The sequence below is a fragment of the Burkholderia sp. MSMB1078WGS genome (assembly GCF_001528895.1).
Taxonomy (GTDB): Bacteria; Pseudomonadota; Gammaproteobacteria; order Burkholderiales; family Burkholderiaceae; genus Burkholderia.
The window spans coordinates 227,733-283,233 of record NZ_LPDI01000098.1; the positions used below are offsets into that span (position 1 = coordinate 227,733).

45 protein-coding genes and 1 pseudogene (1 of these 46 running past the window's edge) are annotated in these 55,501 nt (G+C 68.7%); 24 read left to right on the forward strand and 22 right to left on the reverse strand.

Annotated elements, in window-relative coordinates; genetic code table 11:
- A protein-coding gene (locus tag WT24_RS25390; protein ID WP_059500872.1) for a glycoside hydrolase family 3 C-terminal domain-containing protein crosses the window boundary here: on the forward strand, positions 1-1,961 show its 3' portion. Its footprint begins 241 nt before the window's first position; the window shows 1,961 of its 2,202 coding nt (coding positions 242-2,202); its start codon lies off the left edge, out of view; it ends in the stop codon at positions 1,959-1,961.
- Positions 1,962-2,043: 82 nt separating this feature from the next.
- On the opposite strand, the gene WT24_RS35480 is transcribed toward WT24_RS25390, so the two are convergent.
- Positions 2,044-2,169 (reverse strand): hypothetical protein, encoded by a 126-nt coding sequence (locus WT24_RS35480; protein WP_257127250.1) that lies wholly within the window; start codon positions 2,167-2,169, stop codon positions 2,044-2,046.
- The gene (locus tag WT24_RS25395; protein WP_179949394.1) at positions 2,166-2,744 is read right to left on the reverse strand and encodes a DUF4865 family protein; all 579 of its coding nucleotides are present in this window, start codon (positions 2,742-2,744) and stop codon (positions 2,166-2,168) included. Before WT24_RS25395 ends, WT24_RS35480 begins: the two co-directional genes overlap by 4 nt.
- A gap of 130 nt (positions 2,745-2,874) precedes the next feature.
- On the opposite strand from WT24_RS25395, the gene WT24_RS25400 reads away from it, so the two are divergent.
- Complete coding sequence (locus WT24_RS25400) at positions 2,875-3,732, forward strand: LysR family transcriptional regulator (RefSeq protein WP_059500701.1); 858 nt, start codon at positions 2,875-2,877, stop codon at positions 3,730-3,732.
- Positions 3,733-4,276: 544 nt separating this feature from the next.
- Entirely contained in the window at positions 4,277-4,864 is a 588-nt protein-coding gene (locus WT24_RS25405) for a YigZ family protein (RefSeq protein ID WP_060036197.1), read from the forward strand.
- 270 nt (positions 4,865-5,134) lie between these two features.
- Here the strand turns inward: WT24_RS25405 and ppk2 are convergent, their stop codons facing one another.
- On the reverse strand, positions 5,135-6,085 hold the full coding sequence (ppk2, locus tag WT24_RS25410; RefSeq protein ID WP_059789391.1) for a polyphosphate kinase 2: 951 nt from the start codon (positions 6,083-6,085) through the stop codon (positions 5,135-5,137).
- Between the two features lie 322 nt (positions 6,086-6,407).
- Here ppk2 and WT24_RS33635 point away from each other — a divergent pair.
- A pseudogene (locus tag WT24_RS33635) lies at positions 6,408-6,600 on the forward strand (alpha/beta hydrolase); the annotation flags it as partial.
- Between the two features lie 88 nt (positions 6,601-6,688).
- On the opposite strand, the gene ggt reads toward WT24_RS33635, so the two are convergent.
- Positions 6,689-8,410, reverse strand: a complete 1,722-nt coding sequence (gene ggt, locus WT24_RS25415; protein ID WP_011547886.1) for a gamma-glutamyltransferase — start codon at positions 8,408-8,410, stop codon at positions 6,689-6,691.
- Between the two features lie 398 nt (positions 8,411-8,808).
- Between ggt and WT24_RS25420 the strand changes: the two genes are divergently transcribed.
- The 3 genes from WT24_RS25420 to WT24_RS25430 all read left to right on the forward strand — a co-directional run bounded on the left by WT24_RS25420 (position 8,809) and on the right by WT24_RS25430 (position 15,450).
- A complete protein-coding gene (locus WT24_RS25420) occupies positions 8,809-9,333 on the forward strand; it encodes a metal-dependent hydrolase (protein WP_059789390.1) in 525 nt (174 codons plus the stop codon).
- A 201-nt stretch (positions 9,334-9,534) separates the two neighbouring features.
- Positions 9,535-14,037 (forward strand): DEAD/DEAH box helicase, encoded by a 4,503-nt coding sequence (locus tag WT24_RS25425; RefSeq protein ID WP_060036198.1) that lies wholly within the window; start codon positions 9,535-9,537, stop codon positions 14,035-14,037.
- A gap of 138 nt (positions 14,038-14,175) precedes the next feature.
- Entirely contained in the window at positions 14,176-15,450 is a 1,275-nt protein-coding gene (locus WT24_RS25430; protein WP_059500706.1) for an APC family permease, read from the forward strand.
- A gap of 95 nt (positions 15,451-15,545) precedes the next feature.
- On the opposite strand, the gene WT24_RS25435 is transcribed toward WT24_RS25430, so the two are convergent.
- The 4 genes from WT24_RS25435 to WT24_RS25450 all read right to left on the reverse strand — a co-directional run bounded on the left by WT24_RS25435 (position 15,546) and on the right by WT24_RS25450 (position 18,209).
- Complete coding sequence (locus tag WT24_RS25435; protein ID WP_060036222.1) at positions 15,546-15,842, reverse strand: XRE family transcriptional regulator; 297 nt, start codon at positions 15,840-15,842, stop codon at positions 15,546-15,548.
- 74 nt (positions 15,843-15,916) lie between these two features.
- Positions 15,917-16,276: a type II toxin-antitoxin system RelE/ParE family toxin gene (locus WT24_RS25440; protein ID WP_060036223.1), complete on the reverse strand. Its 360-nt coding sequence runs from the start codon at positions 16,274-16,276 to the stop codon at positions 15,917-15,919.
- 131 nt (positions 16,277-16,407) lie between these two features.
- The gene (pcaQ, locus tag WT24_RS25445) at positions 16,408-17,394 is read right to left on the reverse strand and encodes a pca operon transcription factor PcaQ (RefSeq protein WP_059500707.1); all 987 of its coding nucleotides are present in this window, start codon (positions 17,392-17,394) and stop codon (positions 16,408-16,410) included.
- Between the two features lie 77 nt (positions 17,395-17,471).
- Positions 17,472-18,209: a helix-turn-helix domain-containing protein gene (locus WT24_RS25450; protein WP_059500708.1), complete on the reverse strand. Its 738-nt coding sequence runs from the start codon at positions 18,207-18,209 to the stop codon at positions 17,472-17,474.
- 120 nt (positions 18,210-18,329) lie between these two features.
- On the opposite strand from WT24_RS25450, the gene WT24_RS25455 reads away from it, so the two are divergent.
- From WT24_RS25455 to pcaG, 3 genes are all read left to right on the forward strand, one after another.
- Positions 18,330-18,896: a YiiX/YebB-like N1pC/P60 family cysteine hydrolase gene (locus tag WT24_RS25455; RefSeq protein ID WP_060036199.1), complete on the forward strand. Its 567-nt coding sequence runs from the start codon at positions 18,330-18,332 to the stop codon at positions 18,894-18,896.
- 277 nt (positions 18,897-19,173) lie between these two features.
- Positions 19,174-19,881: a protocatechuate 3,4-dioxygenase subunit beta gene (pcaH, locus tag WT24_RS25460; protein WP_059500710.1), complete on the forward strand. Its 708-nt coding sequence runs from the start codon at positions 19,174-19,176 to the stop codon at positions 19,879-19,881.
- Between the two features lie 3 nt (positions 19,882-19,884).
- Positions 19,885-20,478: a protocatechuate 3,4-dioxygenase subunit alpha gene (gene pcaG / locus WT24_RS25465; RefSeq protein ID WP_059500711.1), complete on the forward strand. Its 594-nt coding sequence runs from the start codon at positions 19,885-19,887 to the stop codon at positions 20,476-20,478.
- Positions 20,479-20,939: 461 nt separating this feature from the next.
- On the opposite strand, the gene WT24_RS25470 is transcribed toward pcaG, so the two are convergent.
- The 9 genes from WT24_RS25470 to WT24_RS25510 form a co-directional block, all read right to left on the reverse strand.
- Positions 20,940-21,719, reverse strand: a complete 780-nt coding sequence (locus WT24_RS25470) for a helix-turn-helix domain-containing protein (protein ID WP_059500712.1) — start codon at positions 21,717-21,719, stop codon at positions 20,940-20,942.
- 97 nt (positions 21,720-21,816) lie between these two features.
- A complete protein-coding gene (locus WT24_RS25475; protein ID WP_060036200.1) occupies positions 21,817-22,644 on the reverse strand; it encodes a M55 family metallopeptidase in 828 nt (275 codons plus the stop codon).
- Complete coding sequence (locus WT24_RS25480) at positions 22,641-23,723, reverse strand: P1 family peptidase (protein ID WP_060036201.1); 1,083 nt, start codon at positions 23,721-23,723, stop codon at positions 22,641-22,643. The genes WT24_RS25475 and WT24_RS25480 overlap by 4 nt, the downstream gene beginning before the upstream one ends.
- A complete protein-coding gene (gsiD, locus tag WT24_RS25485) occupies positions 23,723-24,616 on the reverse strand; it encodes a glutathione ABC transporter permease GsiD (RefSeq protein WP_059783765.1) in 894 nt (297 codons plus the stop codon). The genes WT24_RS25480 and gsiD overlap by 1 nt, the downstream gene beginning before the upstream one ends.
- 7 nt (positions 24,617-24,623) lie before the next feature.
- On the reverse strand, positions 24,624-25,544 hold the full coding sequence (gene gsiC / locus WT24_RS25490; RefSeq protein WP_060036202.1) for a glutathione ABC transporter permease GsiC: 921 nt from the start codon (positions 25,542-25,544) through the stop codon (positions 24,624-24,626).
- Between the two features lie 67 nt (positions 25,545-25,611).
- On the reverse strand, positions 25,612-27,174 hold the full coding sequence (gsiB, locus tag WT24_RS25495; protein WP_060036203.1) for a glutathione ABC transporter substrate-binding protein GsiB: 1,563 nt from the start codon (positions 27,172-27,174) through the stop codon (positions 25,612-25,614).
- A gap of 102 nt (positions 27,175-27,276) precedes the next feature.
- Positions 27,277-29,175 carry a dipeptide ABC transporter ATP-binding protein gene (locus tag WT24_RS25500; protein ID WP_060036204.1) on the reverse strand — a complete coding sequence of 633 codons (1,899 nt, stop codon included), beginning with the start codon at positions 29,173-29,175 and terminating at the stop codon, positions 27,277-27,279.
- Positions 29,176-29,200: 25 nt separating this feature from the next.
- Positions 29,201-30,199, reverse strand: a complete 999-nt coding sequence (locus WT24_RS25505) for an isoaspartyl peptidase/L-asparaginase family protein (protein WP_060036205.1) — start codon at positions 30,197-30,199, stop codon at positions 29,201-29,203.
- Positions 30,196-31,140, reverse strand: a complete 945-nt coding sequence (locus tag WT24_RS25510) for a MurR/RpiR family transcriptional regulator (RefSeq protein ID WP_059500720.1) — start codon at positions 31,138-31,140, stop codon at positions 30,196-30,198. Before WT24_RS25510 ends, WT24_RS25505 begins: the two co-directional genes overlap by 4 nt.
- A gap of 469 nt (positions 31,141-31,609) precedes the next feature.
- Here WT24_RS25510 and WT24_RS25515 point away from each other — a divergent pair, with 469 nt between their 5' ends.
- The 5 genes from WT24_RS25515 (at position 31,610) to WT24_RS25535 (ending at position 39,281) form a co-directional block, all read left to right on the forward strand.
- A complete protein-coding gene (locus tag WT24_RS25515; RefSeq protein ID WP_059500721.1) occupies positions 31,610-32,881 on the forward strand; it encodes an MFS transporter in 1,272 nt (423 codons plus the stop codon).
- A gap of 27 nt (positions 32,882-32,908) precedes the next feature.
- Entirely contained in the window at positions 32,909-35,329 is a 2,421-nt protein-coding gene (locus WT24_RS25520; protein WP_060036206.1) for a glycoside hydrolase family 31 protein, read from the forward strand.
- A gap of 126 nt (positions 35,330-35,455) precedes the next feature.
- The gene (locus WT24_RS25525; RefSeq protein WP_060036207.1) at positions 35,456-36,643 is read left to right on the forward strand and encodes a porin; all 1,188 of its coding nucleotides are present in this window, start codon (positions 35,456-35,458) and stop codon (positions 36,641-36,643) included.
- 308 nt (positions 36,644-36,951) lie between these two features.
- Positions 36,952-38,973: a BCCT family transporter gene (locus WT24_RS25530; RefSeq protein ID WP_059500724.1), complete on the forward strand. Its 2,022-nt coding sequence runs from the start codon at positions 36,952-36,954 to the stop codon at positions 38,971-38,973.
- Entirely contained in the window at positions 38,970-39,281 is a 312-nt protein-coding gene (locus WT24_RS25535) for a hypothetical protein (RefSeq protein ID WP_059500725.1), read from the forward strand. The genes WT24_RS25530 and WT24_RS25535 overlap by 4 nt, the downstream gene beginning before the upstream one ends.
- Positions 39,282-39,382: 101 nt before the next feature.
- On the opposite strand, the gene WT24_RS25540 is transcribed toward WT24_RS25535, so the two are convergent.
- Entirely contained in the window at positions 39,383-40,231 is an 849-nt protein-coding gene (locus tag WT24_RS25540; protein WP_060036208.1) for a class I SAM-dependent methyltransferase, read from the reverse strand.
- A gap of 163 nt (positions 40,232-40,394) precedes the next feature.
- On the opposite strand from WT24_RS25540, the gene WT24_RS25545 reads away from it, so the two are divergent.
- The 3 genes from WT24_RS25545 to WT24_RS25555 all read left to right on the forward strand — a co-directional run bounded on the left by WT24_RS25545 (position 40,395) and on the right by WT24_RS25555 (position 43,615).
- Positions 40,395-41,858, forward strand: a complete 1,464-nt coding sequence (locus WT24_RS25545) for a metallophosphoesterase (RefSeq protein WP_059500727.1) — start codon at positions 40,395-40,397, stop codon at positions 41,856-41,858.
- Positions 41,855-43,240 carry a cytochrome-c peroxidase gene (locus tag WT24_RS25550; protein ID WP_179949393.1) on the forward strand — a complete coding sequence of 462 codons (1,386 nt, stop codon included), beginning with the start codon at positions 41,855-41,857 and terminating at the stop codon, positions 43,238-43,240. Before WT24_RS25545 ends, WT24_RS25550 begins: the two co-directional genes overlap by 4 nt.
- A gap of 96 nt (positions 43,241-43,336) precedes the next feature.
- Entirely contained in the window at positions 43,337-43,615 is a 279-nt protein-coding gene (locus tag WT24_RS25555) for a hypothetical protein (protein ID WP_060036209.1), read from the forward strand.
- 70 nt (positions 43,616-43,685) lie between these two features.
- Here the strand turns inward: WT24_RS25555 and WT24_RS25560 are convergent, their stop codons facing one another.
- The 4 genes from WT24_RS25560 to WT24_RS25575 all read right to left on the reverse strand — a co-directional run bounded on the left by WT24_RS25560 (position 43,686) and on the right by WT24_RS25575 (position 47,446).
- A complete protein-coding gene (locus WT24_RS25560) occupies positions 43,686-44,954 on the reverse strand; it encodes an FAD/NAD(P)-binding oxidoreductase (RefSeq protein WP_060036210.1) in 1,269 nt (422 codons plus the stop codon).
- Entirely contained in the window at positions 44,951-45,184 is a 234-nt protein-coding gene (locus WT24_RS25565) for a 2Fe-2S iron-sulfur cluster-binding protein (RefSeq protein ID WP_060036225.1), read from the reverse strand. The genes WT24_RS25560 and WT24_RS25565 overlap by 4 nt, the downstream gene beginning before the upstream one ends.
- A gap of 205 nt (positions 45,185-45,389) precedes the next feature.
- Positions 45,390-46,517: an FAD-binding oxidoreductase gene (locus tag WT24_RS25570; RefSeq protein ID WP_060036211.1), complete on the reverse strand. Its 1,128-nt coding sequence runs from the start codon at positions 46,515-46,517 to the stop codon at positions 45,390-45,392.
- Positions 46,514-47,446 (reverse strand): 4-hydroxyproline epimerase, encoded by a 933-nt coding sequence (locus WT24_RS25575; protein ID WP_059500731.1) that lies wholly within the window; start codon positions 47,444-47,446, stop codon positions 46,514-46,516. The genes WT24_RS25570 and WT24_RS25575 overlap by 4 nt, the downstream gene beginning before the upstream one ends.
- Position 47,447: 1 nt before the next feature.
- On the opposite strand from WT24_RS25575, the gene WT24_RS34670 reads away from it, so the two are divergent.
- The 6 genes from WT24_RS34670 to ilvD all read left to right on the forward strand — a co-directional run bounded on the left by WT24_RS34670 (position 47,448) and on the right by ilvD (position 55,339).
- A complete protein-coding gene (locus tag WT24_RS34670; protein ID WP_156440235.1) occupies positions 47,448-47,621 on the forward strand; it encodes a hypothetical protein in 174 nt (57 codons plus the stop codon).
- A gap of 76 nt (positions 47,622-47,697) precedes the next feature.
- Positions 47,698-48,618 (forward strand): dihydrodipicolinate synthase family protein, encoded by a 921-nt coding sequence (locus WT24_RS25580; RefSeq protein WP_059591384.1) that lies wholly within the window; start codon positions 47,698-47,700, stop codon positions 48,616-48,618.
- A gap of 226 nt (positions 48,619-48,844) precedes the next feature.
- Positions 48,845-50,470, forward strand: coding sequence for an APC family permease (locus WT24_RS25585; RefSeq protein ID WP_060036212.1), 1,626 nt, complete (start codon positions 48,845-48,847; stop codon positions 50,468-50,470).
- 71 nt (positions 50,471-50,541) lie between these two features.
- Entirely contained in the window at positions 50,542-52,134 is a 1,593-nt protein-coding gene (locus tag WT24_RS25590) for an aldehyde dehydrogenase (NADP(+)) (protein WP_060036213.1), read from the forward strand.
- Entirely contained in the window at positions 52,127-53,161 is a 1,035-nt protein-coding gene (locus WT24_RS25595; protein ID WP_060036214.1) for an Ldh family oxidoreductase, read from the forward strand. Before WT24_RS25590 ends, WT24_RS25595 begins: the two co-directional genes overlap by 8 nt.
- Before the next feature lie 318 nt (positions 53,162-53,479).
- Complete coding sequence (ilvD, locus tag WT24_RS25600; RefSeq protein WP_059500736.1) at positions 53,480-55,339, forward strand: dihydroxy-acid dehydratase; 1,860 nt, start codon at positions 53,480-53,482, stop codon at positions 55,337-55,339.
- Positions 55,340-55,501: the final 162 nt, after the last annotated feature.

A 55,501-nucleotide genomic window follows, 5' to 3' on the forward strand; every position in this document is an offset into this window, starting at 1 on the left:
TGCCGCGACTCGGCATTCCCGATCTGAACATGGTCGATTCGGCGACCGGCTCCGGCAGCACGTCGCAGGCCAGCACGACGTTCCCGGCGACGATCGCGATCGCGGCGAGCTGGGATCGCCGGCTGTCGTACGACTTCGGCAAGCAGGTCGCGATCCAGTTGCGCGCGCAGGGATTCGGCATGGGCCTCGGCGGCGGCACCAACCTCGCGCGCGAGCCGCGCGGCGGCCGTCTGTTCGAGTATCTCGGCGAGGATCCGTTACTGGCCGGCGACCTGCTCGCCGAACGCACGCTCGCCACGCAGCGACAGAAGGTCATCGCCACGATCAAGCACTACGCGGGCAACGAGCAGGAGCACGGCCGGATGGGCGGCAATACGCAGATCGACGAACGCACGCTGCGCGAGCTGTATCTGTTGCCGTTCGAGATCGCCGCGAAGCGCGGCCGGCCCGGCAGCGTGATGTGCAGCTACAACCGCCTGAACGGCACCTATGCGTGCGAGAACTCTCATCTACTGAACGACGTGCTGAAGAACGAATGGGGCTTCCAGGGCCAGGTGCAGTCCGACTGGGGCGCGACGCACAGCACCGCCGCCGCGATCAACGCCGGGCTCGACGAGGAAGAGGACGTCGGGCCGAGCGTCTACCTGACGCCCGCGGCCGTCAAGCAGGCGATCGCGAACGGCTCGGTGTCGACCGCACGCCTCGACGACATGGTGCGCCGCAAGCTCGCCGTGATGATCCGCGTCGGCGTGATGGACGATCCGGCCAAAGGCGGCGGCACGATCGATTTCGCGGCCGGCAACCGGTTCGCGCAGGCAGCCGCCGAGCAGTCGATCGTTCTGCTGAAGAACGACGGCAACCAGTTGCCGCTCGTCGCGTCGGCGCTGTCGCGCATCGCCGTGATCGGCGGCCATGCGGATGCGGCCGTGCTGTCCGGCGGCGGTTCGGGCAACACGCGCGATCCCGTATCGGGTTCGTTCGCAGGCTGCGGCGGCCTGACGTTCGGGTCGTCGACCGGCTGCAGCTGGTGGCGCAATCCGTGGCTCAAGGTCGACGTGCCGATCGTCGCCGCAATCCGCGCGTTGGCGCCGGCCGCGCAGGTCACGTATGCGGGCAACAGCGACCAGCAGTCGCCGTTCCGCGCGTACACGCAGCAGGAGATCGATCAGGCCGCGGCGCTCGCGGGCCGCTCGGACGTCGCGATCGTCGTGGTCGCGCAGCCGGCCGGCGAGGATTTCGGCGATCTGCAGAGCCTGAGCCTCGCGAATCCGTCGAACCAGGATGCGCTCGTCGAAGCCGTCGCGCGCGCGAATCCGCATACGATCGTCGTCGTCCAGAGCGGCAACCCGGTGCTGATGCCGTGGAAGGACAACGTGTCGGCCATCGTCGAGGCGTGGTATCCGGGCGAAGCCGGCGGCAAGGCGATCGCGAACGTGCTGTTCGGTGCGGTCAACCCGTCCGGCAAGCTGCCCGTGACTTTCCCGGCGCGCGATCAGGATTCGCCGACGTGGGGGCAAAACGGCACGTTCGAGACCGACCCGGTGTACGCGGAAAAGCTGAACATGGGCTACCGCTGGTATGACGCGCGCAACATCAAGCCGATGTTCGAGTTCGGCTACGGCCTGTCGTATACGCACTTCGCGTATTCGGGCCTGTCGGTGTCGAAGCAATGGGACGGCTCGCTGAGCGTTGCGTTTACCGTGCGCAACGACGGGCGCGTTGCCGGCGCGGAAACGCCGCAGGTCTATCTCGGCGTGCCGTACAAGGACGAGCCGCCGAAGCGGCTGGTCGGCTGGGAAAAGATCCGGCTGAATCCGGGCGAAGCGCGGCGTGTGCATGTGACCGTGTCGCCGCGGATGCAGAGCGTCTGGGATACGTCGCGCAACGGCTGGCGGGTCGTCCCGGGCGGGACCGTGTACGTCGGCGCGTCGTCGCGCGACATCCGCTTGCAGGGCCACTGACCGAGCGACGATGAAGCGACCGGGGGCGCCATGCATCGCAGGCGCGGCGCTCCCGCGTCGACCACCGGCTGCGCCGAAGCGCTTACCTGAGCAACAGCGCCAGCAGCGTCGAAAGCGCCGCAATCGCGGCGATCCCCGCCACCACCCCCGCCAGATGCGCGGCGATCACCACGCCGGCCGGCAATCGCGACGCGATGCCGGCCATCACGCGCCGCCCGCTTCCAGCGTGTCGAGCAGCGGCTTCGCCAGATGCAGGACCTGGTACACCGTGCCCGCGCCGCCGTCGTCCGGTTCGTGTTCCGTCACGAGCGCACGCGTCAACCGCCAGCGCAGCGGATCGACACTGACGGCCGCCGCAACCACGCCCTGCCGAGCCGCCGCGTCGCGATTGCGTGCGATCTCCCGCGCCAGCGTCGCGTCGAGATCGGCGTCCGCCGGGATCTCGATCGTTTCCAGACGAGCGAAACGTCCCGTCGACGCACTGCCCTTGCGTGCGTCGAGCACAACCTGCGTGTCGATCGGCGCGCGGCCGAAGCTGTCCGTCACGACCCGAAAGCGGCCGTCCGTCACGAACCGCGCGAACGCCTGTTCGTTGCGCCACAGGTAAAACGACGCATAGCCGTTTTCCGTCGCGCCGTGACGGCCGGCCTCGCGCAGCAGGAAGCCCTTGAACAGCAGGTCCGGCGTGTCGTCCCACAGCCGGCCGCGCTCGTGCACGCGATTGCGGATGATGTCGAGGTCGTAGTCCGCCGGCAGGCGGTGCACGTAGTACGCGGTCAGCATGATCGACTCCTGGCGAAAGAAATCCACGGAATTCCGGACGACATGAAGGCAGCGTAGAAGACCTTGAATCATTTGAAAAGACGATGGCAGAATATTTCAATGATTCGATTCTGAAATGAACGAGGGTGCGATGAAAACGCTCGACGTCGAAGCCGTGCAGGCATTCGTGCTGACCGCCGATCTCAAGAGCTTCACGCGGGCCGCGGAAGCGCTGGACACGACGCAGTCCGCGGTGAGCCTGAAGATCAAGCGGCTGGAAGACGGGCTCGGCCGCCGCCTGCTGGAACGCACGCCGCGCCAGGTTCGCCTGTCGGCCGACGGCACAGCGTTCCTGGAACCGGCGCGCGAACTGGTGGCCGCTCACCACGGCGCAATCAGCGCATTCGGCACGAGCCAGCGACGGTTGGTCATCGGCGTCAGCCACCATGTCGTCGGCGCCGATCTCCCGATGCTGCTGCGGCGAATGAGCGAAGCGGAGCCGGCGCTCGTGCTGGAGATCCGCGTCGCCACGTCGCGCGACGTGCTCGAGGCGTTCGATCGCGGCCAGCTCGATGCGGCCGTCGCGCTGCAGCACGACAGCCGGCGGCTCGACGGCGAAACCATCCTGTCGGAGTCGTTCGGCTGGATGGCGGCGGCCGATTTCGAGCACCATCCGCCGCAACCGCTGCGGCTCGCCACGCAGGCCGAACCATGCAGCGTGCGCCGCATGGCGGTCGACGCGCTGGACCAAGCCGGTGTCGCATGGACGGAAGTCTTTGTCGGCGGCGGCGTGGCGACGATCGGCGCGGCGGTGTCCGCGGGGCTTGCCGTCGCGGCGCTCGGGCATCGCGTCGCGCCTGCCGGCACCGTCGACGTAGGTGCGCGGTACGGGCTGCCGCCGCTTCCCACGCGCGATGTGGTGCTCCACTCGAATCTGACCGATGCACGAGCCAGGCAGGCACTGCGTACGCTGGGCGCGGCGCTACGGTCGTCGGTTGGCGTGCGTTGATGCCGCGCGCGGGTTCGACGAACCGACTTGAACGCCTCGCAGGAAAGCGACATGCATGCGTCGGACGAACCGATGAACGAAGTGGCTCCGCGCTTGCGCCCCTGATCGAGCGGGCGACGGCAGCGAGTCGCCGTTGCGAGATATTGCAGGTCGGTTGGTCCTCTTCGCGCACCCCGGAATACGCATCCGACGCCATCCCGGTCGGCCGTGTATCCGACTGACGAATAACCGCCCATTGCCCTGCATCCCGGTTGACGAGCCAGATCCGCTCGCTGCCGTGAAATTCGGTTGCAACGCGCTTGACCGTACTCCGCGACAGGTCGAGCCGCCCCCATCGATCCCCGGCGCGCTTCGTCGATTCGTATCCGGCACGTCGCCTGAACCGTGTTGTGCCGGCGTCGAAATGCCTCGACGCGCGCCACGGTAAAATCGCGTCTTCGCCCCGCGCATGGGCCGACGATATCCATCCGCCCCCGGGCCAACGTCAAAAGCATCCACCAGCCATCATCGCCTTGATTTCCCAACGCTTTCCGCGCCGCGACGCATGAGTTACTCGCTCGCCACCGCCTACACCCGCGAACTCGAAATCCGCAAGAGCCGTTTCATCGCGTATGCCGTTCCCGTCGAGGATCGCGATGCCGCGATGCAGGTACTGCAACGCCTGCGCGACGAGCATCCGGCGGCCACCCACGTGTGCTGGGCGCTACTGGCGGGCGGCCAGTCGGGCATGTCGGACGACGGCGAGCCGTCGGGCACCGCGGGCCGGCCGATCCTCGAAGTGCTGCGCCATCACGACCTCGACGGCGTGCTCGGTGCGGTCGTGCGTTACTACGGCGGCGTGAAGCTCGGCGCGGGCGGGCTGGTGCGGGCGTACACGGACGCGATCGCATCGGCGCTGCTCGATGCCGAGCGCGTCGAGCGCATCCGGCACACGCGGCTCACGATCGAGATCGGCTACCCGGAGGAGGCGCGCGTGCGTCGCTGGATCGAACAGGCCGGCTACGCGCTGGTGGACAGCGCGTACGGGATGACGGTGAAGCTCGTGATCAAGCTGCCCGAAACCGCCGAAGCCGCGGCAAGAGGCGAACTGTTCGATCTGACGCAGGGGCGCTCGGGGTTTCCGGAGATTTGAGCCGTTGCGGCGACAGGCCCGAGCAGCGCAAGCCTGGAGCGCTCGGCGCGCGTCGTTTTCCCCAATGCGTCGGAATCGCGCCGTTTCGACGGCGTCGACGCATATCGACGCGCACCTAGAAGCACGCTGTCGAGGCTGTTCGTCCGACACTCCGAAAGACGGTAAGACCCGGTCGGGCCGAATCGCCCGCCGTCAAGCGGCCACCCCGAAAAAAAAGCGCCGCATCGAGCGGCGCGCTTCATCGCCTCGCGATCGACCGGCGCGAACCGATCAATAAATCTCCGGCACGATCATGCTGTCGGGCACCGGCCGACGAATGTAATCCTCGTGATGCTCGCGCTGCGGCAGATCGATGGTCGGGCGCGGCACCTCGTGATACGGCACCTGGCCGAGCAGATGGTGAATGCAGTTCAGCCGCGCGCGCTTCTTGTCGACGGCCTGCACGACCCACCACGGCGCCTCGGGAATATGCGTGCGCTGCAGCATCTCTTCCTTCGCGGCCGTATAAGCCTCCCAGCGGCGGCGGCTTTCGAGGTCCATCGGGCTCAGCTTCCACTGCTTCAGCGGATCCGCGATCCGGCTCTGAAAGCGCATCTCCTGCTCGTGATCGGTGATCGAGAACCAGTACTTGACGATCTGGATCCCGCTGCGCACGAGCATCTTCTCGAACTCGGGCACCGACCGGAAAAATTCCTCGTACTCGTCGTCGGTACAGAAATTCATCACGCGCTCGACGCCCGCGCGGTTGTACCAGCTTCGGTCGAACAGCACGATCTCGCCGCCTGCCGGCAGATGCGCGACATAGCGCTGGAAGTACCATTGCGTGCGCTCGCGGTTGTTCGGCGCGGGCAGCGCGGCGACCCGGCACACGCGCGGGTTGAGGCGCTGCGTGATGCGCTTGATCGCCCCGCCCTTGCCGGCCGCGTCACGCCCCTCGAAAATGACGACGAGCCGGTGCCCGGTGTTCACCACCCAGTCCTGCAGCTTCACGAGTTCGCCCTGCAAGCGGAACAACTCGCGGAAATATTCCTTGCGCGCCTGGCGACGCTCCGGCGAGAGCAGCAGGTTCCCGCTGTCGTCGAAGCGGCGGTCGTCGAGCTCCATTTCGAGCTCTTCGTCGTATGCGTCGACGAGATCCTCCTCGAAACGGCGCTGGCGCGCTTCCATCGAGTTCGTATCGGTACGGTCGTCGGTCTCGGTGCGGGTATCGTTGTCGCCCATGGGGCCTCCTTCCATCATTGACGCAGCCAAACTCGGCCATTATCCCAGCGTCGCGCGTCAAATTCATGAAAACAGGCGGCCACGCCCATCGAAAGCGGCATGCGGGCAACCCGCCGCCCGCGCGCGCGACTCCCGCCGGCTCGCCGCGCGTGGGTCGGGCGGCGGCGGCACGACCGTGTCATCCGGCCCCGGCACGCGCCCGCCCTGCGAACGCAACGCCGGTTTCCTGACCGACAGCCCGGTTTTCCGGCCGACGCGCAACACGTGTGCCTCATCCGGTTCGAAGAAGAAATCGTCGCCCCACTGTCGCAGCGACGAGCAACGGAAACAGCCTGCGCGCGCGATCTGGGGAGACGCCGACCGAACATTTGGCGCCGAACACTTCCTGCCGCTCTTTACTGCACTGTTTCCATCCGCGCCGATCGAGCGGCTGGCTGTCGGGCACAACTGCTTCGAGGATGCGCGCGATGCCATTGCCGCGCGGATCGCGGGGCATCATCCGAACGACCGGCTGAAAAAATTCGGCAGCCGGATCGAAACACCGGCTGCCGAACGGCGCGCGCGGCCGCTGTCGCCGACGCGCACGCACGATTCACGTCAACGTCAACGAATGATCCGCGTCACGCCCCGCCCGCGCGGATCGGCCATCGCCTCCGGCGTCTTGCCGTCGATCTTGATGACCTGGATGTCGCCGCTGAAATCCTGTCCCTTCAGCGTATAGCCGCGCGCCTCGATCTGCTTCGCGAGTTCGCCTTCGATCGGGTGGTACGGCTCCCAGAAGATCGTGTTCGGCGGCAGCAGCTGGTGATGGAAACGCATCGCGCCGACGGCTTCCTTCAACGGCATCTTGAAGTCGTAGATGTTGTTGATCACCTGGAAGATCGACGTGAAGATGCGCGAGCCGCCCGGCGTGCCGATCACGAGCGACACCTTGCCGTCCTTCGTCATGATCGTCGGCGACATCGACGACAGCGGGCGCTTCTTCGGTTCGATCGCATTCGCGTCGCTGCCGACCACGCCGAACATGTTCGCGACGCCCGGCTTCGCGGAGAAGTCGTCCATCTCGTCGTTCAGCACGATCCCGGTGCCGTCGGCGATCACGCCCGAGCCGAAGTAGCCGTTGATCGTGTACGTGTTCGACACTGCGTTGCCCCACTTGTCGACCACCGAGAAGTGCGTCGTTTCGGCCTTCTCCGGCATCGTCGTGCCGAGGCCGGGCTGCACGCTCTTCGTGTCCGACGGCTCCTTCGGGTTGACCTCGGCCGCGCGCTTCGCGATGTACGCATCGTCGGTCAGCTGCGCGATCGGCACCTTGTAGAAGTCGGGATCGCCGAGATACTGCGCCCGATCGGCGAACACGCGTTTCTCGATTTCCGCGACGAGGTGGATGTACTGCGGCGAGTTGAGCTTCACGCCCTCGAAGTCCTGCTTCAGGTCGGCCTTCATCTTCAGCAGCTGCACGAGGCCGATGCCGCCGGAGCTCGGCGGCGGCGCGGTGATCACGTCGTAGCCGTTCCACTTCGCCTGCACCGGCTGGCGCCACACCGCGCGGTACTGCGCGAGATCCTCGGTCGTGATCAGCCCGTTGCCGTCGCCGGTCTTCATCGACGCGGCGATCAGCTCGGCCGTCTTGCCCTTGTAGAAACCTTCCGCGCCGCCGTCCGCGATGCGCGTCAGCACGTCGGCGAGATCGGGCTGCTTGAAGTTCGCGCCGGCCTTCAGCCCGGAGAAGTACTTGTCGAAGTTGGTCTTGCCGCCGAACTCCTTCGATGCGTCGACGCCGCGCTGCGCGAGCTGCTCGTCGACGACGAAGCCGTCGCGCGCATAGTGGATCGCCGGCGCGAGCACCTGCTTCCATTTCAGCTTGCCGAAGCGCTTCTGTGCTTCCCACATGCCCGCCACGGTGCCCGGCACGCCGACCGCGCGCGGGCCGTACAGGCTCATGCCCTTGACGACGTTGCCGTCCTTGTCGAGGTACATGTCCTTCGTCGCGGCGAGCGGCGCACGCTCGCGGTAGTCGATGAAGTACGGCTTGCCGTCCTTGTAGATCGTCATGAAGCCGCCGCCGCCGATGTTGCCGGCTTCCGGGTACGTGACGGCGAGCGTGAACGCGATCGCAACGGCCGCGTCGATCGCGTTGCCGCCTTCCTTGAAGATCCGCTCCGCCGCATCCGCGCTGTACTTGTCGGCCACCGCCACCGCGGAGCTCGTCAGGACCGCGGGCTGCGGCCCTTTCGCATAGGCGGGCGCGTTCGGCAGGAAGCCGATGCCGGCCACCGTCGCCAGCACGGCGGCGGATGATTTGAAGCGATTCAGCGTAGTCATTGCATGTCCCCCATGTGGATCTCCTTCAGGCGCGACGAGCACCTGATCCGCGGATGGCCGCTGGCGCGCCGACGGCCATATGCCGGCTTCGTAGTATAGGGGGACAAAAAGGGTCGAACACACGGCGGCGACGAAAGCGTGCCGGTTGTGTACGCGTGCTCACGTTGCGGCGCCGCGACGCGCATGGGGATCGGTCGACCTTCCCCTACGGTGCACGCCATCGCGCAATGCACAAAACCGAAAGTTGCGAACCGTGCGGCGGCCCTCGCCACCGATGCAAAAAAATCTGCGAACGACCCGCCCGCGGCACAGGCCGATCTGCGAAGATAGCGCCCCGCTTGCGCGCCGCATCATCGTTTCGTGCACGCGCCGCTTCACGTTTCCCCGTCTCGCTTCCTATGGCATCACACAATGCGCATCATGCGTCCGGCGTCGCGGCCGGCGTCGCCGCCGCCGTCCTCGTCGCGCAAACCGGCGCAACCGGCCCGTGGCACTCGGGCATGCTCGCCGCGTTCGCGGCGGGCGTCGCGGGCGGCACCGCGCCCGACTGGCTCGAAGTCGCATGGTGGAGCCGCAAGCGCCGCCTGTGGATCACGCATCGCACCCTCACGCACTGGGGCATCGGCTGGGTCGCGCTGCTTGCGCTCGGTTGGCACGGGCTCATCCATCATCCGCATCCGCCATGGGCCGCGCCGCTGTTCGGCTTCGCCTGCGGCGGCGTGATGCATCTGCTCGCCGACTGGCCCAATCCGCTCGGCGTACCGTGGATCTGGCGGCGCCACTCGCTCAACCTGTGGAACAGCGGGCATTGCGACCTGATCGTCGTGGCCGCCGCCTGGGCCGGCACGCTGTGGCTCGCGCAATCGCTGTGGTCGCGTGCGCCGCTGATCGAACACTGGCTCGGCTGGCTGCATCGCGTCTAGTTGCAATTCGACACAAATCGGCACGCGATCGGCATGTCGACGTGCACGCAACTTTCCGTCCATTGAAAGCGCGCTGCAGGCCCCCATCTGACGGTGAATCGTCGGCACGCATGGCCGGCACGCACCGGTGGCGTCTGGCACACTGACGATTCGACTCGCGTGCGATCAATCCGCACGCTCGCACCCCATTTCAACGCTCCGATGGACGTCACAGCTACCCGCCCTGCCGCCCGCGCGCTCGACGTGTTCCACCCGGCCGTCGCCGCGTGGTTCCGGCGCACGTTCGCCGCGCCGACCGGCGCGCAGGCGCTCGCGTGGCCGCACATCAAGGCCGGCCGCTCCACGCTCGTCGCCGCGCCGACCGGTTCCGGCAAGACGCTCACCGCCTTCCTGTGCGCGCTCGACGATCTGGTGCGCGATGCGCTCGCGCACGACGGCACGCTGCCCGACGCGACGCTGGTCGTCTACGTATCGCCGCTGAAGGCGCTGTCGAACGACATCCACGTGAACCTCGACGCGCCGCTCGCCGGCATCGCCGAATCGCTCGCGCAACTCGGCCTGCCGGTACCGGCGATCCGCACCGCGGTGCGCACCGGCGACACGACGCAGGCCGAGCGCGCGGCGCTGCGCAAGCGCGCGCCGCACATCCTCGTCACGACGCCCGAATCGCTGTACGTCCTGCTGTCGTCCACGTCGGGGCGGCAGATGCTGTCGAGCGTGCGCTCGGTCATCGTCGACGAAATCCATGCGCTGGCGTCGTCCAAGCGCGGCAGCCATCTCGCGCTGTCGCTCGAACGCCTCGACGCGCTGGCCGGGCACGCGCTGCCGCGCATCGGGCTGTCGGCCACGCAAAAGCCGATCGACGCGGTCGCGCGCTTCCTCGTCGGCGGGCCGGCCGACGCGCCGCGCGACTGCGCGATCGTCGACACCGGCCACACCCGCGAGCGCGACCTCGCGCTCGAACTGCCGAACGTGCCGCTCGAACCGGTGATGGCGACCGACGTGTGGGAACAGGTGTACGACCGCATCGCCGGGCTCGCGGCCGCGCATCGCACGACGCTGGTGTTCGTCAACACGCGGCGCACCGCCGAGCGCATGGCGCGCCATCTCGCCGACCGGCTCGGCAAGGACGCGATCGCCGCGCATCACGGCAGTCTGGCTAAGGAGCACCGCTTCGACGCGGAGCAGCGGCTGAAACGCGGCGAATTGAAGCTGCTCGTCGCGACCGCGTCGCTCGAACTCGGCATCGACATCGGCGACGTCGATCTCGTCTGCCAGGTCGGCTCGCCGCGCGGCATCGCGCCGTTCCTGCAGCGCGTCGGCCGCTCGGGGCACCATGTCGGCGGCGTGCCGAAGGGGCGGCTGTTTCCGCTGTCGCGCGACGAGCTGGTCGAATGCGCGGCGCTGCTCGACTGCGTGCAACGCGGCGAACTCGATGCGCTGCGGATTCCCGAAGCGCCGCTCGACGTGCTCGCGCAGCAGATCGTCGCCGAAGTCGCGTGCACGGAATGGCACGAAGACGCGCTGTATGCGAGCTTCACGCGCGCCGCGCCGTACGCGCGGCTGACGCGCGAACGCTTTGACGAAGTGATGAAGATGCTCGCCGAGGGATTCACGAGCCGCCGCGGCGTGCGCGGCGCGTACCTGCACCGCGACGTGGTCGGCGGCACCGTGCGCGGCCGCCGCAACGCGATGATGACCGCGACCACCTCCGGCGGCACGATTCCCGACATGGCCGACTACGCGGTGCTGCTCGAACCGCAGGGCATCCAGGTCGGCACCGTCAACGAGGATTTCGCGATCGAAAGTCTGGCCGGCGACGTGTTCCAGCTCGGCAACCAGTCGTACCGGATCATTCGCGTGGAAACGGGCCGCGTGCGCGTCGAGGACGCGCAAGGTCAATCGCCGAGCATTCCGTTCTGGCTCGGCGAGGGGCTCGGACGCAGCGACGAGCTGTCGGCGGCGGTCGGGCGGCTGCGCGCACGGATCGACGGCCTGCTCGCGGAAGGCGACCGGCAAGCGAACGCCGGCGGACGCAAGCGCGCGGTCGGCAACGCGGCGGGCAAGACGGAGACGCACGGTAACGCCCAACCAGCGGGCTCGGCCGGCATCGTCACCGACTCGCGAACCGATGCCGCCGCCACCGCGCTCGCGCCCGCCGAAAGCCGCCTCGCGCCCGCGTTGCGCTGGCTCGTCGACGATCTCCGCCTGTCGCCCGACGCCGCACGCCAGATCGCCGACTACCTCGCGCGCACCCGCTCGGCGCTCGGCGCATTGCCGACGCAGGACACGCTCGTGATGGAGCGTTTCTTCGACGAATCGGGCGGGACGCAGCTCGTGATCCATTCGCCGTTCGGCAGCCGGATCAATCGTGCATGGGGGCTCGCGCTGCGCAAGCGCTTCTGTCGCAACTTCAACTTCGAACTGCAGGCCGCCGCGACCGACGACGCGATCATCCTGTCGCTGTCGCTCGCGCACAGCTTCGCACTCGACGAAGTGTGGCGCTACCTGCGTTCGGCCAGCGCCGAGCACGTGCTGATCCAGGCGCTGCTCGACGCGCCGATGTTCGGCGTGCGCTGGCGCTGGAACGCGACCACCGCGCTCGCGCTGCCGCGTTTCACCGGCGGCCGGCGCACGGCGCCGCAACTGCAGCGGATGAAGAGCGACGATCTGCTCGCGACGGTGTTCCCCGATCAGGCCGCATGTCTCGAGAACATCGTCGGCGAACGCGAGATTCCGCATCATCCGCTCGTCGACCAGACGCTCGACGATTGCCTGCACGACGCGATGGACACCGACGGCTGGCTTGCGCTGCTGCGCCGGATCGAGAGCGGCGCGATCGAACTCGTCGAGCGCGACTTGCCCGCGCCGTCGCCGCTCGCGGCCGAGATCCTGAACGCGAAGCCCTACGCATTCCTCGACGATGCGCCGCTCGAGGAACGCCGCACGCAGGCCGTGCAGTCGCGCCGCTGGAGCGACCCCGAATCGGCCGACGATCTGGGCGCGCTCGACGCCGACGCGATCGCCGCCGTGCGCGACGAAGCGTGGCCGCTCGCGCGCGACGCCGACGAAATGCACGATGCGCTGCTTACGCTCGCATGCGTCGCCGACAGCGAGGCGCACGCGCACGCAGGCTGGCCCGAGCGACTCGCGGAACTCGCGGAACGCCGCCGCGCGACGAAACTCGCGACGCCGGGCGGCGCCGTGCTGTGGGTGCCGGTCGAGCGGCTCGTGTGCGTGCGCGCGCTGCATCCCGACGCCCGCACGACACCGGCGCTCAAGGTGCCGGCCGCGTGCGCGCAGCCGTGGGAAGCCGATGCGGCGCTCGTCGACGTGATCCGCGCGCGACTCACCGGCTTCGGGCCGCTCACGCTCGATGCGATCGCCGCGCCGCTCGGCCTGCCGCCCGCGTCGATCTCGACGGCGCTCGTAGCGCTGGAGCGCGAAGGCTACGTGATGCGCGGCCGCTTCACGCCGGGCGCGACGACCGACGAATGGTGCGAACGTCACCTGCTCGCGCGCATTCATCGCTATACGGTAAAGCGGCTGCGTCGCGAGATCGAGCCGGTCGAACGCGCCGATTTCATGCGCTTCCTGTTCCACTGGCAGCACCTGACGCCCGACACGCGCGGCACCGGTCGCGACGCGCTGGCAGCCGTGGTCGAACAGCTCGAAGGCTACGAGGCCGCGGCGAGCGCCTGGGAAGACGCGCTGCTGCCCGCGCGGCTCACCGACTACACGGCGGGCGGCCTCGACGAGCTGTGCCGCTCCGGCAAGCTGGTGTGGACCCGCATCGGCGCGCCGGCGCGCGCGGCCGGCACGCCCGTGAAGACGACGCCGATCGTGCTGTTGCCGCGCCGCCATCTTTCCGCATGGCAGGCGCTGCGCGATCCCGATGCGCAGCCGGCGCTATCCGCACGCGCCACACAGGTGCGCGACGCGCTTGCCGCGCACGGCGCGATGTTCTTCGACGCATTGCTCGACGACCTGCACATGCTGCCCGTCGAACTCGAACAGGCGCTCGGCGAACTCGTGTCGGCCGGCCTCGTGAACGCGGACAGTTACGCGGGCCTGCGCGCGCTGCTGAAGCCGGCCGTCAAGCGCAGCGCGACCTATGCACCGCGTACACGACGCGGCGGCGCGCTGATCGGCGGGATGGACGACGCCGGCCGCTGGGCGCTCGTGCAGCGTCGGGCACCACCGGACGACGGCGCGCCCGCACCGAAACGCGGCCCCGCCATGACCGATCCCGACGCACTCGAACACATCGTGTGGACGCTGCTGCGCCGCTACGGCGTCGTGTTCTGGCGGCTGCTCGAACGCGAAGCCGACTGGCTGCCGAGCTGGCGCGAACTCGTGCGCGTGCTGCAGCGCCTCGAAGCACGCGGCGAGATTCGCGGCGGTCGGTTCGTCGCCGGGCTCGCGGGCGAGCAGTTCGCGCTGCCCGAGGCCATCCCGATCCTGCGCGAACTGCGCCGGCAACCGGGCGATGGGCAGTATGTATGCGTGACGGGCGCCGACCCGCTGAATCTCGCCGGCACGCTGCTGCCCGGCGACAAGGTGCCGGCGCTGGCCGGCAATCGCGTGCTGTTCCGCGATGGCGTGCCCGTCGCATCGCTGGTATCGGGTACGTTCCACTACGCGCCCGAGCTGTCGCCCGCCGCGCGCGAGGACGCGCGCCTGCGGCTCGCGCGTTCCTGCTGACATCGGCTGACACGCACGCGGCACAAGACTACTGATCGCCGGGCCGCGCGGTCACCATCGTTCCGGTAGCATCGAACGATCGACCGCGCGCTTGCACGCCTCGCCCACACAAGACAAGACTTCCGGAGACTGCCGCTCATGCCTTCGCATGCCGATTCGCCCGCTGCCCATCACGCGGGTTCGCTGACCATTTTCCAGGGCGCCGCGCTCTATATCGGCGCGGTGCTCGGCACCGGCGTGATCGCGCTGCCCGCGCTCGCCGCCGAAGTCGCCGGGCCGGCCTCGCTACTCGCATGGGCCGCGCTCGTCGTACTGTCCGGGCCGCTCGCGGCCACCTTCGCCGCACTCGGCGCCCGCTATCCCGATGCCGGCGGCGTGTCGACCTACGCGCGGCGCGCATTCGGCCCGAAGGCCGCGGCGATCGTCGGCTGGTGCTTCTACTTCGCGGTGCCGGCCGGCGCGCCGGCCGCCGCGATGTTCGGCGGCGCATACGTCGCGGCCGTCACGGGCGGCGGACACACGACGGTCGTCGTCACGGCCGCCGCCCTGATCGCGACCGTGTCGGCCGCGAACGCATTCGGCGTCACCGTGTCGGGCCGCATGCAACTGGTGTTGTCGGCGCTGCTCGTCGCGCTGCTGCTTGCCGCGGTGCTTGCGTCCGCGCCGCATGCCCGCGCCGCGAACCTGCATCCGTTCGCCCCGCACGGCTGGCTCGCGGTCGGCCAGGCTGCCGCGCTGCTCGTGTGGAGCTTCGCCGGCTGGGAAGCGATCACGCATCTCGCGGCCGAATTCCGCCGGCCCGCGCACGACATGCCACGCTCGGCCGGCATCGCGGTCGTGGTCGTCGGGTTCCTGTATCTGTCGGTGGCCGCCGCGAGCGTGACGGTGCTCGGGCCTTCCGCGGGTGCATCGGGCGCGCCGCTCGCCGAACTGATCGCGGGCGGCATCGGCGGCCATGCGCAGGTGCTGGCGGCCGCCGCTGCACTGCTGCTCACGCTCGGCACGATGAACGCATATTTCGCCGGCGCGGCAAAACTCGGCGCGGCGCTCGGGCGCGACGGCGCACTGCCCGCATGGCTCGCGCAAGGCAGCCAGGTCGGCGGCGTGCCGCGCCGCAGCCTCGGCGTGATCGCGGTGCTCGCGGCCATCGCGTTGGCCGCCACGGCGCTGTCGGACGTCGGACCGAAGCCGCTCGTGCTCGTGACGTCGGGGTGTTTCGTGATGGTGTACGGGCTCGGCGCGGCGGCTGCGCTGAAGCTGCTGCCGCGTGGCGGCATCGCATATCGTTGCGCGTGGATTTCGCTGATTGCGGTCGCCGGGCTGTTCGTGACGACCGGATGGTATTTCCTGTGCCCGCTGCTGCTCGCGGGCGGCGCACTGCTTTATCTGCAGGTTACCGGCCCGCGTCAATGATCCGATATGCGCCGCGGGCCGACGCCCACCGGCTCGCCGCACCGATCGCACGAACGATCACGCCGATCCGGCCGTGCGCCGTTCGTTCGCGCCCGTCAGGCCGGCACCAGCTCGAAGCTGAGCCGTTTGCCGAGCGCGGCGGCCGCGCTCGCGAGCGTCGCCAGCGTGAGGCTCGTGTCGGTTTCGTCGAGCAGACGGTTGAGCGCGGCGCGGCTGGTCTTCATCCGCGCGGCCATCGCGGTTTTCGTGATGTGCTGCGCCTTCATTTCCTGCCCGATCTGCCACGCGATCACGCGCTTGATCGCGGTGGCGGTGGCCGCTTCGAGAGCGCCGTCCGCTTCGAGGAAGGCATCGAAATCGCTGCCGATATGCGGATTGTTCGTGGTCGTCATGTCGTACTCCAGGTGCATGGCGTTGCCGGCTGCCCGACCGTCGGAGACGGTGCGTTCCGGCGCAACCGGGGAATTCAGATGGCGTGCGTCAGCGCTTTCAAGCGCGCGACGGTGACGTCGAGATCGTCCGACGGCGTAGCTCGCGACTGCTTGAAGAAGCCGCGCAGCAGCACCATCGTGTCGCCGACGACCGTGAACAGCACGCGCGCGCTTCGCCCCGGCACCGTCACGCGGATATCCCACAGATCCTTCGCCATCTTCCGGACCAGCGGCATGCCGAGCGGCCAGCCGAGTTGAACGGTCTTGATCTCTTCGCCGATCGCCCTTCGCTCCGCCTGCACGAGCGCATCGAGCCATTCGGGCACCGGCTCGTGGCCGCGGGCCGTCCGGAAGAACCGCACGCCGAGCGTGACCTGAATCTGCTGTCTCGCCATCGTCTTGTCACCCATCGTATCAAAAACGGTACGATATGCCAAGCACCCCGATGATGGCTACTGACCGGATGGCCACTCAATCCTTCGGCAAGAAGCAGATCGGACCCGGCGCATCCGCCAGGCCCGGTGGATCACCGCTTGCCGCGAGCGCGCTTGCGCGCCGCGCGTGGCGCCTGGTGCGGGCGCGCATTGCCGAACCGCGATCGCGCGATGTCGCGCACCGCGTCGATCAGCGTCCGCGCGACCGGCGACGGCTGCGCATCGGTACGCAGCACGAGCCCGACCGGCTCGTCGGTGCCCGCCGACGGCAGCGGCAGGCGCGCCAGCGCGCCGGCCGACAGATCGTATTCGGCTGCATAGAGCGGCACGAACCAGACCGCATCGTTCTCGAGCGCCAGTGCGCGCGCGACCGATACCGACAGCACCTCGATGAACGAATCCAGCGGCGGCGCGCCGCATGCGCCGAGCAGTTGCTCGGCGGACTGGCGGATCAACGTGCCGAACGGCGGCAGCACGACCGGGTAGCGCGCCAGCTCGGCGGCCGGCGCCGCGCTCGCGAGCAGCGGATGCCCGGCACGCACGACCGCGACGAGCGGCTCGTTGTACAACTGCTCGAACGCGAGCCCGATCATCCGCTCCGGCTCCGACAGCCGCCCGATCGCACATTCGATCGCCCCGGATTTCAGACGCTCGAGCAACTCGGCGTTCGCGGCCGTCGCGATCCGCACGACGATGCGCGGCCAGCGCGCGGTCAGCGCCTTCATCAAGGCCGGTGCGAGCGAAGCCGCGACGGTCGGCAGCATGCCGATTTCCAGCGTCGCGGCAGCGGCCCCGCCCTCGCGCGCCAGCAGCCCGACGCCCTGCCGCAGCGCCAATACGCACGCATTCGCGTGCGGCATGAACAGTTGCGCTTCGCGGGTGGGCTGTGCGCCGTGCCGGCCGCGCTCGAACAGCTTCACGCCGAGGATCGCCTCCAGCTCGGCGATCGTCTTCGACACGGCCGGTTGCGTGATCGACAGGCTTTCGGCCGCCTTCTGCACGCCGCCCAGTTGCGCGACCGCGAGAAAACACTGCAGGTGCCGGAATTTGACGCGACCGTCGGCGATACGGTTATTCATAACGGGTGGTTATGCGAATGACGATGAATCGCCATTTTGCATAACTTTCCGGAAAGGCCCAAGCGTTCGGCACGGCGTCATGCATGGCGCCGCAGCGCGTGGAATCCCGTAGGCTCCCAGATCCGTTTCGCGATCAGCAGGGCCGTGCCGTGCTTCTGTCCGAGCGGCGCGGACGACGACTCCGCATGCAGCGCCGCCGCCTTGCTGCTCAGCCGCCGCAGCTCTTGTTCGAGCTCCGCGGCGGCCGCGTCCGTCAGCATTCCTTGCAGGAACGTCATCGTCTCGCCCGGGCCGTCGAAGCGGCTGCCGAGAAAGTCGTCGAGCACGTGCGCATGGAAGTAGCGGCGGATCGGCCCGCCCGGCAGCCAGTCGAAATCGCGCGCGACGCGTACGCGAATCCGGTCGCCGGGCAGCAGCGCGATCACGTTCATCCGGTCGAGCATCAGTAGATACTTCACGCACTCGGCCTGCGTGACGCGATAGGCCGACACGATGTCCTGCACGGTCCAGTAATTGATCGCGCACACGGCGACCAGCAGCAGCTTCTCGTCCGACACGAGCAACGCCTCCTGCTGCTCGGTCAGCACACGCAAGCGCGGCGCGGACGCGGATGCTTCCTGCACGAGCTCGGCGAGCGTATAGCCGAGCAGTTGCGCGATCTCCGCGATGCGCTCAAGCGTGAAGCGGCCGCTCGCGAACAGCCGCTTCACGCTCGTCTCGGAGATGTCGAGCGCACGCGCGACGTCCCGATAAGTCATTCCCTGCGCCTTCAACTGGCGCTTCAGCGTTTCGATGAGTTGGGCGGTCTCGGTCATGTTGGTATCGAAAAATGATGCTCGTGGTCGGATATTAGGCTACTCACACATCCACATCAGTAATTCAGGTTACTTGTCTGCATAATCCGCTCCGTCCTGTCACGCAACGACGGAGCCGAAATGACCGCCCGAATCGACACAGCCGCCTGCAAATCGCACCACGCCGCCCCGCGCGATGCACGCGACACCGATCGCACGATGCCGCTCGCCACCCTGCGCACGCTGGCCGCCGGCGCGCACGTCGGCGATCTCGTGTTCATCCGCGAGCCGGCCGGTGCGCCGGATGCCGCGACCGGCTCGGCGGGCGTCTGGGCCAACCGCTTCGGCATCGTCGTCGATACGTCGGGCGACGAACCGATGATCGCCGAAGCCACGGCGTTCGCGTGGACGAAGCTCGCGCCGCTGTCGCGCTTCGTCGCCCGTGCCGACGGCGGACGCATCGCGCTGGCGCGCCGCGTCGCGGCGGCCTCGGTCGACGCGCAGCGCCACATCCATGCGCTGGCCGAACGGCGAATCGATGCGCTGCTCGGCAATCGCTTCAATCTGCGCGCGCGGCGCGGCTTCTGCGCGCAGTACGTGAACGACGTGCTCGGCGCCGGCCACGCGTCGACACCGTCGGCCCTGCTGCGCAGCGGCACGCTGGCGCTCGAATTCGACGGGATCGTGTTCGATCCCCGCCATCCGTGACGACGGGCACGCCTGGGGAGACCGGATAACAACGAGAACGAAAGACAAAAAGCAGCGACGGGCTGGCTGGAGGGCCGTGCACGGGGTCGTCACCGACGACGCGAAGCCCGATCGCTTTTTCCGCCGGACAGGGTTCCTGTCCGGCGGAATTTTCATGGGCGGGACAAACATAACAAACGGTTATGTAATTCACGAAAAAAGGTCATTTTTCATAACTTTCCGGATTGGCTAAAGTCGTGGCGTCCACTTCGCGAAATACCTATCAGGAGACGCCCCGATGGATTCCCCCACGATCCTCACGCCGCGCGACTGGCCGTCGCATCCGGCCTATGTTCACCCCGAGTACCGTTCGTCCGTGAAGCGCGGCCCGACCCGTCCGCTGATCCCGCTGAAGGAGAAGCTGCGCGACCAGTACGCGCCCGTCTACGGCGCGGAAGATCTCGGCGCGCTGGACCACGACCTGACGAAGAACGCCGTGAAGAACGGCGAGCCGCTCGGTGAGCGGATGGTCGTCACCGGCCGCGTGCTCGACGAAGGCGGCAAGCCCGTGCGCAACACGCTCGTCGAAGTGTGGCAGGCCAACGCGGCCGGCCGCTACGTGCACAAGGTCGACCAGCACGACGCGCCGCTCGATCCGAACTTCCTCGGCGCGGGCCGCTGCCTGACCGACGACGAAGGCCGCTACCGCTTCCTGACGATCAAGCCCGGCGCGTATCCGTGGGGCAACCACCCGAACGCGTGGCGCCCGAATCACATCCACTTCTCGCTGTTCGGCGAATACTTCGGCTCTCGCCTGGTCACGCAGATGTACTTCCCCGGCGATCCGCTGCTCGCGTACGACCCGATCTTCCAGGGCACGCCCGAAGCCGCGCGCGAGCGCCTGATCTCGCGCTTCTCGATGGACATCACCGAAGAAGGCTATGCGCTCGGCTACGAATTCGACATCGTGCTGCGCGGCCGCGACGCCACCCCGATGGAGCGCTGAACCATGACGACGCTGAAGCAAACCCCTTCGCAGACGGTCGGCCCGTACTTCGCGTACGGCCTGTGCCCGCAGCAATACGACTACGACCTGAAAAGCCTGTTCACGCCGACGATCGCCGCCGCGCACACCGAAGGCGAGCATGTGCTGCTGGTCGGGCAGGTGTTCGATGGCGACGGCAACGTCGTTGGCGACGCGGTGCTTGAATTCACGCAGGTGGACGGCGCGGGCCGCTATCCCGCGTCGCGCGACGACATCGCGAAATCCGGCTTCACGGGCTTCGCGCGGGTCGGCACGGGCACCGACCCGCAGCAGCGCTTCGTCGTCGAGACGGTGAAGCCGGGCCGCGTCGCAGCCGACGAGGCGCCGCACATCAACGTGACCGTGATGATGCGCGGCATCCTCACCCACGCGTTCACGCGCGTGTACTTCGACGACGAAGCCGCGGCGAACGCGGTCGACCCCGTGCTGAACGCGGTGCCGGCCGAGCGACGCGCGACGCTCGTCGCGAAACGCGACGCGCAACCGGGCCGCCCGGTCGTCTACCGCTTCGACATCCGTATGCAGGGGCCGGAAGAAACCGTGTTCTTCGACGTTTGACGCATGCGCTGGCGCTCGCCGGCTTCGTATGCAACCGCACCGCCGTGTGGCGCGATACCGGCAGGCATCGCGCCACACGGCGTTTTGAGGCCCGCGTCGCCATCATTCGATGGTGCGCCGCATCGTGCCCGGTAACGGCTGCGGATCCCTGCCATCATCGACTTCCCATCCCGATATCGAACGCGCCATTGAAATGCATGCTGCGAGAGCACATCAATCGTCGGGTCGCCCCGATATCGTTTGCGCGTTATGCGGCGTATTCTTGGTTATCTGCAATGAGTCGGCAGAATTGAATCGTATGAAGCAACAATGACAGGCGTCATGCGCGACGCTGCCCGACAGGCGGTCCGCGCATTTGTCAGACAGAGTGCCTTTAAGCGCGTCTGGCCGAAGTTGGCGGGCGCGTATTTTTTTGGTGTCGCGGCCCGCGCACCGGCGTGACCCGCGCGGCGTCCCGGCGCCTAGCGACGAATCTCCAGATACCGGCTCGGCGTGTCGCCCAGAATGCGGCGAAATGCCGACGTGAATGCGCTCGCACTCGCGTAACCGAGATCGAGCGCGACGCGCGTCACCGGTTGCCCGTCGGTCAGGCGCGAAATCGCCGCGAGCATGCATACCTGCTGGCGCCAGGCGGCAAAACTCACGCCCGTCTGCGCACGGAACTGTCGCGTGAAGGTGCGCCGGCTCACGCCCGCGTCGGCCGCGACCCGATCGAGATCGGCCGCGATCGACGGCGCCGCGAACAGGTGCCGGCATACTTTCGCCAGTCGTGCATCGGCCGGCAACGGCGCATGCAGCGACAGGCGCGGCATCGTCGCGATTTCGGCGATCAGCAGATCCATCAGCTTGCCCGCGCGGCCGTCGACGTCGTACATCGCCGGCAAGTCGATCGCATCGTCGATCAGTTGCCGCAGCAGCGGCGACACGCCATACACGCCGCACTGGGTGGGCAGTCCGGCCGCCTGCGCGGCGTCGGCGGACACGAACGCGGTGAGCATCGTGACCGGCCCGGTCATCGTCAATTCGTGCCGCACGCCGGCCGGCACCCAGCATGCGCGCTGCGGCGGCACCAGCCAGCGGCCGTGCGGCGTGGACACACTGATCGTGCCGCGCGACGCGAATGCGAATTGCCCGCGCACGTGCGCATGATCCGGAAACGTCGTGCCCGCCGCAAATTCGTTGGCGAGCACGACCACGCTCCGGGGAATGTGTTCGTAGGGATCTAGCAGCGTATTTCTCACGGCCCGAATTCCATCATCAATGACCCGCTATCGAAGGCGGTCCGCCCCGCCGCGATCGGCCGGCCGGCCATGCGCCGGCGGCGTCGCGCGGCACGCGTCACCGCAACATGAACGACATCGCCGACAGGCTGTTCAGCGTGCGCACCGCGTGCTCGACCGACGGCCCGTCGAAACGCAGCGTCACCGCATCGACACGCTCGAGCGACGGCAGCACGCAGAACAGGTCGGCCAGCGCGGCCGTCTGCACGCGCAGCGTGCAAGCGGCCGGCGCGGGCCGATGAGCGCCCGCGCGCCGGCCGGACGACAGCGCTTGCGCGACCGTCTCCCGTGCGGCGGCCGCGATGCGCGCGCACGACGCGGACGGCGTGAGCGTCTCGCCGCTCGATGCGCCGCCGGCCGTCTTGAGCGTCTCGAAACGCGCGTCCGGAAACAGCGGTTGCGTTTCCTCGGCGAATACGTCGTCGCCCGTCGCGAGCGCGACGTGCGCGCCGTATTCGCGCGCCAGCGCGCCGTACAGCCCGGCTTCGCCGAGCTCGACGCCATTCAGCCACACCTGCGTGAACGCGAAGCTGTTGATCGTGTGCGCGAGCACGCCACGCGTCTGCGATTTCGCGTGATAGCCGATCATGAATACGAGATCGGGCTGCTGTTCGAGGCCGGCCATCATCCCGAGCGTACGCGGCTTGCCGAGCACGACGCGCGCCCGCGCATCGAGCCCGTCGGGCAGCAGGTTGCGATAGCCGCCATGCGAATCGTTGACCCAGACGGCCTGCGCGCCGCCGGCGAATGCGCCTTCGATCGCCGCGTTCGCCTCGGCGGTCATCCAGCGGCGCGCCCGCTCGTATTCCGGATTGCCGGCGCGCGTCTGCTCGACGGCGAATACGCCCGCGACACCCTCGATATCGGTCGAGATCAGGATCTTCATGACAGGATCGAACGTCCTTCGTCGTTTTCGTTGAACAACCGGTCGAGATCGGGCACCGCGTCGCGCAGCGATTGCCGCACGTGACCGTCGCGCCCGGCGACCGTCACCGCCTGCAGCAACGCGTCGGCGATCGCATGCTCGACGCTTTCGGCCGCGGCCATGAACAGCGGATCGAGCGCCGCATCGGCCACGAGGGCCGGCAGCGCGATCGTCGATGCGTCGTGCGCGATCGTGTAGGCAGTCGAGAAGGCGAGCGCGATATCGCCGCTGCCATGCCCGTAGACGGAGCCCGTGCGTGCCAGCCCCGCCGCCGCGCGGCGCGCGAGCCGCGACAACTGCCGCGCGTCGAGCGGCGCATCGGTGGCCAGCAACAGGATGATCGAGCCCTGCTCGGGCGGCGCCGTGTGGGCAGCTTCGGCCGCGCGCCGTTGCGCGACGATGCGCCCGAGCGGCACGCCGCCGAGCGTCAGCATCGGCAGCCGGCCGAAATTCGCGAGCACGAGCGCGCCGACCGTATAGGGCCGGCCGGCCGCGACGGCCACGCGCGACGCGGAGCCGATCCCGCCTTTCAGGTCGAAGCACGACATCCCGCGTCCGGCGCCCACCGCGCCGCGTGCGACGTCGCGCGATGCCGCGCGGCATGCGTCGTCGTAATGCGCGGCCGTGACCGCGCATGCCTGGATATCGTTCAGGTAACCGTCGTTGCACTCGAACACGAGCGGATTGACGGTCGGCCAGTCGCGGCCGACCTGTGGATTCGCCGCGATCGCCGCACGGAGCTGCGCGTGGGCAACCGCCGCGACGCCGAACGTATTGGTCAGCGCGATCGGCGTATCGAGCGTGCCGAGCTCGTCGACCTGCACGAGCCCGACGCTCTTGCCGAAACCGTTGATCACGGCCGCCCCGGCCGGCACCTTGCTGCGGTACACGTCGCCCGGATGCGGCTTCACGACGGTCACGCCCGTCTGCACGTTGCCGGCATCGAGCGTGCAATGGCCGACCGTCACGCCCGGCACATCGGCGATCGTGCCGCGCGGCCCGGGCGGCAGCATCGCCGTCCACATCGGTGCGGCGCGCATCAACGGCGCTCCAGCTTCGGGTCGAGCGCGTCGCGCAGCCCGTCGCCGAGCAGGTTGAACGCGAGCACGGTCAGGAAGATCGCGAGGCTCGGGAACACCGCGATGTGCGGCGCCGTCACCATGTCCGCGCGCGCCTCGTTGAGCATCGCGCCCCACTCCGGCGTCGGCGGCTGCGCGCCGAGCCCGAGGAACGACAGGCTCGCGGCGGTGATGATCGACGTGCCGATGCGCATCGTGAAGTAGACGACGACGGACGACACGGTGCCCGGCAGGATGTGCCGCATGATGATCGTCCAGTCGGACGCGCCGATGCTGCGCGCGGCCTCGACGTAGGTCATGTGCTTGAGCATCAGCGTGTTGCCGCGCACGAGCCGCGCGAACGCCGGGATGCTGAAGATCGCAACCGCGCAGATCACGTTGACCATCCCGTTGCCGAGGATCGCGACCACGCCGATCGCGAGCAGGATGCCCGGGAACGCGAACAGCACGTCGGCGATGCGCATCGTGATGCGGTCCCACCAGCCTTCGTAATAGCCGGCGAGCAGCCCGAACAACGTGCCGATCGCCGCGCCGAGCGCGACCGAGAAGAAGCCGGCCGCGAGCGAAATGCGCGTGCCCGCGACGATCCGGCTGAAGATGTCGCGGCCGAGCGAATCGACGCCGAACCAGTGCACGGCCGACGGCCCCGCGTTCAGCGCGTCGTAGTCGAAATAGTTCTCCGGATCGAACGGCACGATGTGCGGGCCGACGAAGGCGAGCACCACGAGCGCCAGCACGAAGCCGCCGGCGACGAGCGCGACGGTCTGCTTGCGGAACTTGCGCCAGAATTCGCGCCACGGCGTGCGGATCGCGGTCGGTGCGGCCGGCGCCGCGGGCTGGGCAGTCGCGTTCATTCGCGCCTCACTTGAACCGGATGGTCGGGTTGATGACCGCGTACAGCACGTCGACGGTCAGGTTGATCAGGATGAATTCCAGCGAGAACAGCAGCACGATCGCCTGGATCACCGGGTAGTCGCGCATCGTCACCGCGTCGACGAGCAGGCGCCCGAGCCCCGGCCAGTTGAACACGACCTCGACGACGATCGAGCCGCCGAGCAGGAAGCCGAACTGCAGCCCCATCATCGTGACGACCGGGATCATCGCGTTGCGCAGGCAGTGCTTGAGCACGACCATCGGCTCGTGCACGCCCTTCGCGCGCGCGGTGCGCACGAAGTCCTCGTTCAGCACCTCGACGAACGACGCGCGCGTGAAGCGCGCCATCACGGCCGCGACCGCGGCGCCGAGCGTCAGCGACGGCAGCACGTAGCTCTTCCACGAGCCGTCCGGCACGACCGGCAGCCAGCCGAGCTTCACCGAGAAGACTTCCATCAGCAGCATGCCGAGCGCGAACGCGGGAAACGAGATGCCCGACACCGCGAGCGTCATCCCGATACGGTCGGGCCAGCGATTGCGCCAGACCGCCGACGCAATTCCGATCGCCATCCCGAACAGCGTCGACCACACCATGCTGACGAGCGTCAGCATCAGCGTCGGCATGAAGCGTTCGCCGATCTCGGTCGAGACCGGCCGCTTGCTGCGCGTCGAGACGCCGAAATCGCCGTGCGCGATCTTCACGAAGAAGTTCGCGAACTGCGTGGGCATCGGCTTGTCGAGCCCGAGGTCGGCGCGCACGAGCGCGATCGTCGCGTCGTCGGCTTCGGGGCCGGCCGCGAGTCGTGCGGGGTCGCCCGGCAGCAGGTGCACGAACAGGAACACCAGCACCGCGACGATCGCGAGCGTGGGCAGCAGGCCGAACAGGCGTTTGACGAGGAAATTCAGCATGGGACACCGATCGAATCAGCGCACCGGCGGCTCGCGCCGCCGGCACTGCGTGGCGGACGAACCGCCGTCATTTCAGCGAGATCTCGTCGAAGTTGAACGAGCCGTCCGGCATCACGTACGCGCCCTGCAGCCGCTTGCTGCGTGCATACACGATCTTCTCCTGCACGAGGAAGATCCACGGCGCATCGGCCCAGATCTGCTTCTGCGCATCGGCGTAGAACTCGGCCTTCTTCGCGCGATCGGTCGTCTCGAGCGCCTTCGTCAGATCGCCGTCGACCGCGTCGTTCTTGTAGTACGCGGTATTGACGAGCTTCGGCGGCGCGGACGCGCCGGCCAGCAGCGGCGTGATCGCCCAGTTCGCTTCGCCCGTCGACGACGACCAGCCGATGTAGTACATCCGCACCGGCGCCTTCGCCGGATCCGGCGCGCTCTCGACCTTCGCGACGCGCTCGCCGGCTTCCAGCGCCTGCACCTGCACCTTCACGCCGACCTGCGCGAGCTGCTGCTGCACGAACTGGATCGCCTTCTGCGACGTCGAGTTGTTATACGCGGACCACAGCGTCGTCTCGAAGCCGTTCGGATAGCCGGCTTCCTTCAGCAGCGCACGCGCCTTCGCCGGGTCGTACGGCCACGGGCCCAGCTTCGTCGCGTAATCGACGCCCTGCGGCACCACGCCGGTCGACGGCGTCGCGAAACCGGAGAACGCAACCTTCGCGAGCGCTTCCTTGTTCACCGCGTAGTTCAGCGCCTGGCGCACCTTCGGGTTGTCGAACGGCTTCTGCAGCATGTTCAGCGACACGTAGCGCTGCACGATCGACGGCCGCTCGACGACGTCGACCTTCGGGTTGCCTTTCAGCTCGGTCGCCTGCTCGAACGGAATGCGGAACGCGAAATCGGCTTCACCCGTCTTCATCAGCGCCGCGCGCGTGTTGTTGTCGACCACCGGCTTCCAGTCGATCGCGTCAATCTTCGGATAGCCCTTCTTCCAGTAGCCCGCGAACTTCGTCACCTTCAGGTCGTCGGTCTGCTTCCACTCGACGAACTCGAACGGCCCGGTGCCGACCGGATGCAGCGCGATGTCGCGGCCCCACTTCTTCAGCGCGGCCGGCGAGATCATCACGGCCGACGGGTGCGCGAGCGTGTTGATGAACGCCGAGAACGGCTCGCGCAGCGTGACCTTCACCGTGGTCGGATCGACGACCTCGGTCTTCTCGATCACGCGGAACATGTTGTAGCGCTTCAGGTGGTTCGCGGGATCGGTCACGCGGTCGAAGTTCGCCTTCACGGCCGCCGCGTTGAAATCGGTGCCGTCGTGGAACTTCACGCCCGAGCGCAGCTTGATCGTGTACGTCTTCGCATCGGGGCTGGCTTCATAGCCCGTCGCGAGCACGTCGACGAGCTTCATGTCCTTGTCGAAGCCGAACAGGCCCTGGTAGAACGACTTGACGACGGCCTGCGACACCGTGTCGTTCGCGTCGTACGGGTCCATCGTCGTGAAGGTCGAATCCACCGCCATCACCGCGGTCTGCTGCGCGTACGCGGGCAGCGCGGCCGACAGCGCAAACGCGCCGGCAAGCGCGACGAAGCATGCGCGCGGACGAAACATCGGAAACGGATGCTGCTGGGTCATTTTGCTGGGCTCCTATCGGTGAATCGGTGACGCCTCACGGGCGTTTCGGTTTCGACTGCCTGCGGGTGCGTGCGCCGTCGTCGCCGCGCACGACTCCACCACTCAATACGCGCCGCCGACGCGATGCGTCGCGACGTAATGATCGGGGCCGACCGCGACGAGCGGCGCGACGAGCGGCTCGTCGCCGACCGCGCGGATCGGGCTCGGAATCTCGTCCGCCGCGAGCTGGCGCGGCGCATGCCGGCGCGCGGGATCGGCCACCGGCACCGCGCTCATCAGCTTCTTCGTGTACGGATGCTGCGGCGCCTCGAACACCGCGCGGCGCGGGCCGATCTCGACGATCTGGCCGAGATACATCACCGCGACGCGATGGCTGACGCGCTCGACCACCGCCATGTCGTGCGAGATGAACAGGTACGCGACGCCAAGCTCGCGCTGCAGGTCGAGCATCAGGTTGACGATCTGCGCCTGCACCGACACGTCGAGCGCCGACACCGACTCGTCGGCGATCACGACCTTCGGGTTCAGCGCGAGCGCACGTGCGATCGCGATCCGCTGACGCTGGCCGCCCGAGAATTCGTGCGGATAGCGGCGAGCGGCTTCCGGCGGCAGGCCGACCTTGTCGAGCAGCCAGTCGACCCGCGCCTGCGCTTCGCTGCCGCTCGCGACGCCGTGCACCAGCAGCGGCTCCATGATCGAAAAGCCGACGGTCAGGCGCGGGTTCAGCGACGCGAACGGGTCCTGGAAGATGAACTGGATGTTGCGGCGCAACGCCTGCAGGTCCGGGCCCTTCAGCGCGCTGATGTCGCGGCCGTCGAATTCGATCGAGCCGCTTTGCGATTCGACGAGGCGCAACAATGACCGGCCGGTGGTCGACTTGCCGCAGCCCGATTCGCCGACGAGCGCGAGCGTCTCGCCCGCGCGCAGCTCGAAGCTCACGCGCTCGACCGCATGCACGTATTGCGACACGCGGCCGAACACGCCGCTCTTCACCGGAAAGCGCGTGACGAGATCGCGCACGCGCAGGATCGGCGGCGCGGCGCGATCGACGGGCGGCTGCGCGTCGTTCGCGGCGCACGCCGTGGCCGGCGCCGGCGCGCTCGCGCCGTCCACCTTGAGCAGCGGGAATTTCTCGGGTGCGTCGGTACCCTGCATCGAGCCGAGCCGCGGCACGGCCGCGAGCAGCGCCCGCGTGTAGCGATGCGCGGGCGTCGCGAAGATGCGGTCCGACTCGCCCTCCTCGACCTTCTCGCCGCGGTACATCACGAGCACGCGGTCGGCGACCTCGGCCACCACGCCCATGTCGTGCGTGATGAAGATCACGCCCATGTTCATTTCGTCCTGCAGCCCGCGGATCAGTTGCAGGATCTGCGCCTGGATCGTCACGTCGAGCGCGGTCGTCGGCTCGTCGGCGATCAGCAGCGCGGGCCGGCACGACAGCGCCATCGCGATCATCACACGCTGCCGCATCCCGCCCGACAACTGGTGCGGATGGCGGGCGAACACGCGGCGCGCTTCGGGAATGCGCACCAGATCGAGCAACCGCAGCGCTTCCGCGCGTGCTTCGGCGGCGCTCTTCGACTGGTGCAGCGCGATCGCCTCGCTGATCTGGTCACCGACCGTAAACACCGGGTTCAGCGACGTCATCGGCTCCTGGAAGATCATCGCGATGTCCGCGCCGCGGATGCCGCGCATCGTCGCGGCACTCGCCTGCGCGAGATCGACCAGCGCGCCGCCACGGCGCCGGAACGCGATGCGGCCGCTCGTGATTTCGCCGCCGCCGTGCTCGACGAGTCGCATCAGCGCGAGCGAGGTGACCGACTTGCCCGAGCCCGATTCGCCGACGATCGCGAGCGTCTCGCCGCGATCGACGTGAAACGACACGTTGCGAACCGCGTCGAACGTCGCGCCTTCGCGACGGAAGGTGACCGACAGGTCGTCGACGGCCACCACGCGCTGCTCGGGCAGCGCCGGGACCGACGGGTTACGGCTCGATGTCATGCGTCTCTCCTCGTGCGATCCGGGATCAGGCCGCGTCGTCGCGGTAGATGCCGACGACCGGCGCTTCACCGACGCGTGCGTAGCCGCGGTACATCCCTTCGGTGTTGAACGGCATCGCGACGTTGCCCCGTGCGTCGACCGCGATGATCCCGCCGCGGCCCGCGAGGCGCGGCAGCTTGTTCATCACGACGTCGTGCGCGGCATCGGCGAGCGACGCGCCGCGATACGCGATCTGCGCGGCGACGTCGTAGGCCGTCGCGAGCCGCATGAACATCTCGCCGGTGCCCGTCGACGATACCGCGCAGGTCGCGTCGTCCGCGTAGCAGCCGGCGCCGATGATCGGCGAATCGCCGACGCGCCCCGGCTGCTTGTTCGTGATGCCGCCCGTCGACGTCGCCGCCGCGATGTGGCCGTTCAGGTCGCACGCGACCGCGCCGACCGTGCCGTGCTTGCGGTCCGGATCGAGCTGCTCGGCCGGCTGCGGCTGTTGCTGCGACTGGCCGAACACGAACGTCGCCGCATCGTGGTCGAGCATCGCGCCGGCCGCCGCGCGCGCCTTCACCCACTGCGCATGCCGCGACTCGGTGTCGAAGTAGCCGGGCTCGGCGAGTTCGAGCCCCTGCGCGGCCGCGAACGCATCGGCGCCCGCGCCGGCGAACAGCACGTGCTCGCTCGCCTCCATCACGCGCCGCGCGGCGAGCACCGGATTGCGCACGCGGGTCGCGCAGCAGATCGCGCCGGCGCCGAGCGTCGCGCCGTCCATGACCGCCGCGTCGAGTTCGTGCTTGCCTTCCGCCGTATAGACGGCGCCGCGCCCGGCGTTGAACAGCGGACAATCCTCGAGCATCCGCACCGCGACGGTGACGGCGTCGAGCGCGCTGCCGCCCTCGGCCAGCACCTGTTGCGCGGCCTGCAGGATCGCGGTGAGTTCGTCGCGGTATCGACGTTCGGTGTCGGTATCCATCGCTTCGCGCAGGATCGTGCCTGCGCCGCCGTGAATCGCGACGATCGCGGGTGAAGTCATGATTTTTTCGGACGGGGGAAAGAAGGGTTGGCGGCCGGCAACGCCGCTTGCGGCTGCACGAGCCACGGCAGCAGGAATTCGGTCATCTCGGCGGCGGATTTCGCGGACCGGTGCGTGCGCAGCGCGACCGCGTCGATCAGCGCCTCGATCATCGTCAGCACGGCGGCTTCCGACGTGGCCGCGAAACGCCGCTCGGCCTTGACGTACAGGTTCAGCGACGCGAACGACGCGAGCGGCGATTGCGGGCCGTCGGAGATGCCGAGCACGCGCGCGCCGCGCGCCGCCGCACGACGGGCCAGCTCGATCGTGTCCTTCACGTAGCGCGGAAACGCGAGCGCGATCACGAGATCGCGCGAATCGGCCGTGTACAGGCGTCGCGCCGCATGCGACGGCCCGCCGAGCAGCGCGAGCGATTGCACGCTGTCATGGCAGACGGACAGTCCGTGCTCCATCAATCCGGCCAGAAACGCGCTCGACCCGGCGCCGAGAATCAGCACGCGCCGCGCGCCGACGATCGCCTCGACCGCCGCCTCGACATCGGCTGCGTCCAGTTGCGCGCGCGTGTTCTCGATGTTGGCGGCAGCCTGGTCGAACACTGCGTCGATCCAGACCGCGCCGCGCACGCCGGACTCCTGCTCCTGCGCGGAACGCAGCCGTTCGACCGGCCCGAGCGTGGCCTCGAAGCCGCGCACGAGCGCCGCGCGCATCGCCGGATAGCCATCGAATCCGAGCGCCTTCGCGAAACGGTTCGCGGTAGCGATCGACGCATTCACCGCCTGCGCGAGCTCGTCGATCCGCATCGTCGCGGCGCGAAACGGGTTCGCGAGCACGAATTCGCCCATGCGCCGGTGAATCGGCGTCATCGACGGCATCGCCGACGCGATCCGCTCGGCGATCGCGGGTTCGTCGTGACTGACATCGGGCGGAACGAGAGGCGTCATGCGAAGGGTTGTTGCAAGGTTTGATGAAAATCAATTTACACAATCCGTCTCCCGAAAAGAAATAAATTTTCATCAGGGTTGTCACGCCCCCTGCGGCGTACGTCGACCGTCCGGACGATCGTCCGGGCCGCCGCACGGGCCTTCGACGGGCAACCGCCTGCGCTGCCGCTCGCCCGGTCGCCACCGTTCATCGGGAAAACCCCGAGTACGTTCGTTCGAATGCAGATTCACGTTGACCTGATTCGCAATCGAACATAGGATGTTCGAAAATGATCAGTCGTCAGATAACATTGCGGCTTAAAGACGACGGAATGTTCGCTCGAACACCGTGATTTCGATATAAACCGGTAAAACCGGCGCCCATCAAGATCGGACATCGTACGAACAAAACGAAACAAGCCATCCGGACGGATGGCCCTCATGGACCAGGTGGGCGCCGCGCGCCCGCCTTCCCTGACAGGAGACAGCGGTGAAGACAGTCAAGGCGTTGCGCTGGTGGATCATCGTGCTCGTGTGTCTCGGCACGATCCTCAACTACCTCGCACGAAATTCCCTCGCGGTGCTCGCGCCCGAGCTCAAGCAGGTGTTCGCGATCTCGACGCAGCAGTACTCGTACATCGTCGGCGCCTTCCAGATCGGTTACACGATCATGCAACCGGTATGCGGGTTCATCGTCGATCTGATCGGGCTGCGGCTCGGTTTCGCGCTGTTCGCGATGCTGTGGTCGGTGGTCGGCGTCGCGCACGGCTTCGCGTCCGGCTGGCTCTCGCTCGGCATCCTGCGCGGCTTTCTGGGCCTGTTCGAGGCCGCCGCGATTCCGTCCGGGATGAAGGCCGTGGCCGAATGGTTTCCCGATCGCGAGAAATCCGTCGCGGTCGGCTACTTCAACGCGGGCACGTCGCTCGGCGCCGCGATCGCGCCGCCGCTCGTCGTGTTCCTGTCGATGCGGTTCGGCTGGCAGGCCGCGTTCATGGTCACCGGCGCGCTCGGGTTCGTGTGGGCCGCGCTCTGGTACACGCAGTACCGGTCGCCGGCCGATCATCCGCGCATCACGCCGCGGGAGCGCACGCTGATCCGCGACGGCCAGGCCACGATGCCGCCCGTGTCGAAGCGCCGCATCCGCGACGTCGTCACCGCGCGCCGCTTCTGGGCGATCGCGCTGCCGCGCTTCTTCGCGGAACCCGCGTGGCAGACCTTCAGCTTCTGGATTCCGCTGTACCTCGCGACCGAGCGCCACATGCCGCTCACGCAGATCGCGGTATTCGCTTGGATGCCGTTTCTCGCGGCCGACGCAGGCGGCATCGCGGGCGGCTATCTGTCGCCGTATCTCGCCAATCGCTTCAAGCTGCCGCTCGTGTGGTCGCGCGTCGCCGGCGTCGCGCTCGGCGCGGTGCTGATGCTCGGGCCTGCGATGATCGGCCTCGTGTCGTCGCCGTACACGGCGATTGCGCTGTTCTGCGTCGGCGGCTTCGCGCACCAGATGATCTCCGCGCTCGTCAACACGCTGTCGGCCGACGTGTTCGATCCCGAGGAAGTCGGCACCGCGAGCGGCTTCGCCGGGATGGCCGCGTGGATCGGCGGCCTCGGCTTCTCGCTGCTGGTCGGCGCGCTCGCGGACAAGATCGGCTATGCGCCGCTGTTCGCGTGCCTCGGCCTGTTCGACATCGTCGGCGTCACGCTGCTCGCGGTGCTGATCCGCGGGCAGTCGAAGCAGGAACGCCTGCTCGCGCAGCACGCGTGACATCCGTTTTCACCAGGAATCGCATTCATGACTTCGCTCCTTCATCCGCCCGTGTTCCGCGTCGCCAGCCACCATGCGAACCGCGTGCTGCTCGCCTCCGATACGGGCGCGACTCTCGAAATCTTCGTGCTCGAGGACGACATCGTGCGCGTGCGCGTGCTGCCCGACGCGACGGCGCGCAACCCGCGCACGTGGACGATCGCGCCCGGCCTCGACGACGTGCCGCTCGACGGGCGCGACCGCCTCGATCTGAGCGGCTTCGCGCTGCCCCACTACGACTTCGTGGAAGACGACGACGGCGTGCGCATCGAAACCGCGCAGATCCGCCTCGCGGTGCGCCGGCAAGGCGGCCATTGCGCGTGGTCGATGCGCGGCGCGGATGGCGCATGGCGCGTCGCACTCGCCGACCGCCCGACACAGGCGTACAACTTCGGCTGGTGGGACGAACGTGCGTATCACTACGTCGCCCGCGAGCGCGGCGACAAGGTATTCGGCCTCGGCGAACGCGCAGGCGAACTCGACCGCACGGGCGCACGCTTCGAGATGCGCAACATCGACGCGATGGGCTACAGCGCGAAGCACACCGACCCGCTGTACAAGCACATCCCGTTCTACATCACGTGGTCGCCCGATGCGTGCCAGGGGTTCGGGCTGTTCTACGACACGCTGTCCGACTGCTCGTTCGACATGGGCCGCGAGCTCGACAACTATCACGGGCCCTATCGCTATTTCGTCGCCGAGCACGGCGATCTCGACTACTACTTCATCGCGTCGCCCGATACGCCGCTCGCGGCCGCGCGGCGCTTCACGTGGCTGACCGGGCGCCCCGCGCGCATGCCGAAATGGGGGCTCGGCTATTCGGGCTCGACGATGAGCTACACCGACGCGCCGGACGCCCAGCAGCAGATGAACCAGTTCGTCGAGCAGTGCGACGCGCACGACATCCTGTGCGATTCGTTCCACCTGTCGTCGGGCTATACGTCGATCGGCGCGAAGCGCTACGTGTTCAACTGGAACCGCGACAAGTTTCCCGACGCGAAGGGCTTCGTGCAGCACTATCGCAACCACGGCATCCGCCTGTGCGCGAACATCAAGCCGTGCCTGCTGCGCGACCATCCTTCCTTCGACGAAGCCGCGCAGCGCGCTCTGCTGATCCGCTCGGCATCCGGCGAACCCGCCTGGGTGCAGTTCTGGGACGAAGTCGGCGCGTATCTCGACTTCACGCAGCCCGACACCTACCGATGGTGGTGCGAGCAGGTCACGTCGGCGCTGCTGGAATACGGAATCGAATCGACCTGGAACGACAACAACGAATACGAGATCTGGTCGCCCGACGCGATCGCGCACGGCTTCGGCCAGCCGTTTCCTGCACGCGAAGCCAAGGTGCTCCAGACGATGCTGATGATGCGCGCGTCGCGCGACGCACAGCGCGCGCATGCGCCGGCGCGCCGGCCGTTCCTCGTGTCGCGCTCCGGCGGCGCGGGCATGCAGCGCTACGTGCAAACGTGGTCCGGCGACAACTACACGTCGTGGGAAACGCTGCGCTACAACCTGAAGATGGGCCTCGGGCTCGCGCTGTCGGGCGTGTCGAACATCGGCCACGACATCGGCGGCTTCTCCGGCCCCGCGCCATCGCCCGAACTGCTGCTGCGCTGGGTGCAGTTCGGCATCTTCATGCCGCGCTTCAGCATCCATTCGTGGAACGACGACGGCACCGTCAACGAACCGTGGATGTACCCGGAGATCACCGCGCAGATCGCGTCGCTGATCAAGCAGCGCTACCGGCTGCTGCCGTACCTCTATCACCTGCTGTGGCTGTCGACCACGCGCTACGAGCCCGTGCTGCGGCCGACCTTCGCCGATTTCCCCGGCGATGCGCGCTGCTACGACGCATGCGACGACATGATGCTCGGCGACGCGCTGCTCGTCGCGCCCGTCGTCGATCCCGGCCTGACCGAACGCACGGTTTACCTGCCGGCGGGCGCACGCTGGACGTGCTGCGCGAGCGCGCAGTCGTTCGACGGCGGCGCGAGCGTGACGCTGCCCGCGCCGCTCGACACGCCGGTGATGCTGCTGCGCGAAGGCCGCGTGCTGCCGCTGAACGTCGCGCAACAGCATTTCGGTGCGCGCGCCGATACGCGCGGCTTCCTCGTCGCACCGCGGATCGAGGACGGCGTCGCGTACGGCGAATGCGTCGAGGACGACGGCGAGACGGAAGCATGGCGCGACGGCGAATACGGCCTGTGGCGCATCGAGACCGGCCGCGAGGCGTCGGGCGTGCTCGGCGTGTCGGTCCGCTGGGACGGCCGCCCGGCGCGCCCGGCCGATCGTGTCGAGATCCTGCTGCCCGCGTCGCTGCAAGGCCCGGTTGCCGTGCGCGGTGCGCGAGTCGAGCAGGATGCGCGGGACGGTGCGTGGCGCCGCCTCGTCGTCGCGTTCGACCACTGAACCGCCGAACCGCCCAAGCCGAAGCAAACCCGATCGGGCGGGCCGTTCGCGCGGCCCGCCCCCTGCCACAGAGGAGGCATTCAACCTCCCGCCCCTCGAAAAGATGAAGAGACCCGGAGATCGACAATGAAAGCATCCGCCAACCGTTATGCAATCCTGATTTTATCGGCCGCGTCGCTCGGCACGACCGCTGCCCACGCGCAGAGCAGCGTCACGCTGTACGGTGTCGTCGACGATTCGCTCGCGTACGTCAACAACCAGCAGGGACACTCGAACGTCTACATGCGCGACGGCAACCTGTATGCGTCGAAGTTCGGGCTGCGCGGCGACGAGGATCTCGGCGGCGGCACGCACGCGATCTTCGACCTGCAGGCCGGCTTCAACCTGAATACGGGCGCGCAGGCCGCCGCCGGCACGATATTCAACCGCCAGGCCTTCGTCGGCCTGCGCAACGTTCGCTACGGCACGGTCACGGCCGGCCGCCAGTACACGCCCTACTTCCTGTTCGTCGGCCCGTACGCGTCGAGCAGCTGGCTGACGGGCGCCACCGGCGCGCATCCGGGCGACATCGACGGCCTCGACACGACGATTCGCGTGAACAACTCGGTCACCTATACGTCGCCGACCTTCGCCGGGCTGAGCGCGAGCGCGATGTACGCATTCGGCGGCATTGCCGGCGCGACCGGCAAGGGCAACACGTTCAGCGCCGCGCTGCGCTACGCGAACGGGCCGATCGGGATCGCGGCCGGCTACTTGCGGATCAACAGCTCGGGCTCGTCCGCGGGCTTCCTGAATCCGGCCACCGCATCGTCGGGCAGCTTCGCGGTATCCGTGCTGAATCAGGGCTACCTCACCGCGAAAGCCGTCGAGCAGGTTGCGGCGGCTGGCAACTACACGCTCGGCGACCTGACGATGGGGCTCAACTATTCGAACGTGAAGTATCTGCCCGGCAACGGCTCGACCTTCACCGACACGGCCGTGTTCAACACCTACGGCGCGCTTGCCGCGTATCGCTTCACGCCGACGTTCTCGGTGGCCGGCGCATTCGCGTATACGCTCGCGTCGAAGGCGAACGGCGTCGCGAATGCGGCCCGCTATCAGCAGTATTCGCTGAAGGAGTCGTACAGCCTGTCGAAACGCACGACGCTCTATGCGCTGCAGGCGTACACGCATTCGAGCGGGCGGACGCTCGGCGCGCAAGGCGCCGGCCACATCGTCGACGCGGCGCCGATCGTCGGCGATTCGCAGCAGCTCACGCCGTCGACGACGCACGGCCAGTTCGTCGGCATGGCCGGGATCGCCGTCACGTTCTGAACCTGGCCGACGGCGCCTTCCGCGCGCCGTCTCCGGCCCGGACGACGCGCTTGCCGCACGCGCCGTCCGGGCGCCCGATACGCGTTCGCCGCGGCGTTTTCCCCGCCTCGCCGGCCCGCCGCGCCCATCGCGCGGATTTTCTCGATCGCCGCGATACCTTACAATCCGTCAGGTTCATCCCTTCTGCATACCCCTTCTTGCAGTCCTGACACCGCGGTACACTCGACGCACGCCGTATCAGGGTCCGACGCGCGACGTGCGCGCCGGGCGGCGTCGCGCTTCGTTGCGCCCACAACTGGATGCCCGCCATGCCGGATTCCCGTCCCTCGCCCCGCACGACATTCAAGCCGCAGGTCGTCCTGCCCGCGCTCGCCGTCATCGGCGCGCTACTCGTCGTGTGCGCACTGCACCCGAGCGAAGCCGGCGCGCTGTTCTCCGCCGGCCAGCAATGGGTCATCGCACGGTTCGACTGGTTCTACGTGCTCGCCGTCACCGGCTTCCTCGTGTTTCTCGTGCTAATCGCCGCCAGCGACTTCGGCAATATCCGGCTCGGCCCCGACGACGCCGAACCCGAATTCAGCTTCGTGTCGTGGACGGCAATGCTGTTCGCGGCCGGCATGGGCATCGGCCTGATGTACTTCGGCGTCGGCGAGCCGATGCAGCATTTCCTGAAGCCGCCGACCGTCGATTCCGGCACGCCCGCCGCCGCACGCGAGGCGATGCTGATGACGTTCTTCCACTGGGGCTTCCATGCGTGGGCGATCTACGGGCTGATGGGGCTCGTGCTCGCGTACTTCGGCTTCCGCTACAACCTGCCGCTCACGCTGCGCTCGGGGCTGTATCCGGTGCTGCGCGAGCGCATTAACGGCTGGATCGGTCACACGGTCGACGCGTTCGCGCTCGTCGGCACGGTCGCCGGGATCGCGACGACCCTCGGCTACGGCGTGATGCAGCTGAGCGCGGGCCTGCATACGGCCGCCGGGTGGGACACGGGCAGCAACCTGTTCCGCATCGGGCTCGTCGCGGTGGTCGTGATCCTCGCGGGCGTGTCGGCCGCGACCGGCCTCGACAAGGGCGTGCGCCGGCTGTCCGAGCTGAACCTGCTGCTCGCGTTCCTGTTGCTCGCCTTCGTGGTGGTCGCGGGCCCGACGGCATTCCTGCTGCGCGCGCTCGGCGACAACATCGGGCAGTACCTGTCGAGCCTCGTCGACCTGTCGTTCCGCACATACGCCTACGCGCCGCCGCGCGAGGAAGGCTGGTTCGGCGGCTGGACGATTCTCTACTGGGCGTGGTGGGTGTCGTGGTCGCCGTTCGTCGGCATGTTCATCGCGCGCATCTCGCGCGGCCGCACGATCCGCCAGTTCGTGATCGGCGTGCTGCTCGTGCCGACCGCGTTCAACCTCGTGTGGATGACAGTGTTCGGCAACAGCGCGATCTGGCTCGACACGCACGGCGCGGCCGGCGCGCTCGCGCAGACGGCGACCAACGTCGATGCGCTGCTGTTCCGCTTCTTCGATTTCCTGCCGTTTCCGCAACTGCTGTCGATCGTCGCGATCGTGCTGATCGCGGTGTTCTTCGTCACGTCCGCCGATTCGGGCGCGTTCGTGATCGACCAGATCGCGACGCGCGGCAACGCGCATTCGCCGGTCTGGCAGCGGCTGTTCTGGGCCGCGCTGCTCGGCGTGACGGCCGCGGTGCTGCTCGTCGCGGGCGGGCTCGGCGCGCTGCAGGCGATGACGCTGATCGCGGCGCTGCCGGTCGCCCTCATCATGCTCGCGCTGTGCTACGGGCTGTGGCGCGGGCTCGCGGCCGACCGTGCGCACTATTCGCAGGACATCGCGCCCGCGGCGAGCTTCTGGACCGGCCAGCACTGGCGCCATCGCCTGACGCACATCCTGCGGCAGACGACCGAGGCCGAGGCGCGCCAGTTCGTCGCCGAGACGGTCGAGCCCGCGCTGCGCAAGGTCGCCGACGAGCTGCGCGCGAGCGGCGTCGATGCGCACGTGCAGCGCGACGGCGACGATGCGGTGCGGCTCACCGTGCCGACCGCCGAACACCGCGATTTCGTGTATGGCGTGCGCGTCACCGCGAAATCCGCGGCCGCGTTCCTGATGCGCGAGGCGGCCGAGCCGGAAGCCGCGCGGGCGCACGTGTACGGGATCGTCACGTTCTTCGAGGATGGCCGGCTCGGCTACGACGTCGAATACCTGCGCGGCGACGAAGTGATCGCCGACGTGCTGCGCCAGTACGAACGCTACGTGTCGCTCGCCGCGGACACACGCACGCACCTGCTGAGCCGCGCGCCGGGGCACGCGACGGAGGCCGAGTGAGCGGATTGCTGCAAAGCCGCGCTGTCGACGTCATCGCACTCGGCACGCTCGCCGTGCTGTACCTCGGCGGCGCCGGCATCGCGCTGTGGCGGATCCGTGCCGCGGCGCCGCTCGGCAAGGTCTACTGGATCGTCTGCGCGGCGCTGCTCGCCGGCGGCGCCGTCGCGATGGGCGGCAACCTGTCGCCGGTACCGAACAGCGGTGAAATGCCGCCCGGTTTCGCGCTCGGCGCCGAGGCCGTCCTGCTCGGACTCGCGTTGGTTGCCGGTGGCTGCGCGTGGCTGATGCTGCGCGCGCGGAAACGCTGACGCCCGCGCGTCGCGCCACCCGCTTCGTCACGCGGGCACGGTCACGCGCGGGGCCGACCGGCAGCTAACCCCGCCCTGATCCGCTGCCGTCACGCTACCCATCATGCGCTCGGCGCGCGCGCCGTCACGAGCCAGCACGCTGCATCGAAACGCACGTCGGCGCCATGCACGTACGGCTCGAACGCCGCGCGCATCGTGTCGATCACGCACCGCCGCGTCGCGTCGTCCGTCTCCAGCAATGCAAGGCCTACCGGGCCCAGCCGGGCAATGTAGTCGTCCAGCGCGGACTCCGGCAGCACGCACGCCCGATTAACCGGCTCGATCGCAACGTCGGCCCAGCCGCTGTCCGACAGCACCGATGCGATCCGCTGCCGGTCGCCGAACGCGAACTGGCCCGGCGCACCGGGCTTCCGCACGGGCAGGTTCGGCAGCAGCGGCGCGGCCGCCCGCTCGGCCGTCGTCATGAACGGATTGTCGGCCGCGCCACGCCACGCGACGAACCGCATCTGCGCACCCGGGCGCGCCGCCCGCCGCAGGTTCGCGAACGCCCGCATCGGATCGTCGAAGAACATCACGCCGAGGCGCGACACGATCAGGTCGACGCTCGCCGGCTCGAACGCATGCGTCTGCCCGTCCGCGCACACGAAGCGGGCGTGCAGGCCGCAGCGTTCGGCGCGCGCCCGGGCGGCGTCGATCATCCGCGCCGAAATATCGATGCCCGTGCACTGCGCGTTCGCACCGAGCCGCCGCGCGATCGCGAGCGTGACCGCCCCCGTGCCGCAGCCGACATCGAGTACGCGGCTTGCAGACGCCGCCGCGGCAGCATCCGCCAGCAGCGTTTCGAACGGCGCGAACATCCGGTCCAGCGACGCCTGCGCATCGACCCATGCGCGCCCCGACGGACCGTTCCATAGCGCCGATTGCGCTTCGTTGGGCCGGTTGGCTTCCATCGTCGATCCCCTTCCGATTCATTGATGACGGACCGGACTGTGCCACTTCAAGCCGGCTTGAAGTCAAGGCCGCCGGCGTGCGCCCCGTCACGCCCCGTTTTTCACATTTCTTACATTCGCGCTGCGTATCGTTGACGACTTTCCTACGGTGCCGCCCCCTCCCATGCGACGATTCATCACGCGCGCGCTGCTCGTGCGCTGCGCTCCTCTTGTTGCCCTCGCCGCGTTGTCCGCGTGCTCGAATCACATCGATACGCCGGACGATCCGGCCAGCGCGTCGGTCAACGTCCAGGCCGCATGGGTGGAGATCGGCGATGCCAACCAGGCGATCGCGCGCGTCATCACGAACTACACGCCCGCGTCGGCCGGCGATTCGCCGTGCCCGCAACTGACCGTCGACGGCAAGCTGTCGCGCATGACGCTGCGCGCGGGCGCCGCGACCGTCGCCCAGCGGCCGACCGCCAGCGACCCGGCCGATTCGAAACCGTCGAGTTTCCCGGTGTCCGTCTGCGAGGCGACGTTGCCCGCCGGCGCGCAGGCGGCCAGCGTCGCGGGCCGCACGCTGCCGCTGCCGAAAGCGCAGCCGCAGCGCATCGCGATCATCGCCGACACGGGCTGCCGGATGAAGAAGGCCGACAACGCATGGCAGGCGTGCAACGACGCCGCGGTCTGGCCGCTCGACACGATCGCGGCCAGCGTCGCGAAGCTGTCGCCCGATCTCGTGCTGCACGTCGGCGACTACCACTATCGCGAGAACGCGTGCCCGCCGGACATCGCCGGCTGCAAGGACAGCCCGTGGGGCTATGGCTGGGATACGTGGCAGGCCGACCTGTTCCGCCCGGCCGCGCCGTTGCTCGCGAAGGCGCCGTGGGTCGTCGTGCGCGGCAATCACGAGGAATGCGCGCGCGCGGGCCAGGGCTGGTTCCGCTTCCTCGACCCGCGCCCGTATTCGGCCGCACGTTCGTGCGACGATCCGGCCAACGACAACAACGCGAACTATTCGGAACCCTACGCGGTTTCGCTCGGCGGCGGCTCGCAGGTGATCGTGTTCGACACCGCGAAGGTCGGCCGCACCCCGCTGAAGACGACGGACGCGCAGTTCGGCATCTACCAGAAGCAGTTCCAGACGGTCGCATCGCTCGCGTCGAAGCCCGGCATGACGACGACGATCTTCACGAACCATCACCCGATCCTCGCGTTCGCGCCGATCGCCGGCAGCACGCCGGCGCCGGGCAATCTCGCGCTGCAGTCGGTGATGTCGAGCCTCAACGCGCAGGCGTACTACCCGCCGGGCGTGCACGTCGCGCTGCACGGCCACGTGCACGATTTCCAGGCGATCAACTTCTCGTCCGGGCACCCGGCGACGATCGTGTCCGGCAACGGCGGCGACAACCTCGACGTCGCGCTGCCCGACCCGTTCCCGGCCGGCCTGACGCCGGCGCCGGGCGCCGTGATCGAGCGGCTGTCGCACAATAACAGCTTCGGTTTCCTGATCATGGAGCGCAAGCCGGCACCGGCGACGGGCTGGGTGTTCCATGCGTATTCGGCGGCCGGCAAGCGGCTCGCGTCGTGCGACCAGTCGGGCACGACGCTCGCCTGCGACAAGACGGGGTTCATCGCGCCGTGACGGAAGCAGTTCGATGCGACGGCCACGGCGGGCGCGGCCGGCAGACGCTGCACATGCTTGCCGCGACCGTGCTCGCCGGCCTGACGCTCGCGGCCCACGCCGCGCCGGCCGAAACGGTCCTGCTTCCCGGCGCGCCGCCGTCGCGCGTCGTCGACACGATCGGCAACGGCACGCCGCAGGTGACGAGCAAGATCGACGCGGCCACCGCCCGCTTCGCGCCCGACCCGACGCTCGTCGCGCTCGGCCGCCGGATCTTCTTCGATCCGCGGCTATCCGAGCCGCGCGGCATGTCGTGCGCGGGCTGCCACGATCCGGGCCGCGCGTTCGCGCCAACGCTGTCGGCCGCATCGCTCGCGGGGCCCGGCGTGCCGGAAGGCAGCCGGCCCGGGCGCTTCAGCCGACGCAATGCGCCGTCGCTGCTGTACGTGCGCTACGTGCCGCGCCGCCACTTCTACCAGGACGACGATGCGCCGGCTCCGTCGCCGTTCGGCGGCCTGTTCAGCGACGGCCGCGCGGATACGCTCGCCGAGCAGATCCGCGGGCCGCTGTTCGATCCGAACGAGATGAACAACCGGTCGCCGGCCGCGCTGCTGCGCAAGGTCGATGCGACCGAACTCGCGACCGATCTCGCCGCGCGCTTCGGCGCGCCGGTGCGGCGCGATCCCGAGCAACTGGTGCGCGCGCTGGGCGCAGCCGTCGAAGCCTATCTGCAGAGCGACGAGATGGCGCCGTTCACGTCGCGCTTCGACGCATTCCTGCGCACGCGCACGCCGCTCGCGCCGGCCGAGATGCGCGGCCTCGCGCTGTTCCGGAATCCGGACAAGGGCAATTGCATGACCTGCCATACGCTGTCGGACACGTCGAGCCGCCCGGAACGCTCGCTCTTCACCGATTTCGGCTACGACGCGATCGCAGTGCCGCGCAACCGCGCGCTGCCGGCGAACCGCGATCCGCGCCATTTCGACAACGGGCTGTGCGACACCGCGCGACGGCTGCGCTGGCCCGAACCGACGCAATGGTGCGGCTACCTGCGCACGCCCGGGCTGCGCAACGTCGCGGTCAAACAAACGTTCATGCACAACGGCGTGTTCACGACGCTGCGCGACGCAGTCGCGTTCTACAACACGCGCTCGACCGATCCCGGCTTCTGGTATCACGGCGCCAGGACGTTCGACGACGTGCCGGCCGCCTATCGCGGCAACATCAACGTCAACTCGACGCCGATGAACCGCCGGCCCGGCACGCCGCCCGCGCTGACCGACGCGGAAATCGACGACATCGTCGCGTTCCTCGGCACGCTGACCGACGCGCGCTATACCGATCGCGCCACCTCGGCCGCGCCCGACGCGCGGATCACGCGCACCGCCGCACCGGCGCGCTGACCCTGGCCGAACGGCCGGTCGGCGCGCCACCGCTTGCAGTTACCGCAACTACTGGTTATATTTACAGTACTGTATTTATGAACAGTGGGGTGCGCGATGGAACATCTGGTCCGTATCGTCAACGACACCGATCGCCAAGTGCTGGCGTGGCTTCGTGCCCAGGTCGGCGATGCCCGCGTCGAGCGCGCGGCGCGTCAGCTCGGGCATACGCGCAAGCCCTTTCCGTCCGCCGTGTGCCGGTATCTGGGCATGAGTGCGCCGGCCACGCTGCGGCCGGCCCCGGCCCGGCCGCGCGCGGTCCGCGATTTCTCGGTCGGCGATCGTTACCTGTCGCTGATCCGCCAGCACCTCGCCACACACGCGGTCGGCCGATGAAATGGCGGCGGCTTGCCGCTTCGGTACCGCGTCCGGCCGGCGCACTCGTGTATTCGCCAGTCCGCACGCGTCATGCGCCGCCGCAGGACCCCGTACCGTCGAGCATCAGCGTGCCGACCCGCGCGGGCACGAGCGGTGTGCGCGGCGCCGGCGGCGCCCAGCCGAACAGCGCCTGCGCGGCCGCGCCGCAAACGCGGCCCTGGCACGCGCCCATCCCGCAACGCGACTGCAGTTTAGCGGCCGTCCAGCCCGGCTCCCGTGCGACCGCGTCGAAGCGCACGTCCTCGCAACGACACAGCAGCGTGTCGGGCCGCGCGAGCCGGCGGATCGGCTCCCGGATCGCGAAGCGCTCGCGAACGGCATCCGCGAAAGCCTGCCAGTGCGCGCGCCGTGCGACGAGCTCGGCCAGTTGTGCGGTCTGCCCGGTCGCCGCGTAGCCCGCGATTTCGCCTTCGACCATTGCCAGTTCGCTGCCGCCGACGCCCGTGCATTCGCCCGCCGCGAAATACCCGTCGCGGCTCGTACGCTGATGCGCGTCGACCGCCACCGCGCCGTTCTCGACCCGGCAGCCGAGATGGCGCGGCAGCACGGTGTTCGGCACGAGGCCGAAGCCGCACGCGAGCCGGTCGCAGTCGACGTCGAATTCGCGATCGCCCTGGCGAATCCGCACGCGTTCGAGCCGCACGTCGCCGAAGGCCTCGACAACGTGCGCAGCGGGCCGATACGCCGACGTGACGAGCTTCGCGGCCTGCGCGAGCTTCGACGGCCAACGCCACAGCCCCGCGCCGAAGCCGGCCACGTCGCTCCATGCGGCCTGTTCGAGCACATGCGACACGCGTGCGCCGGCCTGCCGGGCCGTCGCCGCGCTCGCCAGCAGCAGCGGCCCGCTGCCCGCGATCACCGTGCGCTGCCCGCGCACGTCGAGCCCGTACTTGATCAGCGCCTGCAAGCCGCCCGCACCGGTCACGCCGGTCAGCGTCCAGCCCGGGAACGGCAGCAGCAGCTCGCGGGCGCCGCAGCAGAGAATCAGCGTCCGGAAATCGAGCAGCAGCCCGCGCTCGTCGTCCTCGAGCAGCAGCGTACCCGGCTGCGTTTCGGCGACGATGCGCGTCGCCGTGAGATGCGTGACGTTCGGCTGCCGCAGGATGGCGAGGCGTTCGGCCGCGGCCCGCGTCGGTGCGGCCGCAGCCGGCTGCCGCCAGATCTGCCCGCCCGCGCGCGGGTTGTCGTCGACGATCGCGACGGTCGCGCCGCTGCGCGCGGCGGCCCGCGCGGCCGACAGCCCGGCCGGCCCCGCGCCGACGATCGCGACGTCAACGCTCAATCGTTCCTGTGTCATCGCGTGCGCTCCACCTGCATGCCGTCGCGGCACAGCGTCTGGCACGCCAGCCGGCGCCGGCCGTCGATCGTCATCCGGCATTCCTGACAGATACCCATCCCGCAAAACGGCGCTCGCGCCGCGCCCGTGCACGACACGCGCGTCATGTCGTCGCCGCTCGCCGCGACGGCGGCCGCGACGGTCACACCGTCGGGCACCGTCAGCGCGCGGCCGTCCAGATGAATGATCAGCCTCCGCCGGGCCGTCCCAAGGAGGCTGACCGCCCCCTTGGGGAGCAGCGAACGAAGTGAGTGTGGGGGTCGTTTCATGTCAGCCTCCGCCGGACCGCCCCAAAGAGGCTGACCGCCCCCGTGGGGGGCGCCTTGCATGGAACCGGAGTAAGCGCCGAAGCGCCCACTCCGGCCAACGGCGAACGAAGTGCGCGTGGGGATCGTTTCATGTCAGCGCTCCGGCTACGGGGGACGCAGTCAGGAAGCGTCCCGGCAAATACGGTTCGATATCGATGGGCGGCCGCTCGCCGGCCATCAGCGCGGCGACGAGCCGCGCACTGCCCGGCGCGGTCGTCACGCCGAGCCCTTCGTGCCCGACCGCGAGCCATACGCCCGGCCGCGCCGGGTGCTCGCCGAGCAGCGGCAGGCCGTCGGGGCTCGCGCAGCGAAAACCCGTCCATGCGCGGATGCCGTTCAGGTCGGCCAGATTCGGCAGGTAGCCGGCCGCGCGACGCAGCATGCGCGCGAGCACGGGCGGCTCGACCTGCGCATCCTCGGTGTCGAACTGGCGCGACGAGCCGATCAGCAACTGGCCGGTCGGCCGCGGCTGCACGTTGAATGCGACTGACGTGCCGTCGCTCGCATGCGCGCTCGCCGCATAGCCCAGCTCGACGAGTTGGTGCGACACCTGGCCCGGATAGCGGTCGGTAATCAGCAGATGGCCCTTTTTCGGGCGCAGCGGCAATTCGGGCAGCAGCGTGCGCGCCGCCACGCCGTTCGCGACGACCACACGCTCCGCGCGCAGCACGTCGCCGCTCGCGAGCGTCACGTTCGGGCCATCGACCGCGACGGCCCGCTCGCGGCGCAGCGTGACGCGCGGCGCGCGCTGCAGCAGCCAGTTCGCGGTGACGGGCGCATAGAGGATCGCGTCGCCCGGAATCTTCAGCGCGCCGCCGAGGCCCGCGCGCAGCATCGGCTCCAGTTGCGCGAGCGCCGCCGCGTCGATCAGCGCGCCGGCCACGCCGTGCGCAGCGAGCGTCGCCTGCTTCGCGCGCGCGAGATCCATCTCGTGCGCATCGGCCGCGAGCCAAAGCGTGCCGCAGTTGCGGTAGGCGCAGCCGTCGGGCATCTCGCCGCTCAACGCACGCCACAGTTCGATCGAGTAATGGCTCAGCGCGAGCTCGGCCGCATTGTCGTCCATCGCGACGAGGTGCCCCATGCCCGCGCCGGTCGCGCCGCCGCTCGCGTCGTCGACGACGAGCACGCGCAACCCGCGCTGCGCGAGTTCGTGCGCGCACGCCGCACCGACGATGCCGGCGCCGATCACGACGACGTCGGTCTTCGTTTCGTTCACGACCCGATGCCCCAGCCGAACGGATCGTCTTCGTCGATCAGCAGCGTCGCTTCCGCGCTCAGGTGCGCGCTGCCGCGAATCGTCGGCACGATGCCGCCGTCGGCCAGCTCGTAGCTCGCGTGGAACACGCTGCCGATCACGCTCGCCTGCCGCCACACGGCGCCCGGCGCGAGTTTGCCGTCGGCCGCGAGGCACGCGAGCTTCGCGCTCGTGCCGGTGCCACACGGCGAACGGTCGTAGGCGAGGCCCGGGCACAGCACGAAGCTGCGGCTGTCGTGCCGGGGATCGTCGGCGAACAGCTCGATATGATCGATCTCGCCGCCGTTCGCGCCGGTGATGCCCGCGCGTTCGAGCCCTTCGCGCACGGCCGACGCATACGCGGTGAGCGCCGCGACGTTGTCGCCGGCGACGCGCTGCCCGTGGTCGCTGATCAGGAAGAACCAGTTGCCGCCCCACGCGACGTCGCCCTTCACGGGGCCGTATCCCGGCACGTCAACTTCGACGTCCTTCGCATGGCGATACGCGGGCACGTTGCGCACGCTGACCGACAGGTCGTCGTGCAACGTCGCCTCAACGGTGCCGACCGGCGTCTCGATCCGGTGCACGCCGGGCGCGATGCGTCCCATGTGATGCAGCGTGCGCACGACGCCGATCGTGCCGTGCCCGCACATCCCGAGATAGCCGCTATTGTTGAAGAAGATCACGCCGGCCGCCGCGTCGGCCGCTACCGGGTCGCACAGCAGCGCGCCGACCAGCACGTCGCTGCCGCGCGGCTCGAGGATGCACGCGGTGCGGTAACGGTCGTGCTCGCGCGCGAGCACGTCGCGTCGGTCCGCCATGGTGCCGTTGCCGAGCGACGGAAAACCGGACACGACAAGCCGAGTGGGTTCGCCGCCCGTGTGCGAATCGATGATCTGGATGCGCTTCATCATGAGCTATCCGAAGTGGGGAAAGGAGCATAGCTTCCTCCGTCGCGCGTCCGTCCGCTTGTGGCTTTTCGATGAGGACGACGACGAAATCGGCATAGTGCGATACGCCCTTCGCGCCTTCGCCGGCCGCTATGCCGATTTCGTCATTTTGCTCCGCGATACGACTCAAGCGTGATGGGCGTTTGCGCGGCGATACTGGTTGCCACACCGACACACCCGTCGGCCGACCGATACGAACGTAGGAGATTTCAGTGAGCCGCAAAGCCATTCAGTGGACCGGAGTGTTCCCGGCCGTCAGCACCCAGTTCAAGCCGGACTTTTCCCTCGACATCGACGCCACGCACCGCGTGGTCAAGAACCTGGTGAACGACGGCGTGTCGGGCCTCGTGGTCTGCGGCACGGTCGGCGAGAACACGTCGCTGTCGACGAGCGAGAAGCTTCAGGTGATCGAGGCCGCACGCGACGCGGCCGGCGGCAAGATTCCGGTGATCGCCGGCATCGCCGAATTCACGACCGAATTCGCGCGCAACACGGTGCGCGAAGCGCAGCGCGTCGGCGTCGACGGCGTGATGGTGATGCCCGCGCTCGTGTACTCGGCGAAGCCGCACGAAACCGCCGCGCACTTCCGGGCGGTCGCGACGAGCACCGACCTGCCGGTGATGGTCTACAACAACCCGCCGATCTACAAGAACGACGTGACGCCCGACGTGCTGATCGCGCTGCAGGATTGCGAGAACATCGTCTGCTTCAAGGATTCGTCGGGCGATACGCGTCGCTTCATCGACCTGCGCAATGCAGTCGGCGATCGCTTCGTGCTGTTCGCGGGCCTCGACGACGTCGTGGTCGAGAGCATCGCGGTCGGCGCCGAAGGCTGGGTGTCGGGCATGTCGAACGCGTTCCCGAAGGAAGGCGAGACGCTGTTCCGCCTCGCGAAGCAAAAGCGCTTCGACGAAGCGCTCGCGCTGTATCGCTGGTTCATGCCGCTGCTGCACCTCGACGCACGCCCGGACCTCGTGCAGTGCATCAAGCTGTGCGAAGAACTGGTCGGCCGCGGCAGCGCGGTCACGCGTCCGCCGCGCCTCGCGCTGCAAGGCGACACGCTCGCGGAAGTGAAGGCCATCGTCGCGAAGGCGCTCGAAACGCGCCCTGCGCTGCCCGACGTCGGTCTCTGATCGACGCCCCTGCGGCGGCGCGCGGGTTTGCCCGGTGCGTCGCCGTCCGCGGTCCGGCGTGGCCCGCGGGCCCGCTCGCCCCGGCGCCAGCCCGCGCCGCGCGTGAACGGGCCGCGGCCCGCCCCGGTCGTTCGAACCGGGCGACGCCGGCCGGCAGGCGTGTGCGCTGCTCCGTCGGAGCGCGCGCCACGCGCGCCTGCACCGACATTCCCCAGGAGACACGCCCATGCCAGGCCAAGGCAATGCTCACCCGTCCGTCCCGCTTTCCCGTTCCGCGCATCCCGGCGCGGGTCACGGCAAGTTCAAGAAACAGTTGTCGCTGACCGATCTCACGTTCATCGGTCTCGGCGCCATTTTCGGCTCGGGGTGGCTGTTCGCCGCGAGTCACGTGTCGACGATCGCGGGCCCGGCCGGCATCTTCTCGTGGCTGCTCGGCGGCTTCGCGGTGCTGCTGCTCGGCATCGTCTACTGCGAACTCGGCGCCGCGCTGCCGCGCGCCGGCGGCGTGGTGCGCTACCCGGTGTTCTCGCACGGCCCGCTGCTCGGCTACCTGATGGGCTTCATCACGCTGATCGCGTTCTCGAGCCTGATCGCGATCGAAGTCGTCGCCGCGCGCCAGTACGCGGCCGCATGGTTTCCGGGCCTGACGGTCGTCGGATCGAGCGACCCGACCACGCTCGGCTGGCTCGTGCAGGCCGCGCTGCTGTGCTTCTTCTTTTATCTGAACTATTCGAGCGTGAAGACGTTCGCAAAAGCGAACAACATCATCAGCCTCTTCAAGTTCATCGTGCCGCTGTCGGTGATCGCGGTGCTGTTCGTGTTCTTCAAGCCCGCGAACCTGACCGTGCACGGCTTCGCGCCGTTCGGCATGCCGGGCATCGAGATGGCCGTGTCGGCCGGCGGCATCATCTTCGCGTATCTCGGGCTCACGCCGATCGTGTCGGTCGCGAGCGAAGTGCGCAATCCGCAGCGCACGATCCCGATCGCGCTGATCCTGTCGATCCTGCTGTCGACGCTGATCTACGTGCTGCTGCAACTCGCGTTCATCGGCAGCATCCCGACGGCGATGCTCGCCGCCGGCTGGCACGACGTGAGCAAGGCATTCTCGCTGCCGTACCGCGACATCGCCCTCGCGCTCGGCGTCGGCTGGCTCGCGGTGATGGTCGTCGCCGACGCGATGATCTCGCCGAGCGGCTGCGGCAACATCTACATGAACGCGACGCCGCGCGTCGTCTACGGCTGGGCGAAGACGGGCACGTTCTTCAAGGTCTTCACGCGCGTCGACGAAGCGTCGGGCATCCCGCGCGCGGGCCTGTGGCTCACCTTCGGCCTCGCGATCTTCTGGACGCTGCCGTTCCCGTCGTGGGAAGCGCTGATCAACATCGTGTCGGCCGCACTGGTGCTCAGCTATGCGGTCGCGCCCGTGTCGGTCGCCGCGCTGCGCCGCACCGCGCCCGACCTGCCGCGGCCGTTCCGCGCCAGCGCGTTCGGCATCACCGGCCCCGCGTCGTTCGTGATCGCCGCGCTGATCGTCTACTGGTCGGGCTGGAGCACGGTGTCCTGGCTGCTCGGCCTGCAGATCGCGATGTTCGCGATCTATCTCGCGTGCCGCCGCTGGGTGCCGACCGCGCATCTGGGCCTTGCCGAGCAAGTGCGTTCGTCCGCGTGGCTGATCGCGTTCTATGCGGCGATGATCGTGCTGTCGTATCTCGGCGGCTTCGGCGGCACGGGCCGGCTCGCGCATCCATACGACACGGTCGTCGTCGCGGCCGTCGCGCTCGTCATCTACTACTGGGGCGCCCACACCGGCGTGCGCGCCGACAAGCTGCAACTCGACGACGACGAGGACTGACGCGCCCGCGCCTTTCCCCTTCCATCGGCCGGGCGCAGCACGCCCGGCCCCGCTTTTTCCCGAGGAAAACCATGCAACTCACAGGTCAGCTCCTGATCGGCCCATCGGCCGTCGCCGGACAGAACGGCACCTTCCACGCGCTCGCCGCCGCCACCGGCGAACCGCTCGAACCGGCGTTCGGCGGCGCGAGCCTGCACGACCTGGAAACGGCGTGCGCACTCGCCGACGATGCGTTCGACACGTATCGCGAAACGTCGCTCGACGCGCGCGCCGCGTTCCTCGACGCGATCGGCCGCCACATCATGGCGCTCGGCGACGACCTGATCGAGCGCTGCGTCGTCGAAACGGGACTGCCGCGCGCGCGCATCGAAGGCGAACGCGGCCGCACGGTCGGCCAGCTCGCGCTATTCGCGTCGCTCGTGCGCGACGGCGGGTTTCTCGACGCACGCATCGACCCGGCGCGCCCCGAGCGCAAGCCGCTGCCGCGCGTCGACCTGCGCCTGCGCAACGTCGCGGTCGGGCCCGTGGCCGTGTTCGGCGCATCGAACTTCCCGCTCGCATTCTCGGTGGCCGGCGGCGACACGGCGTCGGCGCTGGCGGCCGGCTGCCCGGTGATCGTCAAGGCGCATTCCGCGCATCCGGGCACGTCGGCGCTCGTCGGCCGGGCGATCCAGCAGGCCGCACGCGAATGCGGGATGCCGGCCGGCGTGTTCTCGCTGCTGTTCGACGCGTCGCGCGAGATCGGCCAGGCGCTGGTCGCCGATCCGCGCATCAAGGCCGTCGGTTTCACCGGCTCGCGCCGCGGCGGCGTGGCGCTGATGCATATCGCGGCCGCGCGAGCCGAGCCGATCCCCGTCTATGCGGAAATGAGCTCGATCAATCCCGTGCTGCTGTGCCCCGCCGCGCTCGAGGCCCGTCACGACACCATCGCACCGCAGTTCGTCGCGTCGCTCACGCTCGGCGCCGGCCAGTTCTGCACGAACCCGGGCCTCGTACTCGCGATCGACGGCCCCGCGCTGCGCGCGTTCGAAGCCGCGGCGGCCGATGCGGTGCACGCGGCGGCCGCACAAACGATGCTGACACCCCATATCCACGCGAGCTATGCGCAAGGCGTCGCGGCGCTGCGCGCCCACGATGCGGTCGAACTGCTGGCCGAAGGCGCGGAAGGCGGCCGTCACCAGGCCCGCGCGGCGCTGTTCGCGACGTCCGCAGACGCATTCGTCGCGCACAGCGAATTGCGCGACGAAGTGTTCGGCCCTGCGTCGCTGATCGTGCGCTGCCCGGACGCCGACACGCTGCATCGCGTGCTGAAATCGCTCGAAGGCCAGCTGACGATCGCCGCGCATCTCGCCGACGGCGACGCGACGCTGTTCGCCGCGCTGCGCCCGACGCTCGAACGCAAGGCCGGCCGCATCCTCGTCAACGGTTTCGGCACGGGTGTCGAGGTCGGCCACGCGATGGTGCACGGCGGCCCGTTCCCGGCGACGTCCGACACGCGCACGACGTCGGTCGGCGCCCGCGCGATCGAGCGCTTCCTGCGCCCCGTGTCGTACCAGGACGTGCCGGACGCGCTGCTGCCGGACGCGATCCGCAGCAGCAATCCGCTGCACGTGCCGCAACGCATCGACGGCGTGCCCGCCCCGCGCGAGGTGAGCCATGTCTGAGCGCACCGCCGAGGTCGTCCTGTCGCTCGACGAAGTCCACGCGCTCGCGCTGCGCGTGCTGACGCACAACGGGATGTCCGACGCGCATGCGCGGGCCATCGCCAACGTGATCGCGCAGGGCCAGCGCGACGAATGCCACTCGCACGGCGTGTACCGGCTGCTCGTGTGCGTGCGCTCGCTGAAGAAGGGCAAGGTCGATCCGCAGGCCGTGCCGACGCTGCGCCGGCTGTCGTCGTCGATCGTCGCGGTCGACGCGCATCGCGGCTTCTCGCTGCTGAGCTTCGAGACCGGGCTGCCGGTGCTCGTCGAGATGGCGAAGCAGCACGGCATCGCCGCGATGGCGATCAACCACTGTTATCACTTCTCCGCGCTGTGGCCCGAGGTCGAGGCGATCGCCGCCGAAGGGCTGGTCGGCATCGCGATGAACCCGAGCCATAGCTGGGTCGCGCCGGAAGGCGGCCGCGAGCCGGTATTCGGCACCAACCCGATCGCGTTCGCGTGGCCGCGCCCGGGCGGCGAGCCGTTCGGCAAGCCGTTCGTGTTCGATTTCGCGACAAGCGCGATCGCGCGCGGCGACATCGAGCTGCACGCGAAACAGGGCAAGGCGATTCCGTCGCACTGGGCGATCGACGCGGACGGCCAGCCGACCACCGACCCGAAGGCCGCGCTGCAAGGCGCGATGCGCACGTTCGGCGGCCACAAGGGCTCGGCGCTGGCGGCGATGGTCGAACTGCTCGGCGGGGCGCTGATCGGCGACATGACGAGCCGGGAATCGATGGACTTCGACGAAGGCGTCGGCGCGACGCCGTGCCATGGCGAACTCGTGATCGCGTTCGATCCGAAGGTGTTTCTCGGCGACGATCTCGACGCGGGGCTCGCGCGCGGCGAGCGGATGTTCGAATCGATCGTCGCGCAGGGCGCGCGGCTGCCGTCGCAACGGCGCTTCGACGCCCGCGCGCGTAGCATCGCGAATGGCGTGCGGATTCCGAAGGCGCTGTACGACGAGATCCTGACGCTGCTCGACTGATGCGCGATCGAGCGGCACGGTGCGGCTTCATCGTCGGCGGAACGTGCGATGAAGCCGCCGCCCGGTTGCGCCGGAAATGGTTTGCATCGGATGTCGTGCCTGGTGGGCTTGGTGGCCTTGGTGGCCTTCGTGCATTCAGCCGCCCCCGGCGCGGCGCGCCGCACCGCCCGCTCCCGCCGGCGCCGCCGGCCCGGCGGCTGTGGGATAATCGCGAAGTTTGCCCAGGGCGCAGCTCAAGAGGTTGTTCGCACGGGCGCGAGAGGGGCCTTTATTCCCGAGCCCCCACCCTTTTCCCGCGATATTTCTTCAGCCATCACCATGCCCACTTACCGTTCCAAAACCTCTACCGCCGGCCGCAACATGGCAGGTGCGCGCTCGCTGTGGCGCGCCACCGGCATGAAAGACGACGATTTCTCGAAGCCGATCATCGCGGTCGTCAACTCGTTCACCCAGTTCGTGCCCGGGCACGTGCACCTGAAGGATCTCGGCCAGCTCGTCGCGCGCGAGATCGAGGCTGCCGGCGGCGTCGCGAAGGAATTCAACACGATCGCGGTCGACGACGGCATCGCGATGGGCCATGACGGCATGCTGTATTCGCTGCCGAGCCGCGACATCATCGCCGACTCGGTCGAATACATGGTGAACGCGCACTGCGCGGACGCGATGGTGTGCATCTCGAACTGCGACAAGATCACGCCGGGGATGCTGATGGCCGCGATGCGCCTGAACATTCCGGTGATCTTCGTGTCGGGCGGCCCGATGGAAGCCGGCAAGACGCGTCTCGCGAACCCGGTCACCAAGACCGTCGAGCTGAAGAAGCTCGACCTCGTCGACGCGATGGTGATCGCGGCCGACCAGTCGTATTCGGATGCCGACGTCGCCGAAGTCGAACGCTCGGCGTGCCCGACCTGCGGCTCGTGCTCGGGCATGTTCACCGCGAACTCGATGAACTGCCTGACCGAAGCGCTCGGCCTGTCGCTGCCCGGCAACGGCACGGTGGTCGCCACGCACGCCGATCGCGAACAGCTGTTCAAGCGCGCCGGGCGCCGCATCGTCGAGCTGACCCGCCAGCACTATGAGCAGGACGACGAACGCGTGCTGCCGCGCTCGGTCGGCTTCAAGGCGTTCGAGAACGCGATGACGCTCGACATCGCGATGGGCGGTTCGACCAACACGATCCTGCACCTGCTGGCGATCGCGCAGGAAGCCGGCATCGACTTCACGATGAAGGACATCGATCGCCTGTCGCGCACCGTGCCGCAGCTGTGCAAGGTCGCGCCGAACACGAACAAGTACCACATCGAGGACGTGCACCGCGCAGGCGGCATCATGGCGATCCTCGGCGAGCTCGACCGTGCGGGCAAGCTGCACACCGACGTGCCGACCGTGCACGCGCCGACGCTGAAGGATGCGCTCGACCAGTGGGACATCGTCCGCACGCAGGACGAAGCCGTGCGCACGTTCTACCTGGCCGGCCCGGCCGGCATCCCGACGCAGGTCGCGTTCAGCCAGGACACGCGCTGGCCGAGCCTCGACCTCGACCGCGCCGAAGGCTGCATCCGCTCGTACGAGCATGCGTTCTCGAAGGAAGGCGGCCTCGCCGTGCTGACGGGCAACATCGCGCTCGACGGCTGCGTGGTGAAGACGGCCGGCGTCGACGAGAGCATCCTCGTGTTCGAAGGCTCGGCGCACGTGACCGAATCGCAGGACGAAGCGGTCGAGAACATTCTGAACGACAAGGTCAAGGCCGGCGACGTGGTGATCGTGCGCTACGAAGGCCCGAAGGGCGGCCCGGGCATGCAGGAAATGCTCTACCCGACCAGCTACATCAAGTCGAAGGGGCTCGGCAAGGCGTGCGCGCTGCTGACGGACGGCCGTTTTTCGGGCGGCACGTCGGGTCTGTCGATCGGCCATTGCTCGCCGGAAGCGGCAGCGGGCGGCGCGATCGGCCTCGTGCGCGACGGCGACCGGATCCGCATCGACATTCCGAATCGCACGATCGACGTGCTGGTGTCGGACGAGGAACTGGCGCGCCGCCGCGAAGAACAGAACGCGAAGGGCTGGAAGCCCGCGCAGCCGCGTCCGCGCAAGGTGTCCGCGGCGCTGAAGGCGTACGCGAAGCTGGTCATGTCGGCCGACAAGGGCGCCGTGCGCGATCTGTCGCTGCTCGACGACTGATGCCGCAGGCTACGGGCGACCGGTAGCGCCTTACCTCGCTCCGCTTGCCCGATCCAAAAGCCGCTCTCCGGAGCGGTTTTTTTTCGTGTGCGCCCAGCATGGGCGCATTCCTGCGGGTGGAAGTCCCGCCATAAGCTGATCACGGCAAATGAAGTGAAGCGC

Coding starts and splice junctions, on each gene's coding strand:
- ilvD (WP_059500736.1), top strand. CDS start 53,480: ATGCCCACTTACCGTTCCAAAACCTCTACCGCCGGCCGCAACATGGCA.
- pcaG (WP_059500711.1), top strand. CDS start 19,885: ATGACGACGCTGAAGCAAACCCCTTCGCAGACGGTCGGCCCGTACTTC.
- gsiD (WP_059783765.1), bottom strand. CDS start 24,616: ATGAACGCGACTGCCCAGCCCGCGGCGCCGGCCGCACCGACCGCGATC.
- WT24_RS25440 (WP_060036223.1), bottom strand. CDS start 16,276: ATGGCGAGACAGCAGATTCAGGTCACGCTCGGCGTGCGGTTCTTCCGG.
- WT24_RS25455 (WP_060036199.1), top strand. CDS start 18,330: ATGACCGCCCGAATCGACACAGCCGCCTGCAAATCGCACCACGCCGCC.
- gsiC (WP_060036202.1), bottom strand. CDS start 25,544: ATGCTGAATTTCCTCGTCAAACGCCTGTTCGGCCTGCTGCCCACGCTC.
- WT24_RS25480 (WP_060036201.1), bottom strand. CDS start 23,723: ATGCGCGCCGCACCGATGTGGACGGCGATGCTGCCGCCCGGGCCGCGC.
- WT24_RS25450 (WP_059500708.1), bottom strand. CDS start 18,209: ATGACCGAGACCGCCCAACTCATCGAAACGCTGAAGCGCCAGTTGAAG.
- WT24_RS25425 (WP_060036198.1), top strand. CDS start 9,535: ATGGACGTCACAGCTACCCGCCCTGCCGCCCGCGCGCTCGACGTGTTC.
- WT24_RS25475 (WP_060036200.1), bottom strand. CDS start 22,644: ATGAAGATCCTGATCTCGACCGATATCGAGGGTGTCGCGGGCGTATTC.
- WT24_RS25575 (WP_059500731.1), bottom strand. CDS start 47,446: ATGAAGCGCATCCAGATCATCGATTCGCACACGGGCGGCGAACCCACT.
- WT24_RS25520 (WP_060036206.1), top strand. CDS start 32,909: ATGACTTCGCTCCTTCATCCGCCCGTGTTCCGCGTCGCCAGCCACCAT.
- WT24_RS25560 (WP_060036210.1), bottom strand. CDS start 44,954: ATGACACAGGAACGATTGAGCGTTGACGTCGCGATCGTCGGCGCGGGG.
- WT24_RS25505 (WP_060036205.1), bottom strand. CDS start 30,199: ATGACTTCACCCGCGATCGTCGCGATTCACGGCGGCGCAGGCACGATC.
- WT24_RS25585 (WP_060036212.1), top strand. CDS start 48,845: ATGCCAGGCCAAGGCAATGCTCACCCGTCCGTCCCGCTTTCCCGTTCC.
- WT24_RS25510 (WP_059500720.1), bottom strand. CDS start 31,140: ATGACGCCTCTCGTTCCGCCCGATGTCAGTCACGACGAACCCGCGATC.
- pcaH (WP_059500710.1), top strand. CDS start 19,174: ATGGATTCCCCCACGATCCTCACGCCGCGCGACTGGCCGTCGCATCCG.
- WT24_RS25540 (WP_060036208.1), bottom strand. CDS start 40,231: ATGGAAGCCAACCGGCCCAACGAAGCGCAATCGGCGCTATGGAACGGT.
- WT24_RS25530 (WP_059500724.1), top strand. CDS start 36,952: ATGCCGGATTCCCGTCCCTCGCCCCGCACGACATTCAAGCCGCAGGTC.
- ggt (WP_011547886.1), bottom strand. CDS start 8,410: ATGACTACGCTGAATCGCTTCAAATCATCCGCCGCCGTGCTGGCGACG.
- WT24_RS25500 (WP_060036204.1), bottom strand. CDS start 29,175: ATGACATCGAGCCGTAACCCGTCGGTCCCGGCGCTGCCCGAGCAGCGC.
- ppk2 (WP_059789391.1), bottom strand. CDS start 6,085: ATGGGCGACAACGATACCCGCACCGAGACCGACGACCGTACCGATACG.
- WT24_RS34670 (WP_156440235.1), top strand. CDS start 47,448: ATGAGCTATCCGAAGTGGGGAAAGGAGCATAGCTTCCTCCGTCGCGCG.
- WT24_RS25555 (WP_060036209.1), top strand. CDS start 43,337: ATGGAACATCTGGTCCGTATCGTCAACGACACCGATCGCCAAGTGCTG.
- WT24_RS25595 (WP_060036214.1), top strand. CDS start 52,127: ATGTCTGAGCGCACCGCCGAGGTCGTCCTGTCGCTCGACGAAGTCCAC.
- WT24_RS25405 (WP_060036197.1), top strand. CDS start 4,277: ATGAGTTACTCGCTCGCCACCGCCTACACCCGCGAACTCGAAATCCGC.
- pcaQ (WP_059500707.1), bottom strand. CDS start 17,394: ATGAATAACCGTATCGCCGACGGTCGCGTCAAATTCCGGCACCTGCAG.
- gsiB (WP_060036203.1), bottom strand. CDS start 27,174: ATGACCCAGCAGCATCCGTTTCCGATGTTTCGTCCGCGCGCATGCTTC.
- WT24_RS25435 (WP_060036222.1), bottom strand. CDS start 15,842: ATGACGACCACGAACAATCCGCATATCGGCAGCGATTTCGATGCCTTC.
- WT24_RS25525 (WP_060036207.1), top strand. CDS start 35,456: ATGAAAGCATCCGCCAACCGTTATGCAATCCTGATTTTATCGGCCGCG.
- WT24_RS25395 (WP_179949394.1), bottom strand. CDS start 2,744: ATGCTGACCGCGTACTACGTGCACCGCCTGCCGGCGGACTACGACCTC.
- WT24_RS25430 (WP_059500706.1), top strand. CDS start 14,176: ATGCCTTCGCATGCCGATTCGCCCGCTGCCCATCACGCGGGTTCGCTG.
- WT24_RS25545 (WP_059500727.1), top strand. CDS start 40,395: ATGCGACGATTCATCACGCGCGCGCTGCTCGTGCGCTGCGCTCCTCTT.
- WT24_RS25420 (WP_059789390.1), top strand. CDS start 8,809: ATGGCATCACACAATGCGCATCATGCGTCCGGCGTCGCGGCCGGCGTC.
- WT24_RS25400 (WP_059500701.1), top strand. CDS start 2,875: ATGAAAACGCTCGACGTCGAAGCCGTGCAGGCATTCGTGCTGACCGCC.
- WT24_RS25590 (WP_060036213.1), top strand. CDS start 50,542: ATGCAACTCACAGGTCAGCTCCTGATCGGCCCATCGGCCGTCGCCGGA.